At 32.4% G+C, this 57,671-nt stretch carries 51 protein-coding genes and 1 pseudogene; 36 read left to right on the forward strand and 16 right to left on the reverse strand.

What is annotated here, in order from left to right; all coding sequences use genetic code 11:
* The 3 genes from EV195_RS04245 to EV195_RS04255 all read left to right on the forward strand — a co-directional run.
* On the forward strand, positions 1-6,552 hold a 6,552-nt coding region (locus EV195_RS04245), incomplete at its 5' end, for a PKD-like domain-containing protein (protein WP_207899767.1).
* A 32-nt stretch (positions 6,553-6,584) separates the two neighbouring features.
* Entirely contained in the window at positions 6,585-7,523 is a 939-nt protein-coding gene (locus EV195_RS04250; protein WP_132793330.1) for a PorP/SprF family type IX secretion system membrane protein, read from the forward strand.
* Positions 7,524-7,532: 9 nt separating this feature from the next.
* Positions 7,533-9,494, forward strand: a complete 1,962-nt coding sequence (locus EV195_RS04255; RefSeq protein ID WP_132793332.1) for an OmpA family protein — start codon at positions 7,533-7,535, stop codon at positions 9,492-9,494.
* A gap of 258 nt (positions 9,495-9,752) precedes the next feature.
* Here the strand turns inward: EV195_RS04255 and EV195_RS04260 are convergent, their stop codons facing one another.
* Complete coding sequence (locus tag EV195_RS04260; RefSeq protein ID WP_132793334.1) at positions 9,753-10,364, reverse strand: hypothetical protein; 612 nt, start codon at positions 10,362-10,364, stop codon at positions 9,753-9,755.
* Positions 10,365-10,441: 77 nt separating this feature from the next.
* Here EV195_RS04260 and EV195_RS04265 point away from each other — a divergent pair, with 77 nt between their 5' ends.
* The 7 genes and pseudogenes from EV195_RS04265 to EV195_RS04295 all read left to right on the forward strand — a co-directional run bounded on the left by EV195_RS04265 (position 10,442) and on the right by EV195_RS04295 (position 16,778).
* Positions 10,442-10,669, forward strand: coding sequence for a helix-turn-helix domain-containing protein (locus EV195_RS04265; protein WP_132793336.1), 228 nt, complete (start codon positions 10,442-10,444; stop codon positions 10,667-10,669).
* 203 nt (positions 10,670-10,872) lie between these two features.
* The gene (locus tag EV195_RS04270; RefSeq protein WP_132793338.1) at positions 10,873-12,138 is read left to right on the forward strand and encodes a site-specific integrase; all 1,266 of its coding nucleotides are present in this window, start codon (positions 10,873-10,875) and stop codon (positions 12,136-12,138) included.
* Between the two features lie 28 nt (positions 12,139-12,166).
* Entirely contained in the window at positions 12,167-13,108 is a 942-nt protein-coding gene (locus EV195_RS04275; RefSeq protein ID WP_243693068.1) for a tyrosine-type recombinase/integrase, read from the forward strand.
* Positions 13,095-14,108: a site-specific integrase gene (locus tag EV195_RS04280; protein ID WP_132793342.1), complete on the forward strand. Its 1,014-nt coding sequence runs from the start codon at positions 13,095-13,097 to the stop codon at positions 14,106-14,108. The genes EV195_RS04275 and EV195_RS04280 overlap by 14 nt, the downstream gene beginning before the upstream one ends.
* Positions 14,109-14,223: 115 nt before the next feature.
* Positions 14,224-14,385: pseudogene (locus EV195_RS04285) on the forward strand (JAB domain-containing protein); the annotation flags it as partial.
* 183 nt (positions 14,386-14,568) lie between these two features.
* Positions 14,569-15,873 carry a polysaccharide deacetylase family protein gene (locus tag EV195_RS04290; protein ID WP_132793346.1) on the forward strand — a complete coding sequence of 435 codons (1,305 nt, stop codon included), beginning with the start codon at positions 14,569-14,571 and terminating at the stop codon, positions 15,871-15,873.
* Positions 15,873-16,778, forward strand: a complete 906-nt coding sequence (locus EV195_RS04295) for a hypothetical protein (protein WP_132793348.1) — start codon at positions 15,873-15,875, stop codon at positions 16,776-16,778. The genes EV195_RS04290 and EV195_RS04295 overlap by 1 nt, the downstream gene beginning before the upstream one ends.
* Here EV195_RS04295 and EV195_RS04300 read toward each other — a convergent pair.
* The 5 genes from EV195_RS04300 to EV195_RS04320 all read right to left on the reverse strand — a co-directional run bounded on the left by EV195_RS04300 (position 16,764) and on the right by EV195_RS04320 (position 21,764).
* Positions 16,764-18,029, reverse strand: a complete 1,266-nt coding sequence (locus tag EV195_RS04300) for an oligosaccharide flippase family protein (RefSeq protein ID WP_132793350.1) — start codon at positions 18,027-18,029, stop codon at positions 16,764-16,766. The genes EV195_RS04295 and EV195_RS04300 overlap by 15 nt on opposite strands.
* Positions 18,026-19,150, reverse strand: coding sequence for a glycosyltransferase family 4 protein (locus EV195_RS04305; RefSeq protein ID WP_132793352.1), 1,125 nt, complete (start codon positions 19,148-19,150; stop codon positions 18,026-18,028). Before EV195_RS04305 ends, EV195_RS04300 begins: the two co-directional genes overlap by 4 nt.
* Positions 19,151-19,347: 197 nt before the next feature.
* Entirely contained in the window at positions 19,348-19,905 is a 558-nt protein-coding gene (locus EV195_RS04310) for an LA_2272 family surface repeat-containing protein (RefSeq protein WP_132793354.1), read from the reverse strand.
* A gap of 175 nt (positions 19,906-20,080) precedes the next feature.
* The gene (locus tag EV195_RS04315) at positions 20,081-20,692 is read right to left on the reverse strand and encodes a hypothetical protein (protein ID WP_132793356.1); all 612 of its coding nucleotides are present in this window, start codon (positions 20,690-20,692) and stop codon (positions 20,081-20,083) included.
* Between the two features lie 115 nt (positions 20,693-20,807).
* A complete protein-coding gene (locus tag EV195_RS04320) occupies positions 20,808-21,764 on the reverse strand; it encodes a helix-turn-helix domain-containing protein (RefSeq protein ID WP_165915682.1) in 957 nt (318 codons plus the stop codon).
* A 291-nt stretch (positions 21,765-22,055) separates the two neighbouring features.
* Between EV195_RS04320 and EV195_RS04325 the strand changes: the two genes are divergently transcribed.
* From EV195_RS04325 to EV195_RS04340, 4 genes are read left to right on the forward strand one after another with little or no spacing between them, the layout of a single operon-like run.
* The gene (locus EV195_RS04325; protein WP_132793360.1) at positions 22,056-22,739 is read left to right on the forward strand and encodes a YjjG family noncanonical pyrimidine nucleotidase; all 684 of its coding nucleotides are present in this window, start codon (positions 22,056-22,058) and stop codon (positions 22,737-22,739) included.
* 33 nt (positions 22,740-22,772) lie between these two features.
* Positions 22,773-23,330, forward strand: a complete 558-nt coding sequence (locus EV195_RS04330) for a hypothetical protein (protein ID WP_132793362.1) — start codon at positions 22,773-22,775, stop codon at positions 23,328-23,330.
* 3 nt (positions 23,331-23,333) lie between these two features.
* Positions 23,334-24,707 carry a DUF5723 family protein gene (locus EV195_RS04335; RefSeq protein WP_132793364.1) on the forward strand — a complete coding sequence of 458 codons (1,374 nt, stop codon included), beginning with the start codon at positions 23,334-23,336 and terminating at the stop codon, positions 24,705-24,707.
* Between the two features lie 2 nt (positions 24,708-24,709).
* Positions 24,710-25,450, forward strand: a complete 741-nt coding sequence (locus EV195_RS04340) for a hypothetical protein (RefSeq protein WP_132793366.1) — start codon at positions 24,710-24,712, stop codon at positions 25,448-25,450.
* On the opposite strand, the gene EV195_RS04345 is transcribed toward EV195_RS04340, so the two are convergent.
* The gene (locus EV195_RS04345) at positions 25,447-26,718 is read right to left on the reverse strand and encodes a replication-associated recombination protein A (RefSeq protein WP_132793368.1); all 1,272 of its coding nucleotides are present in this window, start codon (positions 26,716-26,718) and stop codon (positions 25,447-25,449) included. The two genes, EV195_RS04340 and EV195_RS04345, sit on opposite strands and share 4 nt — an antisense overlap.
* Before the next feature lie 76 nt (positions 26,719-26,794).
* Here EV195_RS04345 and EV195_RS04350 point away from each other — a divergent pair, with 76 nt between their 5' ends.
* Positions 26,795-27,517, forward strand: coding sequence for a rhomboid family intramembrane serine protease (locus EV195_RS04350; RefSeq protein WP_132793370.1), 723 nt, complete (start codon positions 26,795-26,797; stop codon positions 27,515-27,517).
* Between the two features lie 45 nt (positions 27,518-27,562).
* Here the strand turns inward: EV195_RS04350 and rlmB are convergent, their stop codons facing one another.
* The 9 genes from rlmB to EV195_RS04395 all read right to left on the reverse strand — a co-directional run bounded on the left by rlmB (position 27,563) and on the right by EV195_RS04395 (position 45,328).
* On the reverse strand, positions 27,563-28,303 hold the full coding sequence (gene rlmB / locus EV195_RS04355) for a 23S rRNA (guanosine(2251)-2'-O)-methyltransferase RlmB (RefSeq protein ID WP_132793372.1): 741 nt from the start codon (positions 28,301-28,303) through the stop codon (positions 27,563-27,565).
* Positions 28,304-28,380: 77 nt separating this feature from the next.
* Positions 28,381-29,118 carry a hypothetical protein gene (locus tag EV195_RS04360; RefSeq protein WP_132793374.1) on the reverse strand — a complete coding sequence of 246 codons (738 nt, stop codon included), beginning with the start codon at positions 29,116-29,118 and terminating at the stop codon, positions 28,381-28,383.
* Between the two features lie 58 nt (positions 29,119-29,176).
* On the reverse strand, positions 29,177-30,700 hold the full coding sequence (locus EV195_RS04365; RefSeq protein ID WP_132793376.1) for a RagB/SusD family nutrient uptake outer membrane protein: 1,524 nt from the start codon (positions 30,698-30,700) through the stop codon (positions 29,177-29,179).
* Between the two features lie 21 nt (positions 30,701-30,721).
* Positions 30,722-34,072: a SusC/RagA family TonB-linked outer membrane protein gene (locus tag EV195_RS04370; RefSeq protein WP_132793378.1), complete on the reverse strand. Its 3,351-nt coding sequence runs from the start codon at positions 34,070-34,072 to the stop codon at positions 30,722-30,724.
* A 161-nt stretch (positions 34,073-34,233) separates the two neighbouring features.
* Positions 34,234-35,583 (reverse strand): vanadium-dependent haloperoxidase, encoded by a 1,350-nt coding sequence (locus EV195_RS04375; RefSeq protein WP_132793380.1) that lies wholly within the window; start codon positions 35,581-35,583, stop codon positions 34,234-34,236.
* Positions 35,573-38,839 (reverse strand): VCBS repeat-containing protein, encoded by a 3,267-nt coding sequence (locus EV195_RS04380; protein ID WP_243693069.1) that lies wholly within the window; start codon positions 38,837-38,839, stop codon positions 35,573-35,575. Before EV195_RS04380 ends, EV195_RS04375 begins: the two co-directional genes overlap by 11 nt.
* A gap of 78 nt (positions 38,840-38,917) precedes the next feature.
* A complete protein-coding gene (locus EV195_RS04385) occupies positions 38,918-40,444 on the reverse strand; it encodes a RagB/SusD family nutrient uptake outer membrane protein (RefSeq protein WP_132793382.1) in 1,527 nt (508 codons plus the stop codon).
* Positions 40,445-40,463: 19 nt separating this feature from the next.
* Positions 40,464-43,640, reverse strand: a complete 3,177-nt coding sequence (locus tag EV195_RS04390; RefSeq protein WP_132793384.1) for a SusC/RagA family TonB-linked outer membrane protein — start codon at positions 43,638-43,640, stop codon at positions 40,464-40,466.
* Between the two features lie 116 nt (positions 43,641-43,756).
* Positions 43,757-45,328 carry a POTRA domain-containing protein gene (locus EV195_RS04395; RefSeq protein WP_165915683.1) on the reverse strand — a complete coding sequence of 524 codons (1,572 nt, stop codon included), beginning with the start codon at positions 45,326-45,328 and terminating at the stop codon, positions 43,757-43,759.
* A 255-nt stretch (positions 45,329-45,583) separates the two neighbouring features.
* Between EV195_RS04395 and rpsL the strand changes: the two genes are divergently transcribed.
* The 21 genes from rpsL (at position 45,584) to EV195_RS16935 (ending at position 57,572) form a co-directional block, all read left to right on the forward strand.
* Positions 45,584-45,964 carry a 30S ribosomal protein S12 gene (rpsL, locus tag EV195_RS04400; RefSeq protein ID WP_100925427.1) on the forward strand — a complete coding sequence of 127 codons (381 nt, stop codon included), beginning with the start codon at positions 45,584-45,586 and terminating at the stop codon, positions 45,962-45,964.
* A gap of 31 nt (positions 45,965-45,995) precedes the next feature.
* Positions 45,996-46,472 carry a 30S ribosomal protein S7 gene (gene rpsG, locus EV195_RS04405; RefSeq protein WP_086030206.1) on the forward strand — a complete coding sequence of 159 codons (477 nt, stop codon included), beginning with the start codon at positions 45,996-45,998 and terminating at the stop codon, positions 46,470-46,472.
* 5 nt (positions 46,473-46,477) lie between these two features.
* Entirely contained in the window at positions 46,478-48,595 is a 2,118-nt protein-coding gene (fusA, locus tag EV195_RS04410; RefSeq protein ID WP_132793388.1) for an elongation factor G, read from the forward strand.
* Between the two features lie 5 nt (positions 48,596-48,600).
* Positions 48,601-48,906, forward strand: coding sequence for a 30S ribosomal protein S10 (gene rpsJ / locus EV195_RS04415; protein WP_075342599.1), 306 nt, complete (start codon positions 48,601-48,603; stop codon positions 48,904-48,906).
* Between the two features lie 235 nt (positions 48,907-49,141).
* Entirely contained in the window at positions 49,142-49,759 is a 618-nt protein-coding gene (gene rplC, locus EV195_RS04420; protein ID WP_132793390.1) for a 50S ribosomal protein L3, read from the forward strand.
* Positions 49,759-50,388 carry a 50S ribosomal protein L4 gene (rplD, locus tag EV195_RS04425; RefSeq protein WP_132793392.1) on the forward strand — a complete coding sequence of 210 codons (630 nt, stop codon included), beginning with the start codon at positions 49,759-49,761 and terminating at the stop codon, positions 50,386-50,388. The genes rplC and rplD overlap by 1 nt, the downstream gene beginning before the upstream one ends.
* Positions 50,389-50,396: 8 nt before the next feature.
* On the forward strand, positions 50,397-50,684 hold the full coding sequence (gene rplW, locus EV195_RS04430) for a 50S ribosomal protein L23 (RefSeq protein ID WP_132793394.1): 288 nt from the start codon (positions 50,397-50,399) through the stop codon (positions 50,682-50,684).
* Between the two features lie 15 nt (positions 50,685-50,699).
* Positions 50,700-51,524: a 50S ribosomal protein L2 gene (rplB, locus tag EV195_RS04435; protein WP_132793396.1), complete on the forward strand. Its 825-nt coding sequence runs from the start codon at positions 50,700-50,702 to the stop codon at positions 51,522-51,524.
* A 6-nt stretch (positions 51,525-51,530) separates the two neighbouring features.
* Complete coding sequence (gene rpsS / locus EV195_RS04440; protein WP_132793398.1) at positions 51,531-51,809, forward strand: 30S ribosomal protein S19; 279 nt, start codon at positions 51,531-51,533, stop codon at positions 51,807-51,809.
* 9 nt (positions 51,810-51,818) lie between these two features.
* On the forward strand, positions 51,819-52,223 hold the full coding sequence (gene rplV / locus EV195_RS04445) for a 50S ribosomal protein L22 (RefSeq protein ID WP_132793400.1): 405 nt from the start codon (positions 51,819-51,821) through the stop codon (positions 52,221-52,223).
* An 11-nt stretch (positions 52,224-52,234) separates the two neighbouring features.
* Positions 52,235-52,963: a 30S ribosomal protein S3 gene (gene rpsC / locus EV195_RS04450; RefSeq protein WP_132793402.1), complete on the forward strand. Its 729-nt coding sequence runs from the start codon at positions 52,235-52,237 to the stop codon at positions 52,961-52,963.
* Positions 52,964-52,983: 20 nt separating this feature from the next.
* Positions 52,984-53,415: a 50S ribosomal protein L16 gene (gene rplP / locus EV195_RS04455; protein ID WP_132793404.1), complete on the forward strand. Its 432-nt coding sequence runs from the start codon at positions 52,984-52,986 to the stop codon at positions 53,413-53,415.
* Between the two features lie 12 nt (positions 53,416-53,427).
* Positions 53,428-53,619, forward strand: coding sequence for a 50S ribosomal protein L29 (rpmC, locus tag EV195_RS04460; RefSeq protein WP_132793406.1), 192 nt, complete (start codon positions 53,428-53,430; stop codon positions 53,617-53,619).
* 18 nt (positions 53,620-53,637) lie between these two features.
* Positions 53,638-53,895 carry a 30S ribosomal protein S17 gene (rpsQ, locus tag EV195_RS04465; RefSeq protein ID WP_132722879.1) on the forward strand — a complete coding sequence of 86 codons (258 nt, stop codon included), beginning with the start codon at positions 53,638-53,640 and terminating at the stop codon, positions 53,893-53,895.
* Position 53,896: 1 nt separating this feature from the next.
* Positions 53,897-54,265, forward strand: coding sequence for a 50S ribosomal protein L14 (gene rplN, locus EV195_RS04470; protein ID WP_132793408.1), 369 nt, complete (start codon positions 53,897-53,899; stop codon positions 54,263-54,265).
* Positions 54,266-54,279: 14 nt separating this feature from the next.
* Positions 54,280-54,588: a 50S ribosomal protein L24 gene (gene rplX, locus EV195_RS04475; RefSeq protein WP_132793410.1), complete on the forward strand. Its 309-nt coding sequence runs from the start codon at positions 54,280-54,282 to the stop codon at positions 54,586-54,588.
* Between the two features lie 2 nt (positions 54,589-54,590).
* Positions 54,591-55,142, forward strand: a complete 552-nt coding sequence (gene rplE, locus EV195_RS04480) for a 50S ribosomal protein L5 (protein WP_132793412.1) — start codon at positions 54,591-54,593, stop codon at positions 55,140-55,142.
* 2 nt (positions 55,143-55,144) lie between these two features.
* Positions 55,145-55,414: a 30S ribosomal protein S14 gene (gene rpsN / locus EV195_RS04485; RefSeq protein WP_132793414.1), complete on the forward strand. Its 270-nt coding sequence runs from the start codon at positions 55,145-55,147 to the stop codon at positions 55,412-55,414.
* Between the two features lie 79 nt (positions 55,415-55,493).
* Positions 55,494-56,348: a LytR/AlgR family response regulator transcription factor gene (locus tag EV195_RS04490; protein WP_132793416.1), complete on the forward strand. Its 855-nt coding sequence runs from the start codon at positions 55,494-55,496 to the stop codon at positions 56,346-56,348.
* A 116-nt stretch (positions 56,349-56,464) separates the two neighbouring features.
* Positions 56,465-56,713, forward strand: a complete 249-nt coding sequence (locus tag EV195_RS04495; RefSeq protein WP_132793418.1) for an acyltransferase family protein — start codon at positions 56,465-56,467, stop codon at positions 56,711-56,713.
* On the forward strand, positions 56,673-57,572 hold the full coding sequence (locus EV195_RS16935; RefSeq protein WP_165915684.1) for an acyltransferase family protein: 900 nt from the start codon (positions 56,673-56,675) through the stop codon (positions 57,570-57,572). Before EV195_RS04495 ends, EV195_RS16935 begins: the two co-directional genes overlap by 41 nt.
* Positions 57,573-57,671: the final 99 nt, after the last annotated feature.

The following is a 57,671-nucleotide window of genomic DNA, read 5'->3' on the forward strand; positions in this document are numbered from 1 at the left end:
ACACCAGTAACAACAAGTTCAGGAACAACATATTACCAAGTTGTAATTAGTGATGCAGGCTCAGGGTGTAATGATGTTACTTCTACTGAATCTGTTGTAGCGGTTAATCCGTTACCTGTATATACAAGTTTAACAACTAATTCACCTATTTGTGAAAATAGCGATGCTGAATTTACTATTTCTGGATCTCCAAACAGTGTATTAACTTATAATATTGATGGCAATGCTAATCAAACAATTACTTTAGATGGATCAGGAAATGTTACAATAGTGAATTCTGGAGCTACTTCCGACACTACAATAAATTTAATTTCTCTAGATTTTAGTAGTACAAATTGTTCGATTAATTTAACAGATACTGCAACGGTTACGGTAAACTCATTCCCAGTATTAACATCAGTAAATGACATTATAGAATGTGTTGAATCTCCTATTCAGACATTAAATGCAAATGATGGAATTACATTTGGTCCAAACATTTCAGTTACTTGGTATGACGCTGCAACTGGAGGTAATGTTGTTGCTAATCCAATAACAAATACAGAGAATGCACCTGTTACATTTTATGCAGAAATTACAGATACAAGTACTTCATGTGTCAATCCAATAAGAGAAGAAGTTACATTACACATTGTATCACCGCCTTTCCCTAACTTTACTGAAGAAGTTTGTTCTGGCGAAAATTTAAGTGTTGCTATCAATGCATTTACAGCTACCTATACAGTGGTATCTTCGGATCCGACAAATGTTCCTGCCGGCTCAGATAGAGTAACTGCTATTGCTGCTAATATTACAGATGGTTATATCAATACAACAGGAGTTCCTGTTACTATTACATATACAGTTACTGTTGATGATGGTACTGCATGCGATGGAGAAACTTTCGATGTTATAGTTACTGTAAATCCAGAGCCGTTTAATACAACGGCTCCAACAGATACTATTTGTAGTGATGTTGCTTTAAATCATGATTTAACATCAGATGTTAATTTAATTGGGACTACTTTTAATTGGATTGCAACAGATAATCCAAATGTAACTGGAGAAACAATTTCAGATGGAACAGGTTCTACGATATCTGATACATTAACAAACACTAGTGGAAGTCCACAAACTGTAGTTTATACTATAACGGCAATAAGTCCTAATGGATGTCAAGGAAATGAATATACATACACAGTCACTGTAAATCCAGAACCGTTTAATGCAACTACTTCAACAGATACTATTTGTAGTGATGTAGCATTAAATCATGATTTAAATACAGACGTAAACTTAACTGGAGCAACTTTTAATTGGATTGCCACAGATAATTTGAATGTTACTGGAGAAACGACTAGTAATTCTAATACTGCTGTTATTTCAGATACATTAACAAATACGAGTGGAAGCACTCAAACCGTAATATATACTATTATTCCTTCAAGTGCAGAGGGTTGTGTAGGGAATTCATTTACTTACACGGTTACTGTGAATCCTGAACCATTTAACGCAGTTGAACCAATATTATCAATTTGTAGTGGTGGTACGTTAAATCACGATTTAAGTGGAAATGTAAATTTATCTGGGGTGACCTTTAATTGGATTGCAGTTGATAATCCTAATGTAACTGGAGAAACTATTACAAACACTTCTTCATCAACCATTACAGATACATTATCAAATACTAGTGGAAGTGTACAAACAGTTGTATATTCTATTACACCTACAAGCGCAGATGGTTGTGTAGGAAATTCTTTCGAATACACTGTTACAGTAAATCCAGAACCTTTTAATATTACTCCTCCTTCAGAAACAGTATGTAGTAAAACAACATTAAGTCACGATTTATTAGGGGACGTAAATGTCTCTAATACGAATTTTACGTGGTCAGCAATTGATAATCCAAATGTTACAGGTGAAACTACGTCTGACAATTCAGCAGTTACAATATCTGATACATTAATTAATATTAGTGGAGTTAATCAAATAGTTACATACATCATTACGCCAATTAGTACTGATGGTTGTTTAGGTACTGCTTACACATATTCAGTTACGGTAAATCCAGAACCATTTAACTCAGTTGCACCAACTCAGACAATTTGTAGCGATATACCGTTAAATCATGATTTATCAACAAATATTAATATTTCTGGAACTACTTTTAGTTGGGTTGCAACGGATAATGGTTTTATTACTGGTGAAACTTTAGTAGTTACAAATTCATCAATGATTACGGATACACTAACAAACATTAGTGGAAGTGTTCAAAATGTTACTTATACAGTTACCCCAACAAGTCCTGATGGTTGTATCGGTGATGCATTTACATATATAGTTACAGTAAATCCTGAACCTTTTAATGCAATATCTCCTGCAGAAACAGTTTGTAGTAATACTACTTTAAATCATAATTTATTGACTGATGTAAATCTATCGGGAACTACTTTTAATTGGGTTGCAACTGATAATGCTAATGTAACAGGAGAAACATTGAGCAATTCATCATTAAATTCTATAGGAGATACATTAATCAATAATAGTACAATTCCGCAAACAGTAGTATATACAATAACTCCAACTAGTTTAAGTGGTTGTGACGGTAACTCATTTACCTACACTGTAGCGGTTAATCCGTTACCTGTATATACAAGTTTAACAACTAATTCACCTATTTGTGAAAATAGCGATGCTGAATTTACTATTTCTGGATCTCCAAACAGTGTATTAACTTATAATATTGATGGCAATGCTAATCAAACAATTACTTTAGATGGATCAGGAAATGTTACAATAGTGAATTCTGGAGCTACTTCCGACACTACAATAAATTTAATTTCTCTAGATTTTAGTAGTACAAATTGTTCGATTAATTTAACAGATACTGCAACGGTTACGGTAAACTCATTCCCAGTATTAACATCAGTAAATGACATTATAGAATGTGTTGAATCTCCTATTCAGACATTAAATGCAAATGATGGAATTACATTTGGTCCAAACATTTCAGTTACTTGGTATGACGCTGCAACTGGAGGTAATGTTGTTGCTAATCCAATAACAAATACAGAGAATGCACCTGTTACATTTTATGCAGAAATTACAGATACAAGTACTTCATGTGTCAATCCAATAAGAGAAGAAGTTACATTACACATTGTATCACCGCCTTTCCCTAACTTTACTGAAGAAGTTTGTTCTGGCGAAAATTTAAGTGTTGCTATCAATGCATTTACAGCTACCTATACAGTGGTATCTTCGGATCCGACAAATGTTCCTGCCGGCTCAGATAGAGTAACTGCTATTGCTGCTAATATTACAGATGGTTATATCAATACAACAGGAGTTCCTGTTACTATTACATATACAGTTACTGTTGATGATGGTACTGCATGCGATGGAGAAACTTTCGATGTTATAGTTACTGTAAATCCAGAGCCGTTTAATACAACGGCTCCAACAGATACTATTTGTAGTGATGTTGCTTTAAATCATGATTTAACATCAGATGTTAATTTAATTGGGACTACTTTTAATTGGATTGCAACAGATAATCCAAATGTAACTGGAGAAACAATTTCAGATGGAACAGGTTCTACGATATCTGATACATTAACAAACACTAGTGGAAGTCCACAAACTGTAGTTTATACTATAACGGCAATAAGTCCTAATGGATGTCAAGGAAATGAATATACATACACAGTCATTGTAAATCCAAGACCCGAAGCATTACCAATTACGGGGGCTTCTGAAGTTTGTTTAGGTAATACCATAGATTTTACGGAAGGTACTACAGGATCTAGTATATCATGGATTTCTTCTAATACGAGTATAGCAACAGTTGATTCTAATGGTGTTGTTACTGGAATAAATTTTGGAACAGTAGATATTACTTATACTGTAACCGATTCAAATGGATGTATATCTTTAACCTCTCCAGTATATACAGTTACTGTTGGACCATCAACAGATACAGATGGTGACGGCTTAACAAATTGTGAAGAAACAACAGGGGTTGACGATCCTTCAACTTCAGGAACACCAACAGGTACAAGTGATCCTAATGATTCTTGTTCGTTTACTGGAAACCCAGTAGCAGATGTTAGTAATCCTACATGGCAAATTTCTGACTGTGATGGAGATGGTGTTACAAACGGTCAAGAAATTGCTGATGGAACCGATCCAACAGATCCATGTTCATTCCTAATAAATTCAGTTTCATTACCTCAAACAGGTTCTTGGTTAACTGCAGATTGTGATGGTGATGGGGTTACAAATGTACAAGAAGTTACAGATGGAACTGATCCTGCAGATCCTTGTTCAGTAAATCCAAGTTCAGTTTCATTACCTCAAACAGGTTCTTGGTTAACTGTAGATTGTGATGGTGATGGGGTTACAAATGGACAAGAAGTTACAGATGGGACAGATCCAACAGATCCATGTTCAGTAAATCCAAGTTCAGTTACTTTAGCACAAACTGGAGATTGGTTAACTGCGGATTGTGATGGTGATGGAGTTACAAATGGACAGGAAGTTTCAGATGGAACTGATCCTACAGATTCTTGTTCATATATTCCAACGTCAATTTTATTAACGCAATCAGGAGATTGGTTAGAAGCAGATTGTGATGGAGATGGAGAAAGCAATGGAGAAGAGTTAAATAACGGAACAGATCCTTTAGATTCATGTTCTGTTACTAACCCTACAATTCCAGCAATTACTGATCCTAATTATAGTGTTTGGGCTGTATCAGATTGTGACGGCGATGGAGTTACAAATGGAGAAGAAGTTAACGATGGCACAGATCCATTCGATGGATGTTCTTACTCAGCATCAAGTCAAGTAGAAGCAAATGTGTCTGGTGCTTGGAATGCATTAGACTGCGATGGAGATGGAGAAAGTAATGGAGGTGAGTTAAATAATGGAACAGATCCTTTAGACTCATGTTCTGTTTCTAATCCTACTATTCCAGCAGCTACTGATCCTAATTATAGTGTTTGGGCTGCATCAGATTGTGATGGTGATGGAGTTACAAATGGAGATGAAGTAAATGATGGTACGGATCCATTCGATGGCTGTTCTTATTCAGCATCAAGTCAAGTAGCAGCTAATGTTTCTTCTGCTTGGATTGCTTTAGACTGTGACGGAGATGGAGAAAGCAATGGAGAAGAGTTAAATAACGGAACAGATTCTTTAGATTCATGTTCTGTTACTAACCCTACAATTCCAGCAATTACTGATCCTAATTATAGTGTTTGGGCTGCATCAGATTGTGATGATGATGGAGTTACAAATGGAGAAGAAGCTAATGATGGTACAAATCCATTCGATAGCTGTTCTTATTCAGTATCAAGTCAAGTAGCAGCAAATGTTTCTTCTGCTTGGAATGCTTTAGACTGTGACGGAGATGGAGAAAGTAATGTAGACGAATTAAATAATGGAACAGATCCTTTAGATTCATGTTCTGTTACTAATCCTACAATTCCATCAATTACTGATCCTAAATATAGTATTTGGGCTGCATCAGATTGTGATGGCGATGGAGTTACAAATGGAGATGAAGTAAATGATGGTACAGATCCATTCGATGGCTGTTCTTATTCAGTATCAAGTCAAGTAGCGACAAATGTTTCTTCTGCTTGGAATGCTTTAGATTGTGATGGAGATGGAGAAAGTAATGGAGATGAATTAAATAATGGAACAGATCCTTTAGATGCTTGTTCTGTTTTTAACCCTTCAGTTCCAGCAACTACTGATCCTAATTATAGTGTTTGGGCTGCATCAGATTGTGATGGTGATGGAGTTACAAATGGAGAAGAAGTTAACGATGGCACGGATCCATTCGATGGATGTTCTTATTCAGCATCAAGTCAAGTAGAAGCAAATGTGTCTTCTTCTTGGAGTGTTTTAGATTGTGATGGCGACGGTGTAATAAATGGAGATGAGTTGGCGAATGGTACCGATCCTTTAAATGGATGTTCTTATCAAGCTAGCAGTCAAGATATAAATATTGTAACTGATGAATGGAATCAGTTAGATTGTGATAATGATGGACTTACTAATGGAGAGGAAACCGTTGAAGGTACCGATCCTCTCGATCCAGATAGTGATGGAGATGGTTTAACGGATGGAGAAGAAGTGACAGGTATTGATAATCCAAGTACTCCATTAGATCCAACAACTTTTGTTAGTGGACCAACTTCTGATCCCAATGATTCTTGTGATCCAATTGAAGGACCAAATTGTAAAAATGATGAATGTTTATCACCATATAGCCTAATGTCACCAGGCGATGGTAATACTGAGAATTCATTCTTTTTTATTAAATGTATTGATAGTCCAGAGTATGCTAATAACACGGTTGAGATTTTTAACAGATGGGGTAATACGGTTTATAAGATCAGTGGTTATAGTAATACAGATTCCTCAAGAAGATTCGAAGGAATTTCTAATGGTAGAGCTACAATAAGTGTTGATGAGAAGTTGCCAGTAGGAACGTATTATTATGTGATTGATCCAGGAAATGGAGAAGCAGTACGAACAGGATGGTTATATATAAATAAGTAAGGAAAAGAAACAAGAAACAACATAATAGGGATATGAATACCATAGTAAAATATAAATTTTTAATACTCATTATCTTATTTAAGGTTGGAGCATTATTCTCACAACAAGATCCTCAGTATACGCAGTATATGTATAACACGATGAGTGTTAACCCTGCTTATGCTGGATCGAATAATCATACGGTGATTACTGCATTAGGCCGAACACAATGGGTTGGTTTAGATGGCGCACCAGATTCACAAACATTTAGTTACGATACTGCGATAGGCTATAGTGGAGTAGGATTAGGAATTAGTATTACTAATGATAGGATTGGTCCATCGAGTGAGATTTATCTAGATGCAAATGTTTCTTATACGATTCGTACGAGTAATGATGGTAATTTAGCTTTTGGATTAAAGTTAGGAGGTCGTCATTTAGGGATTGATTGGAGTAAAGGAACAGCTCTTCAACAAGAGCGTATTTTTGAAGGTAATATCAGTAAGTTTTTACCTACAATTGGAGCTGGGATTTATTTTTATAAATCAAATTGGTATCTTGGTGCGGCAATTCCTAACTTTCTAAGGACAGATCATTACGATGATACTGTTGGTACGACGAGTTTTGGGAGTGGAAATTTAGCTGAGGAACGCTTACACTTTTTTGGTATCGCGGGTTATGTATTTGACTTAAGTGATACGTTAAAGTTCAAGCCAGCTACCTTAGTTAAGGTGGTGAACGGGGCACCATTATCTTTAGATGTTTCGGCTAACTTTTTATTTAATGAGAAGTTTGCAGCGGGGTTAGCATGGAGGTGGGGCGATTCCATCAGTGCTTTATTAGGGTTACAAGCAACAAAGAACTTAAACATAGGTTTTGCATATGATTTGACTACGTCAAATTATAGCAATTATAATTCGGGAACATATGAGCTTATGTTACGTTGGGATATATTCAGGGAGCGAGTGTTTAAATCACCAAGGTTTTTTTAAATTAATATTATGAGGAAACTATTACTAATTTATTTTTTAATAATTAGCTTTTCGTCTTTTTCACAAAGGCGTTATGCAGCAGATCGTTACTTCCAGGAGTTTGCGTATAAAAAATCTGCTGAGTTGTATGAGGTTATTTATAGCAAAGGAGATGAGTCAGAACTAATCATTAGTAGGCTAGGAGATTCTCATTATTACAATACCAATACAAGTGAGGCAGAGAAGTGGTATCGTATTTTATTTGAGAAATATAAAGATCAGGTATCACCAGAATATATGTTCAGATATGCTCAAGCTTTAAAGAGTAACGGTAAGGTTGATGAGTCAGATTCATGGCTTCGTAAGTTAAAAGAAGTAAAGGGAGAAGATTCAAGAGCCTTAGCTTTAGAAAATAATGAAGATTACTTTGTGAAGTATTCTAATCTTAAGAAGACGTATGTTAGTATTCAGAACTTAGATATTAATACGAAGTATTCAGATTTTGGAGGTTTTATTTACGGAGATAAGTTGTATTTCGCCTCTACCAAACCAGAAGGCTCAAAGTTTGATAAGAAGTTATACAAGTGGAACGAGCAACCGTTTTTAAATATCTATACTGCAGATGCAGATTTGAGTAATGATATTGAAAAAGGACTTCAGGTAATTGATTCTGAGAAGTTACCATCTTTAAACACTCGATATCATGAATCTAACGCTATTGTTACAGGTGATGGTAAAACCATATATTTCACCAGAGATAATTACAATGATGATAAGTTAGAAGGAGATAAGAATCGAGTAACTCACTTAAAGATATACAAGGCTACATTGAATAATGGGAATTGGGATGATGTTATAGAATTACCATTTAACAGTAATGAATACTCATGCGGTCATCCAGCATTAAGTGCAGATGAGAAGACACTATACTTTGTGTCAGATATGTCAGGAGGATTAGGAGCTACCGATATCTACAAGGTTGCTATACATGATGATGGGAGTTATGGAGAAGTAATGAATTTAGGCGCACCAATAAATACAGAAGCAAGAGAGATGTTTCCAAGTATTGATAGTGAAAATACCATGTACTTTGCATCTGATGGTCATTTAGGTTTAGGTGCATTAGATGTGTTTGAAGCCAAATATGCAGATAATAAGTACACCAATCCTGTAAATTTAGGAAGCCCAATAAATGGTCCGAGAGATGATTTTAGTTTTGTGATTAGTGAAGATAAATCATACGGATACTTTTCTTCCAATAGAAAAGGAGGAAAGGGAGATGACGATATTTACAGTTTTGTGATCTATAGATGTAAAGAAGATATTGGAGGATATGTAACCGATGTAAACACAGGTAAACCCATTTCAGGAGCCACAGTTCGATTAATAGATGAGAGTGGAGCACCCGTTAGTGAGCAAGTAACACAGGCAGATGGAAAATATACTTTTAAAGATATTGACTGTGAGAACAACTTTACGGTAAGCGCTTCAAAGGATGATTACCGAAATGATCAGAAGGAAACAGCAACAGAGGACATTAACAAGAAAGAAATCAAAACAGATTTAGCCTTAGAATCGTTAATTGTTGAGAGTCCAGAGTCAGCACAGATTGTTATTAATCCGATATTCTTTGATTTTGATTTGTACAACATTAGAGAAGATGCAGAATACGAGTTAGAGCACATTGTAACGGTAATGAATAACAATCCAGATATGGTTATTAAGATCGAATCTCATACAGATAGTCGAGGAACGAAGGACTACAACAGGAACTTATCTGATAATAGAGCAAAATCAACAAGAGATTATATAATTTCTAGAGGTATTGCAGTCAATCGAATACAAAGTGCGATAGGGTATGGAGAAGACCGATTGTTAAACCACTGTGATGATGCGAATCAAAGCAAGTGTTCAAAGGAGGAACATCAGAAGAATAGAAGATCCTATTTCTACATTGTAAAAGGTGGAAAAAAGGTTTCAATTTCTAATTAATAGTAATAAAACGTATAGCAAAATTAACAAGTACATTTTCTAATTTCTTTTTTTTAGTAGCTGCAAGACATTAATAGTAATAGAGATTTAATAGGAAGTAAATTAGCTGTTTTACTTTATTAATAATCATAAAGAATGAAAGGTTAGTTTGAAGTATCTATCGGATTTTAAAGTAAGAAATAATAAACTATTTGTAAGACCTTAGACAGATAAAACAAGTCTAATTTCTCTCATTTTATTTCGGGATGCGGTAATGTATTAAAATAAGTCATTTAAAGAAATTATGACTTTTTTATAAACATTAAAACTCAAAATTTTTCCTTCGTTAGTTCTTTTAATAAAAATTAAACCAAGATACTCTAGATGATTTATAATATTCCATATTGTAGTATTGTAAGTATCATTTTTAAAAACATATTTATAAATTAAATCTCTTCGTTTGTACTTAATTATGCCTTTTAAAACCTCTAATTCTATTGGAAGTAATTCTTTCCAAACTTTGTTTTGAATTGCGTACTCGGTATTATATTGGTTTACTTTGTAAAGTTTATCCTTTTCATTTAGAAGTACTTTATACTCATTACAAACGTTACAAATTCTATTGAAATTATTTATAACATATTCAAAGTTCACTCTAGTTTTTACTGAATATTTCCTTACCTGATTACACTTTTTACATTTATCAAATATTATTTCACAATAAGAATAACTTTTAACAATTTGAATAAGTAATGTAATATTAATATCAAAATGTTTACTTATTTTCAAATTAGTATTACTAAACTCCCCATTATTATACTCCCAGTATTTTTCAATAATACTCGTAGTAATTTTATCAATATCATCAGTAATATGTATGTTGTACTCCATTTTATTTTGACGAGTATATACAAATATAGGCATATTTGCTTATAGGCTTATATGCCTAAAAAAAGAATTTAGCCCTAATGATAGTTAGGGACGAGAAATACATTATAGAATTTGGTAAAAACTTGAGGAAGTTAAGAAAGAGTAAAAATATAACTCAAGAAAAATTAGCATTTTCTATTGGAATTGAAATATCTCAAATAAGCAGAATAGAAAGAGGTATAGTTAATACATCTATTTCAACTGTTAAAGCCATTTCTGATTCACTTAAAATAGATATCAAGGAACTTTTTGACTTCGAATACTAATTTCTAAGCTATTTTTTTTAGGTAAATCTTTATTGAATTATTTATTAATTCATCAAATAAAACTCATGTTTTTTTCTTTTTTTTGATGTATAGGTATATCAAAATTTAGATATACCTCTCTGGAAAACAAATGGTTATGTTTTGTTTTTGTATGTAAATTATTATCTTAGTAGTTAAAATTTACACGTAAAGAAACGATAATCATGCAAAAGAAGATTTTGAAGTTTAATCTATTAATTATAAATGCGAAAAAATACCTTAGAAAGGAACTTCATTATTCATTTTCTACAGCTCAGACATATACTTTTGTTTGGAAACAATTAGGGAAGTTTATGTTTGATAATGGTCATTATGATTACAATGATAGTATTGGTGAAAAATTTTTGAGGTTTAAGTTTGGCGAAAGTAAATGGGATAACTTAAAACGTGATCAGAGAACCTTTTTTAATGGGATTAAAATGATAGGTGATTTTCAAAAAACAAACAAAATAAATTTTCCAGAAAAAAAGTCTAAATATCCATTAAAATTTGAAGGAGATATAGGAACAATAATGTTAGAGTTTTTAAAAGATAAAGAAAAATCAAACCCTTCAAGATGCACATATAATTCTTATCAACGTTCACTATTTACATTAAGTGCATACTGTAACAAAAAAGGTGTTATTAAAATAGAGAATATTGATTTAGCTCTAATTTTGAATTTCATTCAAGATGTAAAATTAGAAAAAACAGCAATATCAATATTGATAACGGCTTTAAGGAGTTTTACCAAATTCCTTTATGATAAGAATTATATAAACTATAATTATTCAAAGAAAATACCAAGCTATAAACTTGTTAATCAACCTAAACTTCCTTCAAATTATTCTGAGGACGAAATTGAAAAGCTTATAAATTCTATCAACAGAGCTAGTTCTATAGGGAAACGGAATTATGTAATAGTATTACTGGCAGCCAGATTAGGTTTAAGGGCATCAGATATAAGTAGACTAAGGTTTGAGCATTTACAATGGGAAACTAATAGGATTATTTTCCAACAACATAAAACTGGAAAACAGCTAATACTACCTTTGCTTTCGGATATAGGGAATGCTATAATTGATTACTTAAAGCATGGAAGACCAATCTCAGAAGAACCTTATATTTTACTTACAGCTAGACCTCCTTATGGTAGATTTACTACCTCTAACGTTGTTACTCATGTAGTCCAAAGAGCTATGTACAAAGCACGAATAAATACGAGTGGTAGGAGATATGGTCCTCATTCACTGAGGCATAGTCTTGGACTTCGGCTATTAGAGAAAAACACTGTTTTACCAGTAATTTCAGAAGTGTTAGGTCATAAAGACACGAAAAGCACAAGATACTATCTAAGAATAGATTTAAAATCACTACAACAGTGTATTCTAGATGTACCAAAAGTAACAGAGGGGTTTTACAATCAGGAAGGAGGTAAATTCTATGGTTGAAAATTTTCATAGCATATACGCTGAGTATTTGAAACAGTTTCTAAGTTTTAAGCGTAAGCTTGGTTTCAAGTTTAAGGAAGAAGCCTTTCATTTAAAAAAAATTGATGAGGCTGCTTTAGAAACTAACCAATCATCCTCAGGTATAACTAAATCTTTCGCAGATATAATTACGAAGAAAAAACCAAATGAAGGTTTGCAATATCGACAACGCAGAATATCTATTTTAGCGATGTTTTCCTCTTATCTTAATGATATTGGAATAGATTCTTACATACCCAAAGTTCCTCCCTGTAAAAACAAGGAATATCTACCATTCATCTTTTCTCAAAATGAAATTAATACAATATTTAATGTATGTGATCAGTATAAATTAATAAAAAGACATCCATACAATAGTTTATTTATTATGCCAGTATTCCTTAGGTTACTATACGCAACAGGAATAAGATTTGGAGAAGCTTTAAACTTAAAAGATACAGACGTTAATCTCGATGATAATTATTTATTAATTAAAGATTCAAAAAATGGAAAAGAAAGAATTATTCCAATTTCTTATTCTTTATCAGACGTATTAAAAGAGTATCTATGGTTTAGAAATTATCTTCCTAAAAACAAAGAAAACTATTTTTTTATCGGTATTGGTGGAAGTAAATGTAGCCAAAATGTAAGATATTGGTTCAAAAAAATTCTTGAGCGTTCAAATATTCAATATTTAGGTAAAAATAAAGGGCCCAGAGTTCATGATTTAAGACATACTTTTGCCGTGAATTCTTTAGTTAAAATGGTAGAAGCTGGTTTAGATTTGTATGTTTCATTACCCATATTATCTACCTATTTAGGCCATCAATCTATTAAAGCTACAAACAGATATGTAAGATTAACTTCTACGTTATTTCCAGATTTAATGAATGATATTGATTATTCCTTAATTGATGTGTTTCCTAAATTCAAAAATTATGAACCCAACTGATTTCTCTAAATACATTTCAGACTTTTTATCAAACTATTTAACTGATGAGAGAGGAGCATCTATTAATACTATTAAAGCGTATAGAGATACTTTTGTTTTATTACTCCACTATATGGAGAAAGAGAGAAAAATAAAACTTAATAAATTAAAAATTAAAGATATAAATAAAGATACTATAATATCCTTTTTAAATTGGCTAGAGTGTAATAGGAATTGTAGTATTTCAACTCTTAATTCACGTTTAGCTGCAATTCATTCATTTTATAAGTTTTTGCAGTACAGAGAGTTGGGACATATTTATGATTGCCAAAAAATTCTTTCTATTAAGCAAAAGAGAAGCCCTCAACTTATAATGTCTTATTTAACAATTGAAGGGATTAAGTCATTATTAAAACAGCCCGACCTAAATACCAAGAAAGGAAGAAGGGATTTAGCTCTATTATCTTTAATGTATGACACTGGAGCAAGAGTTCAAGAAATTATAGATCTTACACCATCTATGATTAACCTTAATAACCCTCCTACTATAAAAATTATTGGTAAAGGAAATAAGTCTAGATTAGTTCCAATGATTAATGCACAAACCATGCATCTTAAAAACTATATGGCAGCTTATCAATTGGATTCTCCTGTTAATTTATTACATCCTTTATTTACTAATAATAGAGGGGAAAAGTTAACGAGATCAGGTGTAAATTATATATTAAAGAAATATTTAACCAAAGCAAGAAGTCTAGAACCATCAATAATACCTGAAAATATATCTTGCCATTCAATTAGACATTCTAAAGCAATGCATTTGCTACAGTCAGGTGTCAATTTGGTTTATATCAGAGACATATTGGGTCATGTATCTATACAAACAACCGAAATTTACGCAAGAGCAGATTCTAAGTTTAAGCGTTTAGCTTTAGAAAAAGCATACTCTAAATTAACACCTGAGGAAGAACCTTTATGGCATAAAAATAAAAATCTAATAACTTGGTTGAAAAAATTCTAACAATTATTATGTAAAGTAAATTTTGATAAAGTTTGGTAATTATCTTATTTAAACAAGTTTTATACACATAATGTTTTACTTTGCATAATGAAGCTTATGTAAAGCTTTGCATAAATGTCATAATCATCCTTCAGGAAAATTAACACCAAGTAATTCTGATATTGAGCTTACCAAACAAATAAAACAAGCAGGTGAAACGTTAAACATAAAATTGTTAGATCACCTAATAATTAGCAAAAAGAAGTATTTTAGCTTTGCAGATGAAGGAATGCTGTGAGTTTTCTTTAAAGTCTAAAGTTGGAAGCGTAAAGATTAAAGCTTGAAGATGTCATTCGTTTGAAAAAATTTAATAAGGATTGAGGTTTCGACTTCGCTCAACCGCCATAATTTTTAGTTTTGATAACTGATAACTGATAACTGATAACTGATAACTGATAACTGATAACTGATAACTGAATAATTGATACTAGTTTATACACATAAAATTACACCAAGAGTACGATATATATTCAAGCATATATTTACAAGGATATTATCTGTTGAAATAGACTTTACAACCAAAGTAGAGGAGTTTGTTGCTTTTAACGGACCAAAATTATCGTATACAAATGTAGCTTTGGGTAGTGAGTTTTTTATCAAAAGCACAGATTTATTATTTCAACAAGGTGTGAGCGATGTAGAAATCAGTGTGTCAGTTTGGGAAGATGTACCTTGTTTCTTTTTTCAAGGAACAAAGTCTACCATTCCATATGATATTTTTTCGGCTAGTTTTTATCTAATTACACGTTATGAAGAGCATTTGCCTCACATAAAAGATCAACACGGACGTTACACAGCCGATCAAAGTTTAGCTTATATAAATGGATTTTTAGAGAAACCTGTGGTTGATATTTGGGCGTACAAACTTAAAAAAGCATTAAAAGAACGATTCCCTGATTACGATTACCAGGAGCGAACTTATAAGTACATTTCTACTATAGATGTAGATAATGCATTTGCTTATAAACATAAGAGTGTAATTCGTTCAATAGGAGGTTTATTAAAAGATTTGTATAAGTTCAATATTTTTAATGTTATTGATCGATTAGCAGTTCGATTTAACTTACGAAAAGATCCTTTTAATACTTTTCAAGAGCTTATTAACTTAAAAAACACCTATAATGTTAGAACAATCTTTTTCTTTCTTATAGGAGATTATACTACATTCGACACCAATGTTTCTGCATCAAAATCAAAGTTTAGATTACTAATAAAAGATATGGTGGATTATGCTAGAGTAGGGTTGCATCCATCTTATTATACAATGGATAATATCGATAAGTTAAAAGAAGAGAAACAACGATTAGAAGGAATTACGAATATGCCAATATTTCGATCTAGACAGCATTATTTACGATTTTCGTTACCGAGTACTTATCAACAGTTAATTGATTTAGAAATCAAAGAAGATTATTCAATGGGCTATGCTAGTCATTCTGGATTTAGAGCTAGTACATGTACACCTTTTTATTTCTATGATTTAGATTTTGAGATTCAAACACCCTTAAAAATATTTCCTTTTGCTTTAATGGACACCACTCTGAATGATTATATGAAACTAACTCCAAAGCAATCTTTAGGTAAAATAAATGAACTCAAAAGAGAAGTCAAAAGAGTAAATGGAACGTTTATTACATTATTTCACAACGAAAGTTTAAGTAATTATTTACGTTGGAAAGGTTGGAGAAGAGTTTACGAATCAATGTTGAAAATAGCTACTAGCTAATGATACGAATAGTTCCGAGACAACAACTAGATGTAGAAAAGTACAATCACTGTATCGAAAACTCGTTACAATCAAATATTTTTGGTTTTTCTTGGTATTTAGACATTGTGGCAGATAACTGGAGTGTTCTAGTTTTAGATGATTACGATGCTGTAATGCCTGTTCCTTGGAGAAAAAAGTTTTTTATAAAATATACCTATCAACCTTTTTGGGTTATACAATTAGGAATTTATTCTAAAGAGATTGTAGATGAGAATGAGTTTTTAATTGAGTTATTTAGTGAGTTTAAATATACAAGCTTACGAATGAATGCTTTGAATGCATTTAGTATGTTTAGTTCTTATCAAATTCAAAAAAAGCTACAGGTATTATCCTTAGAGAAATCTTATGAACAGTTACTATCTGGTTACAATCGTAATAGAAAAAGAGAATTAAAGAGAGCATTCAATGCTGATGTAAGTGAAAATTGGAATGATAATCCTAAGCGCTTAATAGAGCTCTTCGAAAAAAATGTAGGTAAGCGAGTTACAAAAATTTCTTCCGACGATTATTTACGTTTATACAAATTAATGAATGTTTGTATTGAGAAAAGAGTAGGTGAGTTGTTAACAATTTATGATGGGCATAAAGAACTTATATCAGGAGCATTTTTTCTAAAACATAAAAACAGAATAACTGAACTTGTTTGTTCTTCAGATTTTAAGAATAGAAACAATGGTGCAAATACGTTTTTAAACGATCGGGCTTTATTCAAGTACCAACGAAATTATGAATTGTTTGATTTTGGAGGTTCTTCAATGAAAAATATAGCTAAGTATTATTATAGTTTCGGAGCTAAAGATGAGTTCTATATGCAATTACACTGCAATAAACTTCCTAGATTATTACGCTTATTTAAGCGATAATAGAAATTTCTTGTACAAGAAATGAAAGCATACTAAGGTTGCAACTCCAGTCATCCACATTAAGCAAGCTGTTGTTATAGCGGCTCCTTTAATTCCGTATAAAGGAATTAATTGTTGGTTAGCAATATAATTAACTATAATAGCAACTGAGGTAATGTAAAAATTAACCTTTACCTGCCCGATAGAAGATAGTAAGTTTCCGTACAATCCTCTAAGCATGAGAATTCCGCAAATACCAACCGTTAGTATTAAAAAATTCTGATTGTATTTTGTGAAACTAGCATCAAAAAGAGCTAGAAAGAAGATTCCAGAAAAATAAAAAGTCAAACAAATAAGTAGGCTTATAAGTGTAAATAAAAGTAAGTAGCCTTTTATGTATTTTCTTATGTAATTAGCATTTCCTATTTTTTCAGTAAAGGCAACAAAATCGGTTGTTATAAAAACACGAGGAAGAAAAAGTAAACTAAATGGAATTAGTGTAAGATAACGGTATATTGTAACTTGCTCAGGGTCTTTTAAAATAGCACCAATTAATAAAATATCTATAGCAAAAAGCAACAGCGTAACCACATTAGATAATCCTCCAAAGAAGCCATATTTCCAAAATTCAAAATCAACAAAATGAGGTTTTTGGTTTGTAGTAGTGTTAGCAAAAAGTTGTTGGTAAAAAAACAAACATGTTAGTAATGGTGTTAGTACAAAGGAAAAAGCATATCCAGTAGTTTTTCCATAAAAGCTTAAGCTAAAAACAGCAACTATTAAAATAACATTATAAGTAATTTCTAATAGCGCAAACCTTTTGTTTTGATGTTCTAAACGGGCTCTTACTTTAATAGTTTCAAAGAGAAATATAGGAACAAAAACTAATGAAAGTATGTATAAGTAGTTATTTATTTCGGTAGTTTGAAAGCTGTATAAATAACTAAAAACTAGTACTAAAAGCGTCATTATAACTGAGCCAATAATACCGTTTCTAATAATATAATTTAGTAACTGTTTTTTTTCTTCGTCAGATTTTAATAAAGCTCCATATCGAATATAACTTTGATGCAATCCAAGTCCAACAAGCGGAGTTAAAAAAACAATAAAATTCCAGGCATATAAAACATTACCTAGTGGTTTTGGTTGCAATAATTGAAGTGCAATCCATGATGCTAGGAAAGAGAAAACCCTTGAAACTAAAGTAGCTAAGAAAATATAACTTCCAGCTCTTTTTATAAAACTTGATATATAGGATATTAATGAATTCAAGAAGTCAAATATAACTCAGAAAATTTATTAGCAATTACTTCTTGACTAAAATGTGTTTTGGCATATTCGTGAAGTAGGTTTTTATCAATCTTCTCAAAAAAAATAGCTTTTAAAGAGTTTAAAAGTTCTTCTTCATTATTAGGTTTAATTAATTTTCCAAATTCTTTAGGGAAATATTCTGCAATTCCACCAACATTGGTGCTTATTACAGGTGTTCCGCAAGCAAAACTTTCTAAGATAACACAAGGCAAATTTTCATAATTACTAAAAAGTACAAACACATCAGCATTTTGCATTTGCTCAACTATGTCCGTATGTGGAATATGTTCAATAAATTCTACATGATTTGTTACGTCCAAAGAATCCGCCAAGCTTTTATATTTAATAGAATTTTCACCTATAAGGATTAATTTGAAATTTTCGGTAAAGGCTCTAAATTTAGTAACAGTCTTTATGATTCCTGAAACATTTTTATGCTCGTCAAGCATATTTGAGGCATGTAAAATGGTAAACTTTTGATTAGTTATATTATCCCGTCTCAGTGAAAATAAATCGGTATTTACAACATTTGGTACAGGGTAATAATTTCCTGTTAAACCTAACTTTTCCATAGATTGCTGTAAGTTGTATGAAACAGGACAATTATACTTCGCTCTTTTAGATATAATTTTAGAAAGGAATAATTCCAGGGGTGTAATTTTTTCTGCTTTTGGTTGATGATAACCTGTCCAATGTTCAGAGATTATATAATCAGTTTTAAATTTCCTTTTTAAATACAGTGCAAAAAGTCCGAAAGGAAATAATTTATTTAAATGAACAATATCAAATTTACCTATGAGTTTCAGTAGTTTTTGAAAAGCTGAATAGAAGCGATATATTTTTACAATAGGGTTTTTGCTATTTTTTACGTAAGCAATATGTGTCGCTATTCCATTAATCTTTTCTGAAACTATTTCAATAGGTTGGTGTATTTTTTTGTCTGTAATTATATGTAAAACAGAAACTTGGTGTTGCAAGTTAACAGCTTCGGCATGACGTTGGATAAAATCACCATTGTTTGGTAATACTCTTGAAGGATACCATCCACAGAGAAAAAGAACATGTAATTTTTTTGTACCCAAAGACTTTTTTAATAAGATAAATACCAATAGGATGCTGAAGTAACAGCACCCTAAAAGTAAATTAAATAATTTATATACTATTTCAATTATACAATTTTCCCATTTGTTTTAAATGTTTAAAATGTGATTTCATCATAGCAAGTAATGATTTCTTATGATATGGGAAACCAAACTTTTTATTTTACCTCATTATGTGATTAATCAAAATTCCAATTAATTAAAGGGAGTTTTCTTTTTTGATTTACATTCCAAATACCAATTTGTATACCTTTAAAACTATTCGAATTATTAAAAATGCCTATCTGTACTCCATTTCCATCATGTGTATAATTAAACGCAGAAATTTGCACTCCATTCATATAAAATGAGCTATTTGCCAAAGCCGCCAATTGTATCCCAGATTGTTTGTCAATTATATTCCAGCCACCTGCTAGAGAAAAACCATTTCCAAGTTTTCCGTATTGTCCGACCAATCCTAATGTCAACCCATTATAGTTGCAATCACACCATGAACCTGTTGATATATTGAGACCATTAACCACTTCACTATATCTATAATCATTTAGGTTAAAGGGTTCAGTAGCATTTGGAAAACCATTTCCCATAAATGAAATAATACCAATACCAGGAACTTCTAGCCTTAGCCCATTGGTTATGACATTTCTATCATTATTCATTCCAGAATATAGCCCAATTGATATACCATTTATCATTGTGTTTTCTTCATGAAAGGTTCCAATTATACTTTTTTTCATAGAGAGACTATCCTGCCCGTAAGAATAATATATTATTGAAAACATGATTGATAAAAAAAATGCTGATTTTATCATGACTTAATTGTACAATTCTTTTTATTGAAATAAACTTTCAAGGAACAATTCCGAATACGCAATTCGAAAATTGTTCCTTTTTCTGACAATAAAAACAACATTAAAATCTTTTTCCGATGGTAATTCCAAACCTGCTATAGACTTTATAAACATCATTTTCAACTCCAAAGACTCTTCCAAATCCCATCGAGAGTTCACCAATCCATCCGTTTTTTGATAAAAATTTCCCTCCAATTCCGATACCTAAGCCAAATCGAGTATTCAAATCTCCAATGTCATTGATAGATAGAGTACCATTATTGCCATTGATTGTTAAGGTTGCTTCTTTTTCAAATTCATCTATTAAAACCGCTCCATTTCCTTCGATAAAAAAACCACCAGCTCTCTTCTTCCCAAAATAAAATCTATAATATGGGAAAGCTGCAAAATTGTAAAAGTTGTCGGTTTCTATATCAAATGCAACCGAAAGCCCAATAGCAGTTTCAGTACTTAAAATTCTTTCATAAGATATTTCTCCTGCACCAGCCACAAAGTAAAGTCCATTAATTTTTAGTTCATTGATACCATTAATTTGACTTACTTCTTTTTCATCTTGTCCATACATAGAGCAAGAAATAAAAGCAATCATCATAATCGCAATTTTGCGGATAAATGCTCTAGATTGCCTTTTGGAATCTTGTTTTTTTAATTTAATTTTTAGGTTATTTTTCATGATTATATAAGTTTTGAGCAAAACTAGTTTCATGAAAGAGTGTAGATGTCCGAAATAGTCTAAGTTGTAAAAATTAGGACAGATTTATAAAAATCAGGACACTGAAAAAATAATGTTAACTTCTATATTCTGTGGGAGTTATACCTGTTTGTTTTTTAAAGGCATTGTAGAAGGTAGATTTTGAATTAAAACCAGATTCTAGAGCAATAGACGTGATAGTATACTGATTATATGCTTCATCTTGTAATAACTCTTTAGAATATTCTACCCGATATTCATTAATTAATTGATTAAAATTTTTAGCGCTTTGTTCGTTTATCAATTTTGAAAGTTGACTAGTACTAACGCTAAGTTCATTGGCCAATGTTTCTAAACTGAGTAAATTGTCTAAAAATCTTCTGTTATTGATTATATAATCTTCAATGCTCTTAAATTTCTTAGAATTATTGTCGGGTTGTTTTTCTGTTTTCTTATGACTTTGTTCTCGAATTAACTTTCTTTCTTTTACCTGACGTAACATATAAACTAACTCATAACCTAACCAATAAATAAGAACGGTAGTCATTACGCGTAAAGGATAAAAAAAGACAATAAAGTTTTGAAAGTTCTGTTGGAATTTTACACCTACTGCCAGTGCCCAAAAGGCATAGGAAATTAATGCAAGAAATATAAAGGTGTTTAACCATTGTAAGCTATCATAACTTAAAATACTTTTGAATAAGTTTTTTTTGAACTTAATAATTCTAAAAGAATAGAAGAAAATACTTATCGAAACTATAAAGCTTATTAATTCTTCTACAGCAATATATCTCTCGTAAAACAATTCATATTCTGCTGCTGAAGATGTATCCTTAATAAAAGAAAAGGAAACTACTTGAAAAATGATACTTATGATAAATATTGGAAAAGCAATTCTAATTAAATTAAAAAAAAGCTTTTCTATTTTTAAATAGTTTACAAGAAACGTGTAAAATAAAGGAGCAATTAAAAAATGCCAAGGTATTTGAATATAGTCTAAAACCAGAAATTCTTCTGCAAGTAGCCAAGATTGCAAATTGTTTAGTGCAATCACCAAAATCATTAAATTGAGAAAAAGAGTGTTTTTATCTAACCCAGTTTTTTTAAATAGAAAAAAACTAAAAACAAATCCATGTATAGCGCTAACAATTAAAAATAGGTTAAAAAACTCTGCGATTTGCAATTCTTATCAATTTTAAAACAGGTGCAAGATATATTTTTTTTGCATTTTTAATAATAATTTCAACTTAAAACATGTTAAAATCAGATTAAAACTTGACTTTAGTAATGGTGTAATTTTACTCAAAGATGAAGTATCATAAATTATATATTCTTACATTTGAGAATGACAGAAATTACAGATATTTTCTTTGATTTAGACCATACTCTATGGGATTTTGATAAAAATTCGGCATTATCATTTAAGAAGATTTTTAAAGAAAAGCAACTTAAGTTAGATTTAGATGAGTTCTTAAAAGTGTATGAACCAATTAATCTAGAATATTGGAGGTTGTACAGAGACGATAAGATAGCGAAGGAAGAATTACGTTACAAACGACTTAAAACTACTTTTGATAAACTTAATTATGAAGTAGAAGATGAGTTAATTAATCAAATTGCGGAGGATTATATTAACTATTTGCCTTTGTTCAACCATTTATTGGATGGTGCTATTGATTTGTTGGAATATTTAAAAGAAAAGTATAAATTACATATCATTACAAATGGCTTTGAAGAAGTTCAAAAGTTAAAACTCGAAAAATCACAAATACATAGTTATTTTGATGTTGTTGTTACTTCTGAAAGTGTAGGCGTAAAAAAACCAAATCCCCGTGTTTTTGAATTTGCCTTAAATAAAGCTAATGTAACTGCTAATAAAGCAATTATGATTGGAGATAGTTTAGAAGCTGATGTTTTAGGAGCTTTAGCGGTAGGAATAACTCCAATACATTTGTTTAATTCTATGTGTAATGTTGATGAAAGAGTAACAAGTGTTCAATCCTTGTTAGAAATCAAGCAATATTTGTAGTAGTAAATCCGTTGAAAATCAAGAGTATACCTTATGAAGAAAAAGCAAGTTTATTGTTTAATAGTTTTTCTATCACTGTTTTTAAATGGTTGCGTAGATAATATAGATTTTAGTCAAGCTGAAGATTTAGAAATTAGTCCTACTGTGGCTGTTTCTTTAGTGAATGCAACAATTACCCAAAACGAACTAGTAGTGGGAGGAACTGAGGTTGGTTCTATAACCCAAACCTCTGTAGTAACCATTCTAGATAATAGTATTGCTCAGAATGATTTAATCAGCGCTGTATTTCAATTTGAAATTAGCAATCAATTTAATAGAGATTTTAGAATTACATTTTCATTTCTAGATGAGAATGATGTAAATACCAACAATGATATTACATTAAATATCGCTGCAAATAACACTAATTTCTCTCATGAAGAGGAAATAGTGGTAGCAAATAATCCAACATTTTTAAATACAAGGAAAGTACGAGTAGAATTAACGTTGCTGCCTAGCTCAGATGGATCATCTATCGACATTAATGTACCTACATCTTTCATATTCAAATCTGCTGGAACTTTTTACTTTAACATCAATAATAGTAATTAACCTATGAAGAAAATTTCGATAATTTTTTTGATGTTAATTACATCTAAGTTAGCATCTCAGAATAAGCAAATTCTTTTTGGTTTTGATAATATTCCTCAAACATTATTATTAAATCCAGGTTCAGAAACCAATTACAATTATCATGTAGGGATTCCATTACTTTCAGGAATATCAGCTCAAGCAAGTGTAACTGGGTTTACAATTGCTGATTTATTTAGAGCTGATAATGTTGATTTCAACACGAAATTAGATAATGTAATCAACAAGCTAGGAAATAATGATTATATGAGTGTTAATGCTCAAGTAGAAGTAATTAACGCAGGATATAAGATGAATGATAAAGACTATATAAGCGTTGGTTTTTATACTGAACTTGATGCTTTTTCATTGATACCAAAAGATTTTTTAGAATTGCTAAGAGATGGTAACGCAGGCAATCTTAATAGAGCTTTCTTGTTCTCTAAAATCAATGGAAAAGCTGATGTTTTAGGAGTGCTTCATGCAGGAATTTCTCGAAAATTTAATGAACGTTTTACAGCTGGAGCTCGATTAAAAATTTATTCAGGTTCTTTAAATGTGATGTCTAATGATAATCAAGGTAGTTTAACCACTAGATTAGGAACTAATGGAATTTATGAACATACATTGAACAACTTAGATCTTGCAGGATATTCTTCTGGTTTTTATAATGATAGCAACGAATTAGATGTTGAGGTAGCTGATGTTTTAGGGAAAACTTTTTTTGGACCTAATTTAGGACTAGGAATAGATATTGGGTTTACATACAAAATAGATGAACAAACAAGTTTATTAGCGAGTTTGTTGGATATTGGTTTTGTAAGTTATTCAGACAAATTGAGAAACGGTACCGTTAATGGAAGTTATGTTTTTTCTGGTCTTGAGTTTCAGTATGACGGTAGTAACCCAAACTATTGGCAAGATTTAAATGATGATATCAATGCTAATATTTTAAGAAGTGAGAATAAAGAGTCTTATACTGTAATGAGACCTGTAAAATTTAATGCTGCCTTGCATCATTATTTCGGAAGGTCAAGAAGAGAGGAAAGTTGCTCAGATATTTCTTATCATAGTTATTATGATAATGCAGTTGGGGCACAATTATTTTCAGTTGTTAGACCTATCGGACCACAATTTGCTTTCACTGGTTTTTATCAAAGAAAATTCTCAGAAAAGTTTAGTACAAGGGTTACTTATACGGTAGATGATTTTTCGTACACTAATTTTGGTATCGGGTTTTCAGCTCATATATGGAAAGTGAATCTTTATGGAGCGGTTGACAATGTATTTAATCTTTCCGATATTGCAGACGCCAACAACGCTTCTTTTCAATTTGGTATTAATATGTTATTTAAATAAAGATGAAAAATACACTTGTTTTATTACTACTTTCTATCTCAGTTTATGCTCAAAAAAACATAAACAACTATAAGTATATTGTTGTTCCAAATCAAATGGAATCATTTAACGAAGCTGATAAATATCAAACAAGTTCGCTCACTAAGTTTCTGTTTAATAAAAATGGATACATTGCTTTTTTAAGTAATGACGATATGCCTACAGATTTAGCTTTGAATAAGTGCTTAGCTTTAAGAGCAATTTTAGAAGATGGATCTGGAATGTTTGCTACCAAAGTTACCTTGGTTCTAAAAGATTGTAATAACGAAATTGTTTTTAAATCAGAAGAAGGGAAAAGTAAAATTAAAGAGTACAAAAAAGCATACCAAGAAGCTGTAAGGAAAACGTTTAGTGCTATTAAAAGATTAAATTACAGCTACCAACCTGTTGTTAATGAAAGAAAATCTAGAGATTTTAATGTTTCTGTAAATAGAGATAAAAATATTGAAGTTGCTAAGAAAGCACCTCTTAAAGAGAACGCGAATATTTCATATAAATTAATCGCTGAAAAAAACATTTCTGGTTATAATCTTAAAGATAGCAATGATAAAACTGTTTATACATTATTAAGTACTTCAAATCCAAATGTTTTTATAGTTAAAGACTTGAATGGAGTTTTATTGAAAAGTGAAGAAGGATTTTGGTCTGTTCAATATTACAAGGATGGAGCGCTTAAAATGGAAGTTGTAAAAGTTAAGTTTTAATAATTATACTTGTCTTTCCAGCGTTGCTTTAAAATAGCTCTAAAGCTATTCTCTCTTTGATTATTTCCAGGTTCGTATAATTTAGTGTTTGCTATTTCATCTGGCATAAATTCTTGGTCTACAAAATTATTTTCATAGTTATGGGAATACATATAATCTTTCCCATAGTTTAAATCTTTCATCAATTTTGTAGGAGCGTTTCTTAAGTGCAACGGAACAGATAAATCACCTGTTTTTCTTACTAAATTTTGAGCTTCACCAATAGCCATATATGAAGCATTGCTTTTAGGTGAATTTGCCAAATAAACGGCACACTGACTTAAAATGATTCTGGCTTCTGGATATCCTATTACAGATACAGCTTGAAATGTGTTGTTAGCCAATATTAAAGCAGTCGGATTTGCATTTCCAATATCTTCTGAGGCAGATATCAACATTCTTCGAGCAATAAATTTTACATCTTCACCGCCTTCTATCATTCTTGCTAACCAATATACAGTGGCATTAGGATCACTTCCACGAATTGATTTTATAAAAGCTGAGATAATATCATAATGTTGTTCACCAGTTTTATCATATCGAACGGTGTTCTTTTGAATCTTCTCGAGTACAAGTTTATTCGTTATTTCTATTTTCTCTTCTGAAGCCACTAAAAGTTCAAAGATGTTCAATAGTTTTCTTGCATCTCCACCTGAAACTTGTAACAAAGCATCGGTTTCTTTTAAAACAATTTCTTTTGTTGATAGTATTTCGTCATTTTCAATAGCTCGATGAATTAAATTAATCAGATCTTGTTTGTCAAATGAATTCAGAATATAAACTTGACAACGAGAGAGTAGGGCAGGTATGACTTCAAAACTTGGGTTTTCTGTAGTTGCTCCTATTAATGTTACCCAACCTTTTTCTACAGCTCCTAATAATGAATCTTGCTGTGATTTGCTAAATCGATGAATCTCATCAATAAATAAAATAGGATTTTTTTGAGTAAATAATCCGTTACTTTTTTTAGCTTTTTCTATTACTTCTCTAACATCTTTTACTCCAGAACTAATAGCGCTTAAAGTATAAAAAGGTCTTTTAGATTCGTTTGCTATTATATTGGCTAGCGTAGTTTTACCAACACCAGGAGGTCCCCACAAAATAAGTGAAGGAATAATTCCTTGACGTATGTGTTGTGTTAAAATACCATTTTTACCAACTAAATGTTGCTGACTCAAATAGTCATCTATTGTTTTGGGACGGACTCTCTCTGCCAAAGGTGCACTCATAGTGTAAAAATAGCAAAGTTTTCTGACAGAAGTTCGTAATTTTAGATATGGATTTATTTTTGTAGCTTCAAGTATTATGAATCAGAACAATGAGTTTAAAGTATCCAATGAGGTTTTTACTATTCCTCTAGTATTTGTATTTTTAATATGGTTTATCTATTGGGTAGAGATCAAATTTGGTTTTAATTTCAATAAGTTTGGTGTATTACCTAGAACTTTAAGCGGTTTTAAAGGCGTTTTTTTTACTCATTTCATTCACGGAGATATAAAACACCTTTTTAATAATACCGTTCCTCTAACTGTTCTTTTAATGAGTCTAATGTACTTTTATAGAGCTGTTGCATTCAAAGTTTTACTTTATGGAGGATTATTAACTGGTTTTTTTACTTGGATAATAGGAAGAGAGTCTTACCATATAGGAGCAAGTGGTATAGTTTATTTATTATTCAGTTTTATTTTTTTTAGTGGTGTCATTAAAAGACATTACAGGTTAGTGGCGATGTCATTAATAACAATTTTTCTATATGGAAGTATGATTTGGTATGTTTTCCCAATAAAAGAAGGAATGTCTTGGGAAGGACATCTATCTGGGTTCTTAACTGGGTTACTTTTCGCCATTATATATAGAAAACATGGAACAGTAAGAGAAAAACATGTGTTTACTAAAACAGATTTTGACGATATGTTTGATGAATCTGGAAACTATATTCCTCAAAGTCCTGAAGAAGTAATAAACGAAGAAACACCATCAATCAATACGATTACTTATAAATACATCTACAAAGATTCACAAGAATAAAAGTTTTTATAAATTTTCTACTGTCTACTGTCTACTGTCTACTGCCTACTGTATTCTTTGTCTAATTATTTCATATAAAAAAGCACCACAAGCTACAGAAACATTTAAAGATTCAATTTCACCTAAAAGCGGTAATTTACCTTTATAATCAGCTATTTTCAAAACCGAGTTACTAACTCCTTTATGTTCTGATCCCATTATTAAGGCTAATGGTTCTTTCAAGTCTAAATCATAAACAGAATTTTCAGTTTTTTCAGTTGCGGCAACTAATTTAATGTCGGCTGCCTTTAGTTGAAAAATAGCGTCTTTGATATGATCAACTTTACAGATTGGAATTTTAAAAGCGGCACCAGCCGATGTTTTTATAGTATCTGAATTAACAGGAGCGCTTCCACTTTTTTGAATAATAATAGCGTTAACACCTGTACATTCGGCTGTTCTAATTATAGCACCAAAATTTCTAACATCTGAAACTTGATCTAAAACTAAGAATAAAGGTGTCTTTTCAGATGATAATACGTTTTCAATCACTTCATCAAGTTCAGCAAACTTAATTGGAGCTATTTTAGCCACAGCACCTTGATGATTATTGTGTTTTGATAATCTATTTAACTTTTCTACAGGAACAACACTTGTTGATATTTTGTTTTTCTTTAAAGTTTTATCTAGTTGGAAGAAAAGATCTCCTCTTAACCCTTTTTGTAAATAAACTTTTTCTAATGATGATCCGCTTTCAATTGCTTCAATGATAGCTCTAATACCAAAAATTACTGTTGATTGTTCCATACCGCAAAAATAGCTTAATTTATGACAAAAAAAAACCACCTTAGAAAAGGTGGTTAATAATATTTAATGTAATGAAATTACAAAGTAATTTGTGCAGAATAAGATCCACCATAACCACCACCACCTAAACTAAGTACTTGAGTACCGTCAGAAGTGATAGTATAAGTAGTTCCACCGTCACCATACTGATCATAAATTTGAATAGTATAAGTTCCACTAGTTAAACACTGAACAATGTCTAAAGAACCTGTAGAACCAGCATAAGCACCATAACCAAATGGATCAGCACTAGCTAATACTGTAGCACCTGTTGAATCTAATATTCTCCAAGCAGCCTCTTCTGGCCAGTCATCAAAACCTAAAGTAATTTTAACTTTAGCTTCTCCTGAAGGACAAGATTGAGACATTCCGATTACTAAATCTTCTCCTACATTTAAACCATCAGTTTGTGTAAGTCTTAAAACTAATTTTTTCTCTGATGTTAATTCTAAATTAACACTAGTAAAATCAATAGATAACTTAGCTTCATTACTATTAGCAGGAATAGTAACACTTGAAGGCACATTGTAAGAAGCAGGATCAGCGTCAGTAGCTTCAGTAACTACAACATCGATAACTCTGTCTGAAGAAGTTTTATTAGCTGTATAGATAGTAATTTCTTTAGTTTCTTGAGCACCATCAGGTAGGCTTACTACTACAGGATCACTCGCAAATGTAGCAAAAGCTGGAGCATCAAAATCATCGATTGTATCTTTACAACTATTTAAAGTTGCCAAACCTAACGCAGCAACCATAAGTAATTTTATGTTTTTCATATATGTAAGGGTTAAAAACCATCTTAAGCTAAAAACTTAAGATGGTTTAAGTTATTTATTATAAGTTTTGACCCGTTACGAATGGGTTGTTTTGGATTTCATCTTGTGGAATCTCAAATTGGAAACGTTCATCATTGTAAGGAATTCCAACACCTACAAGAGATAAGTGGTTTGTACCTCTGGTAGCAGTTCTTTTATTACGCTTTAACGCTAAGAAACTCTTACCTTCTCCCCATAATTCAATACGAGTTTGTAAGTAGATTTCATCTAATAAAGCTTGACCACTTAATGCATCTACATAAGAAGCATCAGGAACTCTTCTAGAGACTAATGCCTTTAAAGAAGCTCTAGCAGTACCTTCATTTCCTGCCTTAGCATTAGCCTCAGCATTTAATAAATATGCCTCTTCAACACGCATGTATACATAATCAGCAGTTACACCAGGGTTTGGACCAGATCCGTAAGATGTAGACCCAGCCACTGAAGCATTCCAGTAAAACTTAAGTAATGGTTGTAAATGTCTACCATTTGCTGGTTGATCTAAGAATTGAGCTTTTCTAGCATCGTTAGCTGGAATAGCTGAAAATAAAGTTTCATCTATTGCTTTGTAATCACCAGCCCAAGCATAACTGAAAGAATAAGCATCAATTTGACCCCACCAAGAAATTAGTCCTAAACCAAGTTCTGGTGTAATATCAATACCCCACATCCAGCTTGGAGAGTTCACATCGTTGAAACCATTTGTTACATCTGCTGAACCTAACATAGCGTAATTACCAGAGCTAATCACATCTTGTGTTAGAGATGCTACATCTGTATCTCTTCCTCCTTTTGCACCTAATACATAAGCTAATAACATACGAGCTACATCTTGATTAACAGCACTCTTAGCTGTTCTGTTAAATCCAGATAATAAAGAAATAGCATCGGTTAAATCTTGTTCCATTCTATCATACACTTCTTCAGCAGTAGACTTTGGTAAGTTACCAGAAGTTTCACCAATAGGCATAGGTAAAATAGGCTCAGAAGGATTGTACTCCTTTTGGTAGTACTGTGTTAAGTAGAAATAAGAGTGAGCTCTCATTGCCTTAGCTTGCCCCATAGAATATCTACCTTCTTCAGTTGCTGGTATAGCATCATTACCTCCTAAGTTTTGAATGATAGTGTTAGCAGATCGAACAATTCTATAATAATATCTCCAAACTTGTCTGTTGTCACCAAAAGTGAAATCTTCCATAGCTTGCAATTCTGTGATACTAGCTCTATACCATCCAAAAGTACTTAAACTTAAAGCCATATCACCAGACATCATATCTCCGAAAACATCGTAAGATTTGTGACCAAAGTCATCGTGTCCAGTAGTACCTCCAGATCCAGTTTGAACCATTTGAGCATACATTCCTGATACGAAAGCTGCGGGAATAGCTAAATTAGTTTCTGCTCCTTGTTCAAGTTGAACAGAGGTTAATGATGTTGTAGGCTGACTTTCTTGTGGTACTCCATCATTTCTTAATAATTCGTCACTACAACTGTAAGATACAGCTAAAAGAGTAGCAGCAAATAATATTTTAATTTTTTTCATGATTTTAATAAGTTTTTGAAATTAAAATTTAACTCTTACCCCCATTGTGATCGTCGTGGCAGGAGCATAGATTTGACGCCCAGAGTTACCTGCTTCTCTAATTGCAGGGTTAAATCCTTCTCTTGCAGTGTTGATAAATAAATTATCACCCGACAACCAAATGTTGATACTATCAATTCCAGAGTTTTCCATAAAGCTGCTAGGAACAGTATAACCAATTCTAGCATTATTTAAAGCGATAAAATCAGTACTTGTAATAAAACGAGAAGACAAAGATGTTGAATTTACAATGGCATTATCAGATAATAATGGAACATCTGTAATATCTCCTGGTTGTTGCCATCTGTTTCTGATGTCTGTATGGAAGTTGTTTCCACCAGCACCAAAACGATCACTCATTAATTCTCCATATTGAGCATCATAAGCGTAACCACCTAAACTATAGGTAAATTGAGTTGCAAAATCAAATCCTCCTAATTTTCCAGATAATCTAAAAGCTCCTCTTACGTCAGGAATGAATGTCTTATTAATGAATACTTGAGTTGCATCGGCATATGATTTAGTAACTTGTTTCTTAATGTTCACATCTCCACCTGCGTTTCTATATTCAAATAATGAACTTGTTGTACTTGCATCACCGTTTGGTAATACTGAGAAATCACCTTCACCAGCATCTAAAACGTTATTATTGTTCTTATCATCGTAGTATTGATACCACATTGGCGCTCCATCAGAAGGGTCAACACCTGCCCATTCTTGCATGAAGAAGTCAAATATAGAACGTCCTTTAGCGTAAGCATAATTTCCATCAGGACTAGAACCAGAATCTAGGATTTTAGGTAAGTTAGTAGATGGATCTAATGGCATAACCAACATTTCATTCTCTAACATCTCACCATTTACTGCTAAGTCTAATTTAAAGTTTTCATTGTTTACTAAATGTGCTGTAACGTCAAATTCAAAACCAGCATTTAAAACTTCACCATCGTTAACTAATATTGCTGCAATACCATCAGAAGGTCCAACTCTTTGATTAAAGAATAAGTTATCGGTTGTTTTCCTATAGTAGTCAAAATTAGCGTCTACATATTTACCTAAACTTAATTCTAAACCTGCTTGCCACTGTCTTGAAGTTTCCCAAGTTAAGTCTTGGTTACCTGGATTGTTTAAGTCTAATGCTAAACCAGAACCTACAATGAAATTTGAATTAAATACATCGAAACCAGATGCAGTTCCAGCTCCGTCTTGATCACCTGTTACCCCCCAAGAAGCCTTAGCTTTTAAATAAGAGATAAAGCTATCTTGCATAAAGTCTTCTTCACTTAAAATCCAAGCAGCACCTACAGAACCAAATGTACCCCATTTGTCTTTAACAAAACGAGAAGATCCATCTGTTCTTAAAGATCCTGTTAAGTAGTATTTGTTAGCGAAGTTATAGTTTACTTGTCCAAAATAAGACTCAATAGCTGAACCATTTTGAACACCAGAAGCAGGAACTTGGGTAATTAAGTAGTTACTAGCATTAAATAAACCAGGAACTACAACATTAGATTTACTAATTACGTTTTGCTCAAATCTTCTTTCAAAAGTTTCATGTGCTGCTAAAGCCTCAATAGAGTGATCTCCAAAAGAAGTCTTATAACGTAATAACTGTAAGAAAGTTTGAGACCACCTTACTGTATCTGTTAGTGCTAAAGTCCCGTTAGATTCTCGTTGAGTACCATAGACATGGTTACTCATGCTTATGAATCTATTTAAGTTATATTGACCTCCAAACTTAGTTTCAAAAGTTAACTCATCAGATAATTTGAAATCTGCACTAAAATTACCATTAATTGCGTGAGTTTCACCACCATTAAAGTCTAAAACGGCAGAACCTATTGGATTTAATAAGTTTGCATTAGGTCTAGCTCTTTCAAAACCAAAGTTGTTTATATCAGAAGTTGGTGCACCATAGTCATATTGGAATCCACCATAAATAGGGTCAGGAATTTTATCCCCAGTACCAGGAAATCTAGCAAATACAGGGTATATAGGTGCCATTTTATCTGCAAACTCGAATATGTTTTCTGAACCATTAGTTTGTCCGTTGTTTGTACTTTGTGAGAAAGCATAACCTATGTTAGATTGTAATTTTAACCAATCTTTAACGTCAGAAGTTAGGTTGATTCTTGAGGTATATCTTTTGAAATCAGAGTTTAAAGAATACCCACTGTCATTTAGGTACCCCATCGAAACAAAATACTTAGATTTTGCAGAACCACCACCCATACGTAAGTTAGCTTCAGTTCTGATTCCTTCACCAAAAGCAAGGTCAGCATATCTTTCAGGAGTAAATAACCTTTGTACTCCTGGTCTAACAGTTTTAGTAACAGGATCAATTAATCCTCCACCAACAGCGTCAACATTCCACATGTTATAACCACGACCAGCTCCAGCTGGAATAGATTCCGTAGGATTAGACGTAGGAGTGTTAAATAATGCCTGATTAGCAAATGCAATAGGATCCCCACCTAAAGAAGCTGGAATATCTCCTTGATTCCTTAAGCCTCTGTGATATAATCCTTCCCAAACTAATCCAATATATTCCTCTGGATTCTGAATTACATTATATCTTGGGATAATTTGTACGTTAACCCCTGATTTAACGTCAGCTTCGATGTATGATTTTTCAGAAGAAGAACCAGATTTAGTAGTAATTAAGATTACCCCGTTAGCACCTCTAGATCCATAAATAGCAGTTGCAGTAGCATCTTTTAATACAGTTGTACTTTTGATATCTGCAGGGTTAACAGAGTTAAGGTCAAAAGTTCCTGCGAAAGGAATACCATCAACTACATATAAAGGATTTCTGTTACCGTTTGGAGAACCATAACCACGAACACGAACAGTACCAATTGTACCTGGCTGTCCAGAAGTGTTAATTACAGTAACCCCGGCAACTTCCCCAGTTAACGCTTGTGATACGTTAGAGAAAGATTTAGCTTCTAAATTTTCAGTAGCTACTGTTGCAGCAGTACCCGCATACGATTGTTTAGTTGCTGTACCATAACCTACTACAATAACCTCTTCAAGTAAATTATCAGTTTCTAAAGTTAAACTGATGTTGTTAGATGAACCTACTACTCTCTCAGCAGTTTTCATACCAACAAAGCTAAAAACTAAAACATCACCTGTCTTCGCTTTAATAGAGTAGTTACCATCAAAATCAGTTTCTGTACCAGAAGTGGTACCTTTTTTTAATACACTAACTCCAGGTAGCGGACCTGATTCATCAGAAACAGTACCTGAAATCGTTCTCTCTTGCGCAAAGGAAATTTGCACAACCAACGCTAACAAAAGCGTTAAAATTCCATTAAACTTTGTTTTCATTGTATAATTGTTTGAATTAATCAAACGCTAAAGTCTTAATTTTATCTTAAATAAACAATTTTTTAACAGAAAAAACGATTAAGCTTTGTTTATAAATTATTGCTGAAAGAATTCTTTTAACGAATAATTAAGAAAAATACTATTTTATTAAATACTCTACATTAGTCGTGCTTTTTTAAATAACTTACTGACTGTTTGTGATTTCTGAAAACGTTTTGTCCTTGAGAAAGGCCCAAATCAATAGCAGAACGATAATGTATACCTCCATACAATCTACTTATAGCGGCTTCTTTTGCAGCGTTCCTAAAAGATGAAAATTTTCTTACAGGAAGACCAAAAGGTAGCTCAGTAGTATCATTAAATTTAAAATTATCACCAAATATGTCTGTTAATGTTTCTGATGCTGCACCCGAAACTACAGAATGTCCACTTGTATACTCTGGAAAAGGAGGTGTTTGAAGAACGGGCTCCCAGGTTTCATCTAAATAGTTATTTATTAAAGTTTCTGGTCTCACTAGATTACTTCTATATTTTTCATCCCAACAACTAATAAATGCATCTGCAATAGAAATTGATGTTTTAGTATAAGCATATACAGTTTGGTTAAAATCAGATTTTGACTGCTTACATGCTATTTTGCAAATGCCAATCCAATGAGCTCCAGGAGTTATTTTTTTTGAAGCAAACATAAAATGCCCTCTTGTAACCGAAACATATGGGTTGCAATCCCAAAATCTTGCGATAGCTATTTCTTCCGAAGTATCTCCTTTTTGATTAATTTCTTTGACAACATTATATACCTCTAATAGTTCATTATGAAAAGCACTATTTTTCTCGAGTGAGAATTTTGGATGTGTTCTAGGTTTAAACTGAGATGCTGAATCTAAGGTGAATGTTCTTATCTTATTCCAATGAGGTTCTATAGCATCCATGTAAGCAGGAGGAGTAGGCTTCCATTGTGAGGGTTCATCAGATAATATATTATGCTCAGGCATTGTTCTAGTTTGAGCATAATTATCATTGTTCATCCATTCTATAATTTGTGACGAGTAATGTATACCATGTTCCTTGGATTCCTCAAAGCTTGATTTGTTTATGTTTTTCCATTCAGTATATAAGCTGTCTCTGTATGAAGTAAGTTTTTCCTTTGAAAAAATTACTTCTTTAGCTACATCTATGTAGGCTATTAAAGAAGCCATTTTTTTATTAGTGTTTTTATTGCTTTTGTTGTTTACTATGAGCTTTAAACCATTAAGTTGGCCTGATAAACTTTTGTAGATAGAATCATGATCGTTTAGAGCTTCGTATGCTGCAATATTAGGATATGCATAAATTCTACTAGCAACAGGCGGAGAAAAAACATCATGTATCATTATTTGAGTCAAATGATCAACTACAGCATGATATTGAGCAGGAGTTATTTCTATTTCTTTCTCTTTTTTACAAGAGGCTAATGAAATTATAGAAACAATTACTATAATATGTTTAAAAAAAGGTGTTTTATTTTTCATTTATAAAATACGATTTTATAGTATCGTTATTTGGTACTATTAATAGCACTTTTTTATCTTTTAATCTGATAATAGCTGAGTTTCTAATTTCTTGTTCTAAAGGTTCTATTCCGTAATTATTAGCAAAAAAGAAATTGTTTATATCTGATAATAATAGTCCTTTCATGCTTTCATATCCTCCATGATACGTATTAACAGATTTGGAGTTTCCAAATGCTAGAATATTTTCTTTAGAATTGAATGAAACTTTACAGAAAGTATTTATTGGAGCTAATTGAAAATCTTTTGGTAAAGAAATGAAGTTTTCAAATTTACCATTGTGGTTTTCTATGTAACCAGAATTAAGATTGTTTATAAAATATGTTGTTGCTTTTTGAAAACCTTCTTCAGGTAGCACTTGCTCAATAGTTTTAGTAGCGTAGTCTTTATACTTAACAAACCTCTTTTTTATGATGTTCATTTGTGATGCTAATTCATCTTTAGAATAAATTGGGTAATACTTACCATCGATATTGTAAGCGATTACTGTTTCGTTCTTTCCGTTGCCATCAAAGTCAGAGTAGTACATATGAAGTGGAGCATCTTTAGTAGCTTTAAACTTAGTATTTGTTCCCCAGTTACCTAAAAGAATATCCTCATCACCATCTTTGTCAATATCGAATGTAGTTACAGTTTGCCAAAGTCCCATTAAGTCAGGAAATTCAGTTGATAAAGTAAGTTTTCCTTTTTGGTTTATATAAATCTTAGGGTAATCCCATTCGGTAGTAATTATTAAATCTTTTACGTTGTCATTGTTTAAATCAGTCCAAATTGCATCAGTCACATGAGATTTTAAATTGAAGCTTTTATCGATTTCAAAATTTCCTTTTCCATCATTGACTAAGATGTACGAATCTATAGATTGTCCAAAGTCATCTGGATTAGCTCTGTTTCCGATAAATAAATCGATATCTCCATCATTATCATAATCATAAGGTTTTACACAAGAGGCTATGTATTTATTCGCAGGAATTGAATTTGAGATTGAAAAATTACCGTTGTTATTTATATATAAACGATCTAATTCATACTTCCAATTTCTTCTTTGATTGATTCCAGAGCCAACATATAAATCTAAATCTCCATCATTATCTGCATCAAAAAATGAAGCGCACGTATCTTCAAAGAACGCGTCATTTTCAATACTTGTTACTTTATGTTCTGTGAGTTTTTCACCATCATTCAAGAATAATTTGGCTGGATTTCCACAGCCATTACCGATAAAAAGATCATCGAAACCATTCTTGTCGATATCTCCAACAGCAATAGCAGGACCAGAGGTAGAAACTTTATATGGAATTAAGCGTTCTACATAAAAGTCGTTATACTGATCTTCCTTGTGAGTGAAATCGATAGTGTTAGATTCTGTGAATATGTTCTGCTTTTTTAATACTTCGGGAACCCATTTATCAGAATTATCCTCATCATATTTAATAGTGATAAGTTTATTTACATCAGCATTATATACTTTTTGTATTCTAAGATTAGGCCAAATAACTTTTATGGAGTCAATTTTATTAATTGAATCAAGTCCAAAATGTAAGTTATTTCCTATCGAGGAAATAAAACCTCTTGAATTGTATAATTGTTTTAACTGATGTTTTCCATTTGTGTAAACAATAGCTTTAGTTCCTATTCCGTTTTTGTTTCCTTTAGAAAAATCAAAATTTAACTTGATGTAGTTTTTCTTAGTAGTTGTATTTTCATAAATGATTGAGAAATCATTCATGTTGTTGGTGATTAGATCTAAATCACCATCTAAATCTAAATCGGCATAGGCTGCACCATTTGAAATAGTTGGATAATCTTCAATCCAGTCGTTATTCTTATTTTCAAATTGTTGGGAATTTCCTTTAAAAATTTGATTTGGCATTATTCCTTTAGGCATTTCAGATAAAGAATTAAATAGCCATTCGTCTTTAGATTGTGTTTTGTCTCTGTATTTAAATGTACTTGCAACATACATTCTAAAGTCTAAGTCGTTAGGACGTCTTAAAATTCCATTTGCCACAAATAAATCTTGATGACCATCATTATTATAGTCTGCTATTAAAGGGCTCCAGCTCCAATCGGTATCAGCTACTCCGTTAAATAAAGCTTCTTCGTTAAAGAAGTTTCCAGAGCTGTTAATTTGAAGCATGTTTCTTGCATATTGATCTTTATAGCCTAATTTTTGTAGTTGAATTTGTACGTTCAACATAGTGTCATCTCCTTCAGATTCTTTAACGGCTCTTTCATCTTTTGGAAGCATGTCAAGCGTTATTAAATCTTGATAACCGTCTCCATTGATATCGGCAGCATCACTACCCATAGAAAATCTACTAATCATTGAAAACTTATCACCAAGTGATTCGGTAAAAGTCCCATCTTGATTGTTTATATAATAGTAATCATCTTCATGAAAATCGTTACAGACATAAATGTCGTCCCAGCCATCATTATTAAAATCAGCAATTGAAGCGCTTAATCCGTAGCCATTAGCACCACCAAATATTTTAGCTTTTTCACTGTAGTCGGTAAATTTGTTGTTTGTATTTTGTAATAAAGCATCGCCAGTTAAACCAGTTCTTTTTTCTCTTAATAAAGCTGGTCCATGAGATGTCTTTGTATGAACTGCGTGATTTACAATATAGACATCTAAATCATCGTCCTTGTCGTAGTCAAAAAAATAAGCTTGCGTAGAGTATCCTTTATAATCTAAGTTATACTCTTGTGATTTCTCGGTGAAAGTACCATCACCATTATTTATGTAAAGCTCATTGTTTCCTTTAAAATCTAATAATCCTGAAACTGCGCAGACATAAATATCAAGGTAGCCGTCATTATTAATATCAACAATTGTAGCACCTGTTTGCCAGTCTGCTTTTCCTTTAACACCTGCTTTTTCGGTAATGTCTTCAAATTGAAGATTCCCTTTGTTTATGTAAAGTTTGTTGTCTCCTTTATTTGAAACAAAGTATAAATCAGGTAAACTGTCATTATTAAAATCTCCAACGCTAACACCACCTCCATTGTAATAGTATATGTAATTTATAATGTTATGATTAATATCATCTATAACTTCATTTTTAAAGGTTATACCAGAGGTATTTGCAGATAATTTGTTAAATAGATAGTTTTTTTTTGTTGTTTGTTTTTTTGATTGGGGGAGGTCCTTCTTGCAGCTACTTAATATAAGGGAAAGTAGAGTTACTACCATTAAAAGCTTCGTTTTCATGAATCAGCAGAAAGATTTAATATTAGTATAAGTAAAAGGGGTTGTATACAACAACCCCTTTATTGATTAATTCATTATTTAGTTTTGGGCTCCAGGAGAGTTAAAGTCACTCTCGAAAGCTGGTACAGGCCAGTATTCTAAATAGTTGTAGTTAATTGTTGCGTTAGTGTTTAAGACACCTGCAGCATCCATTACGTGTGCACCGGTTCTTGAAGCACCAGCAACACCGTATCTTCTTGCGTCATAAAAAGAAAGACCTCTGAAAATTAATCCTAATCTTCTTTCTTTACGAACTTCTTCCCAAGCATCGGCTTGTGATAAACTTGTACCTACTGTAGCAGCTAACCCAGCACTTTGTAGTGTTCTTACAGCGTCTAAGTGTGCTAAACCTCCTTCTACATCAGAAGTTCTAATTTTTGCTTCTGCTAATAAAAGTTCGTTTTCTTCATGAGTTGCTCCGTAGTATAACTTAATAGCGCCAGCAGTACCAGAAGCTATTGGAGAAGGATCCTTCCAGAAGTAGTTACAACCATATTGGATTCCTCTTCCTCTTGGGTTAGGAAATACAAAAGGATCGAAATATGCATCTAAACGAGCATCTCCAGTATTGATATCTTGTATCAAGCGTGGGCTTGGGAAATACCAGAAACCAGATACAACACCAGGTAACCAACTGTTATCTAATACAGTTGCTTCAGATGTCATAGCGAAAGCTTCATCGTTGCTATTTACACCGTTACTACACCAAGTAATTACATTATTCCAGTCAGCTGAAGTCATGTCTGTAACTTTTTTCCCATAAACTAAATTACGAGCTCTTAAACTGTTAATATTTTTAACTAATCCTGCCATGTCAACTTTTGTGCTTGCAATATCAATTTGAGCTCCAGTGAAAATTGCATTAAATGCAGTTGCATCTGATACACCATTGATTAAAGTTGTAAGTTCATCAAGTAAACGATTTGATTCAGCAATCAAAGCAGCACTATTAACATAAGCATCATTTGTTGCGCCAGGTGTATTTACAATTACACCTTGCTCATACATTAATCCAATTCTATGATAAGCGTATGCTTTCCACCATAATGCCCATGCTCTATATGCGTCTTTTTCAGAACTGCTCGCTCCCTGAACATTGTCAACATTACTTAAAATAACATTCGCATGGTTATTAACAGCATAATATTCAGCCCATTCATATTGCGTTGGGTTATCTGAACCAGCTGCTCTAGTATTTCTTATGGCAATTTCTCCAGGTTGAGGTCCACCTTGTGGAGGAATAACTGTACTACCATCATCCATTATAATAGACTCAGTTTGGTTTACCCAACGACCTCCAAAGTTACCCCAAGGCATCGTTAAGTTATCTCCCATTGTTTCGTGGTATCCTGCTACGAACCAGAAGTTAACACTTCGGTTAGGGTCAGTTGTGTGAACATACATACCTTTAGCATATCCAGACATCCCAGTTGGAGTGCTTAAGGCTGCTAATGTAGGCTCGTTTAGGTTTACAGGTTCAATGTTTGTATCTAGAAGATTGTCTTGACATGATACTAATACTAATAAACCTAAAACGAATATCGATAATAATCTAAATTTTTTCATCTTAATATTTGTTTTTATTTTAGAAAGAAATATTTATACCTAAGTTGATACTTTTAGTGTTAGGCATAGTAAATTCGTCAAAACCTCTTTGGAATGTGTTACCAAAAGTTCTAGAAGCTTCTGGGTCTAAACCAGTATAATCAGTAAATGTTAATAAGTTTCTTCCTGAAATTCTTACATCTAAAGCATCAATAAAGTCAGACTTAATAAATTTCTTCAATTTAAAGTTAACAGAAACAGTTCTTAATCTTAAGAAAGAAGCATCTTCTAAGAAGTGAGATAAAGGAACGTTAGTGTTGTATAAAGAAGTATAGTACTGAACGAATGCTCCAGTTTGATCAGTTCCTGAAGGATCTTCAATTGTTACAGGTACAGCAGTGTCTGCATGTAAACCATTGTTATATAACCATTGCTTAGCGTTGTTATATACATCTAATCCTTGGAACCAGTCTAATTGTAATGATAAGTTAACGAAGTCACTGATTTGGAAATCATTGATGAAAGTCATTACAAAATCAGGTTGAGAACTACCTAAAGTTCTTTTGTCTGGAGTTATTACTACGTTACCTGTGTTTTTGTTTACGATATATCCGCTACTTGCTTTAGTGAAGTTACCTTGATCAGCAGTTGGAATAATTAAATTTCCATCTAAATCAGTTTCGTTTAAATCTTCAACAACTTTGAATAAAGAGAAAGTACCAACTTCTTGTCCTTCTTCTAATACGAAATTATCACTAACTACTAATGGTTGTCCACTAGCAATTCTATCTAATACTGCCTGAGATTTTGTAAAACGAACTCCAAAGTTCCATCCGAAATCTTCTGAACGATATACCTGTGTGTCAGCAGAGAATTCAATACCGTTACTTGATAAGTCGTAGTTGTTAGACTGAATACCTCCAGCACCAGTTGAAGGAGCTAATTCACCTCTAAAAATCGCACCAGTAGTTTCTCTTGTAAAGTAGTTAACAAAACCATTTACACTAGAGAACCAAGCACCTTCGCTAGGGGTAAATCCATAGTCTAAACCAACTTCTAGCTCTCGAGTTTTTTCAACCTCTAAAGCTTCGTTAGATAAGGTAGCAGGGAAAGCAGTACCTACATCAGCTCCTAAAGTAGTACTAGATAACGTGATTAAGTTGTTTCCAAAAGGTGGTTGGATACCTGCTTCTCCATAGGCAGCTCTAATTTTTAATAAATTAACGGCATCGTTTTCAAAAGTTTCACCAATGTTAAAGTAAGCATCAGCTCTTGGGAATGTAAAGTCTAATCCAGAACCAAATCTATTTGAGAAATCCTGTCTGAAACCAGCAGAGAATCCAAATAAACTTCCAAAATCAAATTTTTGGTTAACTAAGTAACCGTAAGTTCTAAACTGAGAGTTAAAGAATGGGTTTAATACCTTAGTTGAAGATTGGTTAATATTAAATTCACCAAAAGCTCCAAATGGGTTATCAGTACCACTCACACTGTTAGAGGTAAGCTCTTGATCTCTCCAGTCAAAATTTACTGTTGTAGTAGATACAATATTAGTGTCCCATCCAAATTGCTCTTTAAAATCAAGAGTTAAGTTAGCAGAAGCTAAGAAGTTTTGGAAATATTCTTGATTAGTTATAAAGTTGATTCTACCAGTTTTGTTATTAGTAATAACTCTTTCTTGCTGGTGATCACTTTTGTTCTCTTGGAAGAAAGTGAAGTTTTGAGTATATGTATCATATCCATACTTAACGTCAAAACTTAAGTAATCAGTAGGCTTGTAATTTAAGTTAAAGCTAGAAATATAACGAGTAACTTCATCTAATCTTGTTTGATATCTTCTGAAGAAGAATGGGTTAGTTGAGTTAGGATCTGTTAAGTCTGGTTGAACTACAAAATCACCATCACTGTTTCTTACGCTTAATAAATCTACGTGAGGTAAGTTTTGGAATACGTTATTAATTAAGTTGTTTGCGTTTGCGTTATCTGTATTTGTACCAGTGTCATTTGCACTGTTGATAACGTCAAAACGACCAGTTACTTTTAAATTATCAGCTAAATCAACACCTAAGTTGAAACGAGCATCATACTTAACATATTTTCCTGGTACAAGAACAGACTCTTGCTCAGTTCTGTTAGCAGCTAATAAATAATTAGTTTTTTCAGATCCTCCAACTAAATTAACTCCTAATGTTTGGTTAATAGCAGTGTTGAATAACACGTCTGTTGCGTCATAAGTCTGCTCAGCAAATGGAGTGTCATTTATACCAGCGGCACCTAATTGAGATGTTCCTACAGTAACAGGGTTAATTGCTACTGCTCCATATTGAGCTTCGTTGTTTAAATCTGAAACTCTTATTCCGTTTAAGTCTGTTAAGAAACCTTGAGCATCGGTTTGATACCTGTGGAATTTAGATCTTTTTAAATCATCCCCAGTAATTGCATTTACCACACCTAAATCAGTTCTAACAGTAACTTTCATTTTACCTGCTTTTCCTTTTTTGGTAATGATGTTGATTACCCCGTTTGCTCCTTGCGCACCATAAATAGTACCTGCAGCAGCACCAGAGATTGTCTCAACTCTTTCAATAGTACTAAAGTCAATATCAGCTAAACGTGAACTCTGGTTAGAGGCACCTCCAACACTAGAGCTTGTAGTTAAAATTTGTACTCCATCTATTAAAATCATAGGTTGAGAACTGTTAAGAGAGTTAATTGCTCTTAATACAATGTTTTGTTGCTGACCTGGTTGACCAGTTGTAGATTGTACTACAGTACCTGCAATCTTACCTTGTAAAGCTTGGTCGATTGACTGAGTACCAGGGGATTCTAATTTTTGAGAAGAAATAGAGTTTACAGATACCCCTAATTTTTTCTTTGATGTTCCAGTTGCTACCCCTGTAACAACAACTTCTTCTAGTACGTTGCTATCTTCTCCCATAACAACATTGATTGAGCTAGAATTTCCAACAGTTTTTTCAACTGTTTGCATTCCAACAAATCTAAAAACTAATACATCTCCTGATTTCGCTTTGATAGTATACTTACCATCAAAATCAGTCTCTGTACCAGTAGCAGAACCTTTTTTCTGCACACTAACTCCTGGTAGTGGTCCCGATTGATCTGAAACAATACCTGAAATTGTTTTTTCTTGCGCAAAGGATATTTGCACAATAAACGCAAAGAATAGCGCCAAAATTCCATTAAATTTTGTTATCATTTTGTATTTATTTGAATTAATGTTCGCTAAAGTCTTAAAATAAACTTAAAAAAACAATAAAAAAGGTTAATAAAATGTGAAGTATATATTGTTTTTGTTAAAAAGTGTTATTTACTTTAGAAGTAATTCTTAAAGCTTATCGAAACATTGAAACCTTTATTGTTGCTGGTAGTGTTATTTAAATTTCCACTAAAAATTAAATCTATTTTTGATTGTTTTATTTTGAAAGAATAACCTGCACCTAAGCTAATAAGTTTTTGTTTTTGATTGTCAATTCCTTCAATCACTCCAAAATCAGTTATACTATATAGGTATGATTCTAAATTTGTTTGAATTCTATATTCTAAATTAAAAAATGAATATTTTGAAGTGAATATGCTCTGAGGATTAAGTCCTCTAATAGAATTAGGTCCGCCAATTCGAAATAATTCGTTGGTTAAATAGTTTTTAGAGAATAAGAAGTTAGATTGATTTTTTATGAAGATCGAGTTTTTACTGTTGATGTCAAATAAGTAATAGGTTTCAAAATTAACTCTATGTTGATTAGTGTTGTTGTTTTCAATAGTTCTTCTCCCTGTTTGGTACCCTATATTGAATAAGAATTTTGTTTTAAATAAATTGTGTTGCTTTGGTTTTTTGTAATTATAATTTAAACCGATAAATGAACTAGAAAAGTCTTCTATAGTCGTAATGTTTGTTTGAAGGTTATTTGTTGATGTTTCTGTTTGGTAATTAATGCCTATTTCAGATTTAGAGTTCAAGTTGTATGAAAAGTTGGTCCTAAATTTTGAATTTAAAAAAGTACTATCTTGTTTGTGAATTTCAAAAAGGCTTAAGTTTGAAATTGGTGAGCTAAAAAGAAAAGGAATCTTAGCTGATAAATTTATGTTTTGACTTTCATTACCATTTGCATTCCATGAGAATTTTAATTCTTCCCCTGTATTTAAAATATTAACGAGTTCTAAGTTTAAATTGCCAGTTATAGAAAGATTTTTACTTACAGGATTGGTTGAAAAATTAAGAAGTCCATCAATACTATTTTCATTAACTTTTTCAATGTATAGATAAAGGATGGTGGAGTCTTTTTTAAATAAAGCTTCAGGTGTTTTAGTGGTTTTTGCAAAATTCAAGTTGTTTATACTTTCTGTAGCTTCATTTATCTGTTCCTTATTAAAGAGGTTTCCAGTTTTAATTTTTAAATAATGCTGTAAATAACTTTTAGGAAAATCTTTATAGCCTTTTACTATTATTTGGTTTACAATTCTCTCTTTTGATTCTTGAATTCTCAAGTTGGCTATAACTTTATTTTCTGTTAACTGGATTTCTGAAAGCTTTATAGAAGAAAAAGCTTTGCCTTTTTTTGTAAGATGTTTTTTAAATTCTTCTAAAATGTTTTCAAGATTTGAGAGACTTGTTTTTATAATGCCATTATTTATATAAGGTATTTCGGTTTTTAATTGATTATATCTGTAAGGAACTTTTAACTGTATTGAGTCGATTCTTTTTCTCAAGGTTACATAATAATATATAGTATCTTTTTTTTGATTCTCAATTACAGAGTCAATAGAATTGTAAAAGAAGCCTTGAAGTTGAAGTTTTTCAGATAATGCATCTTCTGATAAAAAAGATTCAGAGTTAATGTTGATTTTTTTTAATAAAATATTTTCAATTGAATCTTTTGATAACAATAGAATTTGTTTTTTCTGGCTGAAAAGAGTTTTTCCAGTCAGAAATAGACAAAATAGTAATATTAAAAAGTTTTTTTTCAAGGTAATTTCAAAAGAGCTAAAGTACATTAAAATCAATAAATTCGGACTTAATTAGATTCTTGTTTTAAAAATAACTTGCTGATATTTGAATAATTAGAAATTAATCGTACATTTGCACACTCTTAAAAATAGAGATTATTAATAAATACAAACGAAAACAAGTAATTAATTAGTATGCCAACTATTCAACAATTAGTTCGTAAAGGAAGAACCAAAATAACTAAGAAGAGTAAATCGGCTGCTTTGAAGGCATGTCCTCAAAGACGTGGAGTTTGTACGCGTGTTTACACAACAACGCCTAAGAAACCTAACTCAGCAATGCGTAAAGTTGCTCGTGTTAGATTAACTAACGGTAATGAAATTAACGCGTATATCCCAGGAGAAGGACACAACCTTCAAGAGCACTCGATAGTATTAGTTAGAGGTGGAAGGGTAAAAGATTTACCAGGTGTTAAATATCATATTGTACGTGGTGCATTAGATACTGCAGGTGTTGAGGGAAGAACTCAACGTAGATCTAAATACGGTGCAAAACGCCCTAAAGACAAAAAGTAAGATTAATCAGTAACTTTTTTAATGTAAAGACATGAGAAAAAGAAGAGCGAAAAAAAGAGTTTTGTTACCGGATCCAAGATTTAACGATCAATTAGTAACACGTTTTGTAAATAACTTAATGTGGGACGGTAAGAAATCTGTAGCGTTCAAAGTATTTTACGATGCAATGGATATCGTAAATGAAAAGAAAACTGACGAAGAAAAGTCAGCTTTAGAAGTTTGGAAAGATGGTTTATCAAATGTAATGCCTCACGTAGAAGTTCGTTCACGTCGTGTGGGAGGGGCTACATTTCAAATACCAATGCAAATTCGTCCAGATCGTAAAGTATCAATGGCGATTAAATGGATGATTAGTTATGCGCGTAAGCGTAATGAAAAAACAATGGCGCAACGTTTAGCATCTGAAATTTTGGCAGCAGCTAAAGAAGAAGGAGCGGCTGTTAAGAAAAGAGTTGATACTCACAAGATGGCTGAAGCTAACAAAGCATTCTCACACTTTAGATTTTAATAGAAATGGCTAGAGATTTAAAATTTACTAGAAATATTGGTATTGCTGCACATATTGATGCAGGTAAAACTACAACAACCGAGCGTATCCTTTATTATACAGGAGTTTCTCACAAAATTGGAGAGGTACACGATGGTGCTGCAACAATGGACTGGATGGAGCAAGAGCAAGAAAGAGGTATTACTATTACTTCTGCAGCTACAACTTGTACATGGGAATTTCCAACTGAAAACGGTGAAAAATTACCTGAAACTCAAGGATATCACTTTAACATTATTGATACTCCAGGTCACGTTGACTTTACAGTAGAGGTAAACCGTTCTTTACGTGTATTAGATGGATTAGTATTCTTATTCTCTGCAGTTGATGGAGTTGAGCCGCAGTCTGAAACTAACTGGCGTTTAGCTGATAACTATAAAGTACCTCGTATGGGGTTTGTTAATAAGATGGACCGTCAAGGGTCTAACTTCTTGGCAGTTTGTCAGCAAGTTAAAGATATGTTAGGTTCTAATGCAGTGCCAATCGTATTAAATATTGGAGATGAAGCGGATTTTAAAGGAGTAGTAGATTTAGTAAAGAACCGTGCAATCATTTGGCATGATGAAACTAAAGGTTCTACTTTTGATGTTGTTGATATTCCTGAAGATTTAAAAGAAGAAGCTGCAGAATATAGAGCAAAATTAATTGAAGAAGTAGCTGCTTATGATGAGAACTTATTAGAAAAGTTCATGGAAGATGAGAGTTCTATTACAGAGGATGAAATTCATGCTGCTCTTCGTGCTGCAGTTATGGATATGTCAATCATTCCTATGATTTGTGGATCTTCATTCAAAAATAAAGGAGTACAGTTTTTATTAGATGCTGTATGTCGTTATTTACCATCGCCTTTAGATAAAGAAGCTATCGTTGGAACTGATCCTAATACAGGAGAAGAAATTTCTCGTAAACCAGACGTAAAAGAGCCGTTTTCTGCTTTAGCATTTAAGATTGCAACAGATCCTTTCGTTGGTCGTTTAGCTTTCTTCCGTGCATATTCTGGTCGTTTAGATGCAGGTTCATACGTTATGAATAACCGTTCAGGTAAGAAAGAGCGTATCTCACGTATCTATCAAATGCACTCAAACAAGCAAAATCCAATTGAATATATCGAAGCTGGAGATATTGGAGCGGCTGTAGGATTTAAAGATATTAAAACAGGAGATACATTATCTGATGAGAAATCTCCTATCGTTTTAGAATCTATGGATTTCCCTGATCCAGTAATCGGTATTGCAGTTGAACCAAAGACCAAAGCTGATGTTGATAAGCTAGGTATTGCTTTATCTAAATTAGCTGAGGAAGATCCAACTTTTACTGTAAAAACTGATGAAGCTTCTGGGCAAACAATTATATCAGGAATGGGTGAGTTACACTTAGATATTATTGTTGATCGTTTAAAGCGTGAATTTAAAGTTGAGGTAAACCAAGGTCAACCTCAGGTAGAGTATAAAGAAGCTATTACTGCTACTGCTGAACACAGAGAGGTTTATAAAAAGCAATCTGGTGGACGTGGTAAATTCGCTGATATCGTATTCAAGATGGAACCTGCTGAAGAAGGTACTCAAGGATTAGTGTTCGAATCTATCATTAAAGGTGGTAACGTTCCTAAAGAATTTGTTCCTTCAATTGAAAAAGGTTTCAAAGAAGCGATGAAAAATGGTCCTTTAGCAGGATATGAAATGGATTCAATGAAAATCACTTTAGTTGATGGTTCTTTCCATCCAGTGGATTCTGACCAATTGTCTTTCGAGTTAGCTGCTAAAATGGGTTACAAAGCTGCTGCAAAAGCTGCAAGAGCTGTTATTATGGAGCCATTAATGAAATTAGAGGTGTTAACTCCTGAAGAAAACATGGGAGATATCGTTGGAGACTTAAACAGAAGACGTGGTCAAGTTAATAATATGAGTGACCGTGCTGGGTCTAAAGTTGTAAAAGCAATAGTACCATTATCTGAAATGTTTGGATATGTAACTTCTTTACGTACATTGTCTTCTGGTAGAGCTACGTCTACAATGGAGTTCTCACATTATGCAGAAACACCATCTAATATTGCAGAAGAAGTAATCGCTAAAGCTAAAGGTTAATTAAAATGAGTCAAAAAATTAGAATAAAATTAAAATCTTACGATTATAACTTAGTTGATAAATCAGCAGAGAAAATCGTTAAGACAGTAAAAAGTACAGGAGCGGTTGTTAATGGGCCAATCCCTTTACCAACTCATAAAAAGATTTTTACAGTTTTACGTTCACCACACGTAAACAAAAAATCTAGAGAGCAATTTCAATTGTCTGCTTACAAGCGTTTACTAGACATTTATAGTTCTTCTTCTAAGACTATTGATGCGTTAATGAAGCTTGAATTACCAAGTGGAGTTGAGGTAGAGATCAAAGTATAAGTAATTTAACTTTCGGCTTATTTTGTTAAGTCGAAAGTTTTTTTTACTTTTGCAGTCCGAAATTCTGTTTAGAGTTTCAAAAATTTTTGGCAGTTAAGCTAAAAACAACATGTCCGGAGGGTTTCGCGAAGGAAAAACGGTAAAACACAAATTTAAAGATTAGAGTGTTTTACGCTCTTTTTTTTTGCGCGTTCGGAATGAAAAATAGAAAACAATTAATAATTAATATTTAAATATGTCTGGGTTAATAGGAAAAAAAGTAGGTATGACCAGCTTATTCGATGAGAATGGGAAAAATATCCCATGTACTGTTATCGAAGCAGGTCCATGCGTAGTTACCCAAGTCAGAACCGAAGAGGTTGATGGCTATTCAGCTTTACAACTTGGTTTCGATGACAAGAAGGCAAAAAGCTCTAATAAAGCTTTAGACGGTCACTTTGCAAAAGCAGGTACTGTTGCTAAGAAAAAAGTCGTTGAGTTCCAAGGTTTCGAAGGTGAGTATAAATTGGGTGACTCAATTACAGTTGAGTGTTTTACTGAAGGAGAATTTGTTGATGTTTCAGGTACTTCTAAAGGTAAAGGATTTCAAGGGGTTGTTAAACGTCACGGATTTGGTGGTGTTGGACAAGCTACTCACGGTCAACATAACCGTTTAAGAGCACCAGGTTCTATTGGTGCTGCTTCTTATCCTGCAAGAGTATTCAAAGGAATGCGTATGGCAGGAAGAATGGGAAGTGATAAAGTTAAAGTTCAAAATTTAAGAGTATTAAAAGTTGTTCCAGAAAAGAACCTTATAGTTGTTAAAGGTGCTGTTCCAGGTCATAAAAACTCTTATGTAATTATCGAGAAGTAATGAAGGTAGCAGTATTAGATATTACAGGTAAAGATACTGGTAGAAAAGTTGAACTTTCTAACGAAGTATTCGGAATTGAGCCAAATGATCACGCTATTTACTTAGATGTAAAGCAATATTTGGCAAATCAAAGACAAGGTACTCATAAGTCGAAGGAAAGAGCTGAGATTACTGGTAGTACAAGAAAGATTAAAAAGCAAAAAGGTACAGGTACTGCTCGTGCAGGAAGTATCAAGTCTCCAGTTTTTAGAGGTGGAGGACGTATCTTCGGTCCAAGACCAAGAAATTACTCTTTCAAATTAAATAAAAACTTAAAGCGTTTAGCACGTAAGTCTGCTTTAAGTATTCAAGCAAAAGATAGCAATTTAGTAGTAATTGAAGATTTCAATTTTGAAACTCCAAAAACTCAAGAATTTGTTAAGGTGTTAAAAGCTTTAGAATTAGATGCGAAAAAATCATTATTCGTATTAGGAGCAGAAAATAAGAATGTATACTTATCTTCTCGTAACTTAAAGAATTCTAAAGTAGTTAGTGCTACAGGATTAAATACTTACAACGTATTAAACGCTGGTAAAGTAGTTATTGCTGAGAGTACTTTAGAAGGAATTGAATCTAATTTAAGTAAATAGGGAGTAAGATGAGTATTTTAATAAAACCTATTATTACAGAGAAAGCAACAAATGATAGTGAACGTTTTAATCGTTACACTTTTGTTGTAAACAAGAAAGCTAACAAAATTCAAATTAAGGATGCTGTTGAGGCTACTTACGGTGTAACAGTTGAAACTGTAAGAACTTTAAATCATCCTGCTTTAAGAAAAACTAAGTATACTAAGAAAGGTTTAGTATCTGGTTTAACAAGCGGTTATAAAAAAGCGGTTGTTCAGTTAGCAGAAGGCGAAATTGATTTTTATAACAATCTATAAGAATAAGAAAGACAAATGTCAGTTAGAAAATTAAAACCAATAACACCAGGTCAGCGTTTTAGAGTTGTGAATGGGTTCGACACCATCACTACTGATAAGCCGGAAAAGTCATTATTGGCTCCGAAAAAAAGAACTGGAGGTCGAAACAACCAGGGTCGTATGACTACACCAAACAGAGGTGGAGGACATAAAAGAAGATATCGTATTATCGATTTTAAAAGAAATAGATATAACGATCCTGCTACAGTATTAACTATCGAGTACGATCCAAACCGTACAGCGTTTATCGCGTTAGTTGAGTATGCTGATGGAGAAAAGCGTTATGTTATCGCACAAAACGGATTAAAAGTTGGACAAACTATCGTTTCAGGAAAAGAAGCTACACCAGATGTAGGAAACACTATGTTCTTAAGTGATATTCCATTAGGAACAACTATTTCTTGTATAGAATTACGTCCAGGTCAAGGAGCTGTTATGGCTCGTTCTGCAGGTTCTTTTGCTCAGTTAATGGCAAGAGACGGAAAATATGCAATTGTTAAGTTACCTTCAGGTGAAACAAGATTAATCTTACAAACTTGTATGGCAACAATTGGAGTAGTATCTAATTCAGATCACCAATTATTAGTTTCTGGTAAAGCTGGTAGATCTAGATGGTTAGGTAGAAGACCAAGAACTAATGCAGTTAGAAAGAACCCAGTTGATCACCCAATGGGAGGTGGTGAAGGACGTTCTTCTGGAGGACATCCAAGATCTAAGAATGGTATCCCAGCTAAAGGATATAAGACTAGATCTAAGACTAAAGCTAGTAACAAGTATATTTTAGAACGTAGAAAGAAATAATAAATCATGGCAAGATCATTAAAAAAAGGACCTTACGTTCACTACAAGTTAGAAAGAAAAGTGTTAGCTAATGTAGAGGCAGGAAAAAAATCTGTGATCAAAACTTGGTCAAGAGCTAGTATGATTACTCCTGATTTTGTTGGACAAACTATCGCAGTTCATAACGGACGTCAGTTTGTACCTGTTTACGTTACAGAAAACATGGTAGGTCATAAGTTAGGCGAATTTTCACCAACTCGTTCATTCCGTGGACATGCTGGTGCTAAAAATAAAGGAAAAAAATAGTAGGATATTATGGGAAGTCGTAAACATAACATGGCACAACAGTTAAAGGAAGCTAAGAAGCAAAAAGCTATCGCTAAGCTTACTAACTGTCCTACGTCACCAAGAAAAATGCGCTTAGTAGCGGATCAAGTAAGAGGTGTTGAAGTTGAAAAAGCTTTACAAATCTTAAAATTCAGTCCAAAGGAAGCATCTCGTAACTTAGAAAAGTTATTATTGTCTGCTATTGCAAACTGGCAAGCAAAAAATGAAGATGCAAGCATGGAAGATGCTGGATTATTCGTAAAATCTATTTATGTAGATAGCGCAGGGATGTTAAAGAGATTAAGGCCAGCTCCACAAGGGCGTGCTCATAGAATTCGTAAGCGTTCTAATCACGTTACTTTAGAGTTAGGAACTAAAAATAACAGCAATTAATCAAAGTAGAAATGGGACAAAAGACAAATCCAATAGGAAATCGTTTAGGAATTATCAGAGGATGGGAATCTAACTGGTATGGTGGAAATGACTACGGTGATAAAATTGCTGAAGATGATAAGATAAGAAAGTATTTAAATGCTAGATTATCTAAGGCAAGTGTTTCTCGTATTATTATTGAGCGTACTTTAAAACTTGTAACCGTTACTATCACTACTGCACGTCCAGGTATCATCATTGGTAAAGGAGGTCAAGAGGTAGACAAGTTAAAAGAAGAGCTTAAGAAAATTACTGGTAAAGAAGTTCAAATCAATATTTTTGAAATTAAGCGTCCAGAATTAGATGCAAACTTAGTTGCTTCTAGTATTGCTCGTCAAATCGAAAATAGAATTTCATACAAGCGTGCTACAAAAATGGCTATAGCGGCTGCAATGCGTATGAACGCAGAAGGTATTAAAGTACAACTTTCTGGTCGTTTAAACGGAGCTGAAATGGCACGTTCTGAACACTACAAAGAGGGAAGAATTCCTTTATCTACTTTCAGAGCAGATATCGATTATTCACTTGTTGAAGCACATACTACATACGGAAGAATCGGTGTGAAAGTATGGATTATGAAAGGTGAGGTTTATGGTAAGCGTGAATTATCTCCATTAGTTGGATTATCTAAACAAAAAGGTAATGCAGCATCTAGTGCAAAAGCTGGAAATGGAAGACGTCAACCTCGCAGAAGAAAATAATTTTATAAAAGAAATTAGAGATGTTACAGCCAAAAAGAGTAAAATTTCGTAGAGTTCAGAAAGGTAAAGGGAACATGAATGGTAACTCTGGTAGAGGTACCGAATTATCAAACGGAATGTTTGGTATCAAATCCTTAGACCAGAACTTATTTACTTCTCGACAAATTGAAGCTGCTCGTATTGCGGCAACTCGTTATATGAAAAGGGAAGGGCAACTTTGGATTAAAATTTTCCCAGACAAGCCAATAACTAAGAAACCGTTAGAGGTACGTATGGGTAAAGGTAAAGGAGCACCTGACCATTTTGTTGCTGTTGTTAAACCAGGAAGAATCTTATTTGAAGTTGGTGGAGTACCAATGGAAGTTGCAAAAGAAGCGTTACGTTTAGCAGCTCAAAAGCTTCCTGTGAAAACTAAGTTTATCATTGCAAGAGATTTTGATTATAACGCTTAATTCTAGTAGATCATGAAACAATCAGAAATAAAAGAATTATCAACAGCTGACTTACAAGATAAGCTTGGAGCGTTGAAGAAAAATTACACTGATCTTAAGATGGCTCATGCAATAACTCCATTGGATAATCCTTTGCAGTTAAGAGCCTTAAGAAAAACTGTAGCAAGAATTGCTACAGAGTTAACTAAAAGAGAATTACAATAATTCTAGTCAGTTTTAAAGATGGAAAAAAGAAATCTTAGAAAAGAGAGAATAGGTGTAGTATCTAGCAACAAAATGGAGAAATCTATCGTAGTTAGCGAGGTAAAAAGAGTAAAACACCCAATGTACGGTAAATTCGTTAAGAAAACGAAGAAGTACGTTGCACATGACGAGAATAACGATTGCAACATTGGAGATACTGTTAAAATAATGGAAACACGTCCATTAAGTAAATCTAAGCGTTGGAGATTAGTAGAAATCCTAGAAAGAGCTAAATAATATGTTACAGACAGAATCAAGATTAAAAGTAGCAGACAACACTGGAGCTAAAGAGGTTTTAGTGATTAGAGTTTTAGGAGGAACAAAAAAGCGTTACGCTAGCGTTGGAGATAAAATAGTTGTTACTGTAAAGTCTGCAACTCCAAACGGAACTGTAAAGAAAGGTCAAGTATCTCGTGCAGTTGTTGTTCGTACTAAGAAAGAAGTTAGACGTAAAGACGGATCATATATTAGATTTGATGATAATGCTTGTGTACTTTTAAACCCTGCTGAGGAGATGAGAGGAACACGTGTATTCGGTCCTGTGGCTCGTGAATTACGTGAGAAACAATTTATGAAAATAGTATCATTAGCACCTGAGGTGTTATAAAATCAGATTTTAAGATGAAGAAATTTAAAATTAAATCAGGAGATACTGTTAAAGTTATCGCAGGAGATCACAAAGGATCTGAAGGAAAAGTTTTACGTATCCTTAAAGACAAGGATAGAGTAGTAGTAGAAGGTGTGAATATGATTTCAAAGCACACTAAACCTAGCGCTGCTAATCCACAAGGAGGTATCGTAAAGCAAGAGGCTCCATTACATATTTCGAACGTTGCTTTAGTAGAAAATGGTGAAGCTGTAAGAGTAGGTTATAAAGTTGAAGGAGATGCTAAAACTAGAATCTCTAAAAAAACTAAAAACGAAATATAATCATGAGTTACGTACCAAGATTAAAAGAAGAATACAAAGCTAGAGTTATCAAAGCTCTAACTGAAGAGTTCGGATATAAGAACGTAATGCAAGTACCTAAATTACAGAAAATTGTAGTAAGTAAAGGTGTAGGTGCTGCTATTGCTGATAAGAAATTAATTGATTATGCAATTGAAGAATTAACTTCTATTACTGGTCAAAAAGCAGTTCCAACAATTTCTAAGAAAGACGTTGCAAACTTCAAATTACGTAAAGGAATGCCAATTGGTGCTAAGGTTACGTTAAGAGGAGATATTATGTATGAATTCTTAGATCGTTTAATTACTGCTTCTTTACCACGTGTAAGAGATTTTAATGGAATTAAGGCAAATGGATTCGATGGTAGAGGTAATTACAATTTAGGTATTACTGAACAAATCATTTACCCAGAGATTAATATTGATCAAGTGAAAAAAATCAATGGAATGGATATTACTTTTGTAACATCTGCTGAAACTGATAAAGAAGCTAAATCATTATTAGGAGAATTAGGTTTACCATTTAAAAAGAATTAAACATGGCTAAAGAATCAATGAAAGCGCGCGAGCGTAAAAGAGCTAAAACGGTTGCTAAATATGCTGAGAAAAGAAAAGCTTTAAAAGAAGCTGGAGAATACGAAGCATTACAAAAGTTACCTAAAAACGCTTCGCCTGTAAGAAAGCACAATCGTTGTAAGCTAACAGGTCGTCCAAAAGGATATATGCGCCAGTTTGGGATTTCACGTGTTACTTTCCGTGAGATGGCAAACCAAGGATTAATTCCAGGTGTTAAGAAAGCTAGTTGGTAGAAATATCTATCAATATATAATATTAAAAAGCGCACAATTATTCCAATTGAGCGCTTTTTTTATTATTATTACTTTCGAAATGTTTACTACAATAAAAGCATATATTAATACTCCTTATCCTTTCTACTATTATTTTAAGGAAGCTTTTTTAATCGGCATTATAATTTTTGCTTTAGGCACATCATTTAGTGTTCTTTTTGAGCCGTTTGATGTTAATTTTAGTGAATTAAAGTTTAATTACTTTATTGTTTCAATTATACATTCCTTAGTATCTTTTGTGGTTTTTCTATGTTCAGCTACAATCTTATCATCGATTATAGTAGACAATACAAAGTGGAAAATCAAACATGAGATGTTGTTTTTGGGAATTGTACTCTTGTTAATCGGAATTGTTCAATTCCTTATTAGGGATTTTATATATAATAAAACAGATAATTGGTCCTTTCGATATTTATACGAAGAAATTAGAAATACTTTTTTTATAGGTATGTTGTTTGTTTTTATAATTACTTCTTTAAATGTTGAACGCTTAAAAGAATTGTATTCCAAAAGAAGTATAAGAATCAATAATATAATAGCTGATAAGACAGCGTCAAGCTCGAGTGTTTTTATTGTGACTAAAGTTAAGAGTGATGATTTTAACTTGGAACTTTCAAATCTTCTATTTGTAAAATCGGATAAAAATTATGTGCAATTTTATCTTAAAGATGGTTCTGTGTTGTTAAAAAGGATGTCTTTGTCAAGTGTTTTACAACAATTGTCTGATGTTAATTTTATGATTCAAACTCATAGATCTTACATCGTGAATTTAACAGAGATAATTAGTGTTAAAGGAAATGCTCAAGGGTATCAATTAACACTACAACATTCTGATTATTTAGTTCCAGTTTCACGATCTATGATAGAACTTTTTGAGAAAGCTATACAAGGTTAATTTGTTTTCTTGTTATTCATGACATTCGCTTTGTCATAAGTCACAAACTATTACTTTTCAATACTTTTTAAATCCTGCAAATATAATTTTGAGTTTTATTTTTTTAAAATTCAATAATGGATAAACAGCGTAGATACGATTTAGATTGGTTAAGAGTTTGCTCAGTTTTTGCAGTTTTTTTACACCATGTATGCATGCCTTTTAATGGAGATAATTTTCATATTATGAATAATGAATCTAGTAAAATAATTGATGATATGATGGTGTATTTTGAACAATTTAGATTGCCCATTTTATTTTTAGTCTCAGGAGTTGGAACTGTGTTTGCTTTTTCAAAAAAAAACATGGTATCAGTTTATAATTGAACGAGTCAAGCGTCTTGTAATTCCTCTGGTCTTTGGTGTTTTGGTAATAGTTCCTCCTCAAGTATATTATGAAGAATATATTGAGCAATCTTCTTTTTTCAAAGTTTTGCCGGAAATAGTATTACAAAACAAAGTGAATCATTTATGGTTTATAGAACAGTTATTTGTTCTTTCATTATTATTTATACCTATTATACTACTTATGAATTCAAATAAAAGATTTTTGGTTTACAATTTTATGTCTAATTGGAGCCAAAGATTTGAAATCTTTTCATGGGTAGTGATATTAATAATCTTGCGAGTATTTAGTAAATTTTATTTTCCATCAAATTCTAATTCTCTAACTAACTTGTCTACATTATTGTTTTATGCTTTCTTCTTTTTCTCTGGGATTGTAATTGCAAAAAATCAAAATATATGGTTATTGCTACAAAAGAATAGAAGAAAAAATTTATTTTTAGCTTTTATCTCTACAGTTGTATTCTATGTGTATTACTTTATACCTACTGATGTAATTTCGCCTTTTTTATCTCTGCAACACCGCTGGAATTTATGGTATATAGTATGTTGCCTAGTAAGTTGGGGAGTAATTATTTCAATTTTAGGATATTCATCAGTTTATTTAAATAATAAAAGCAAAGTTTTGTCAAAGCTTAATGAAGCAGTGTATCCATTTTATATCCTTCATCAAACAGTAATAATAATTTTTGGTTATTATATAATAAATAATGACTTAACACTCATAATCAAATTAATACTGTTATTAATAAGTTCATTTTTTACGATAGGAGTAATTTATATTTTTTTTATAAAACCTTTCAAGTTAATAAGATTCTTATTCGGGATGAAAAATCGATAATTTTAGTTGAAAAGTAATGGTTTTTATACAATACAAAATTGTCAATAAATTAATAGTCAAACCGATAATTCATAATTCTCTTTTTTTTTCAAAAACTTT

The organism is Tenacibaculum skagerrakense, assembly GCF_004345825.1.
Taxonomy (GTDB): Bacteria; Bacteroidota; Bacteroidia; order Flavobacteriales; family Flavobacteriaceae; genus Polaribacter; species Polaribacter skagerrakensis.

Coding starts and splice junctions, on each gene's coding strand:
- EV195_RS04250 (WP_132793330.1), top strand. CDS start 6,585: ATGAATACCATAGTAAAATATAAATTTTTAATACTCATTATCTTATTT.
- EV195_RS04255 (WP_132793332.1), top strand. CDS start 7,533: ATGAGGAAACTATTACTAATTTATTTTTTAATAATTAGCTTTTCGTCT.
- EV195_RS04260 (WP_132793334.1), bottom strand. CDS start 10,364: ATGGAGTACAACATACATATTACTGATGATATTGATAAAATTACTACG.
- EV195_RS04265 (WP_132793336.1), top strand. CDS start 10,442: ATGATAGTTAGGGACGAGAAATACATTATAGAATTTGGTAAAAACTTG.
- EV195_RS04270 (WP_132793338.1), top strand. CDS start 10,873: ATGCAAAAGAAGATTTTGAAGTTTAATCTATTAATTATAAATGCGAAA.
- EV195_RS04280 (WP_132793342.1), top strand. CDS start 13,095: ATGAACCCAACTGATTTCTCTAAATACATTTCAGACTTTTTATCAAAC.
- EV195_RS04295 (WP_132793348.1), top strand. CDS start 15,873: ATGATACGAATAGTTCCGAGACAACAACTAGATGTAGAAAAGTACAAT.
- EV195_RS04310 (WP_132793354.1), bottom strand. CDS start 19,905: ATGAAAAAAAGTATAATTGGAACCTTTCATGAAGAAAACACAATGATA.
- EV195_RS04315 (WP_132793356.1), bottom strand. CDS start 20,692: ATGAAAAATAACCTAAAAATTAAATTAAAAAAACAAGATTCCAAAAGG.
- EV195_RS04325 (WP_132793360.1), top strand. CDS start 22,056: ATGACAGAAATTACAGATATTTTCTTTGATTTAGACCATACTCTATGG.
- EV195_RS04330 (WP_132793362.1), top strand. CDS start 22,773: ATGAAGAAAAAGCAAGTTTATTGTTTAATAGTTTTTCTATCACTGTTT.
- EV195_RS04335 (WP_132793364.1), top strand. CDS start 23,334: ATGAAGAAAATTTCGATAATTTTTTTGATGTTAATTACATCTAAGTTA.
- EV195_RS04340 (WP_132793366.1), top strand. CDS start 24,710: ATGAAAAATACACTTGTTTTATTACTACTTTCTATCTCAGTTTATGCT.
- EV195_RS04345 (WP_132793368.1), bottom strand. CDS start 26,718: ATGAGTGCACCTTTGGCAGAGAGAGTCCGTCCCAAAACAATAGATGAC.
- EV195_RS04350 (WP_132793370.1), top strand. CDS start 26,795: ATGAATCAGAACAATGAGTTTAAAGTATCCAATGAGGTTTTTACTATT.
- rlmB (WP_132793372.1), bottom strand. CDS start 28,303: ATGGAACAATCAACAGTAATTTTTGGTATTAGAGCTATCATTGAAGCA.
- EV195_RS04360 (WP_132793374.1), bottom strand. CDS start 29,118: ATGAAAAACATAAAATTACTTATGGTTGCTGCGTTAGGTTTGGCAACT.
- EV195_RS04365 (WP_132793376.1), bottom strand. CDS start 30,700: ATGAAAAAAATTAAAATATTATTTGCTGCTACTCTTTTAGCTGTATCT.
- EV195_RS04370 (WP_132793378.1), bottom strand. CDS start 34,072: ATGAAAACAAAGTTTAATGGAATTTTAACGCTTTTGTTAGCGTTGGTT.
- EV195_RS04375 (WP_132793380.1), bottom strand. CDS start 35,583: ATGAAAAATAAAACACCTTTTTTTAAACATATTATAGTAATTGTTTCT.
- EV195_RS04380 (WP_243693069.1), bottom strand. CDS start 38,839: ATGAAAACGAAGCTTTTAATGGTAGTAACTCTACTTTCCCTTATATTA.
- EV195_RS04385 (WP_132793382.1), bottom strand. CDS start 40,444: ATGAAAAAATTTAGATTATTATCGATATTCGTTTTAGGTTTATTAGTA.
- EV195_RS04390 (WP_132793384.1), bottom strand. CDS start 43,640: ATGATAACAAAATTTAATGGAATTTTGGCGCTATTCTTTGCGTTTATT.
- rpsL (WP_100925427.1), top strand. CDS start 45,584: ATGCCAACTATTCAACAATTAGTTCGTAAAGGAAGAACCAAAATAACT.
- rpsG (WP_086030206.1), top strand. CDS start 45,996: ATGAGAAAAAGAAGAGCGAAAAAAAGAGTTTTGTTACCGGATCCAAGA.
- fusA (WP_132793388.1), top strand. CDS start 46,478: ATGGCTAGAGATTTAAAATTTACTAGAAATATTGGTATTGCTGCACAT.
- rpsJ (WP_075342599.1), top strand. CDS start 48,601: ATGAGTCAAAAAATTAGAATAAAATTAAAATCTTACGATTATAACTTA.
- rplC (WP_132793390.1), top strand. CDS start 49,142: ATGTCTGGGTTAATAGGAAAAAAAGTAGGTATGACCAGCTTATTCGAT.
- rplD (WP_132793392.1), top strand. CDS start 49,759: ATGAAGGTAGCAGTATTAGATATTACAGGTAAAGATACTGGTAGAAAA.
- rplW (WP_132793394.1), top strand. CDS start 50,397: ATGAGTATTTTAATAAAACCTATTATTACAGAGAAAGCAACAAATGAT.
- rplB (WP_132793396.1), top strand. CDS start 50,700: ATGTCAGTTAGAAAATTAAAACCAATAACACCAGGTCAGCGTTTTAGA.
- rpsS (WP_132793398.1), top strand. CDS start 51,531: ATGGCAAGATCATTAAAAAAAGGACCTTACGTTCACTACAAGTTAGAA.
- rplV (WP_132793400.1), top strand. CDS start 51,819: ATGGGAAGTCGTAAACATAACATGGCACAACAGTTAAAGGAAGCTAAG.
- rpsC (WP_132793402.1), top strand. CDS start 52,235: ATGGGACAAAAGACAAATCCAATAGGAAATCGTTTAGGAATTATCAGA.
- rplP (WP_132793404.1), top strand. CDS start 52,984: ATGTTACAGCCAAAAAGAGTAAAATTTCGTAGAGTTCAGAAAGGTAAA.
- rpmC (WP_132793406.1), top strand. CDS start 53,428: ATGAAACAATCAGAAATAAAAGAATTATCAACAGCTGACTTACAAGAT.
- rpsQ (WP_132722879.1), top strand. CDS start 53,638: ATGGAAAAAAGAAATCTTAGAAAAGAGAGAATAGGTGTAGTATCTAGC.
- rplN (WP_132793408.1), top strand. CDS start 53,897: ATGTTACAGACAGAATCAAGATTAAAAGTAGCAGACAACACTGGAGCT.
- rplX (WP_132793410.1), top strand. CDS start 54,280: ATGAAGAAATTTAAAATTAAATCAGGAGATACTGTTAAAGTTATCGCA.
- rplE (WP_132793412.1), top strand. CDS start 54,591: ATGAGTTACGTACCAAGATTAAAAGAAGAATACAAAGCTAGAGTTATC.
- rpsN (WP_132793414.1), top strand. CDS start 55,145: ATGGCTAAAGAATCAATGAAAGCGCGCGAGCGTAAAAGAGCTAAAACG.
- EV195_RS04490 (WP_132793416.1), top strand. CDS start 55,494: ATGTTTACTACAATAAAAGCATATATTAATACTCCTTATCCTTTCTAC.
- EV195_RS04495 (WP_132793418.1), top strand. CDS start 56,465: ATGGATAAACAGCGTAGATACGATTTAGATTGGTTAAGAGTTTGCTCA.